The 56,363-nt window shown below is 66.2% G+C and carries 54 protein-coding genes, 1 tRNA gene and 3 pseudogenes (1 of these 58 running past the window's edge); 28 read left to right on the top strand and 30 right to left on the bottom strand.

Going from position 1 to position 56,363, the window contains the following annotated elements:
- Positions 1-171 precede the first annotated feature (171 nt).
- Both A5747_RS24015 and A5747_RS24020 read right to left on the bottom strand, forming a co-directional pair.
- Positions 172-600 carry a cellulose-binding domain-containing protein gene (locus tag A5747_RS24015; protein ID WP_076128955.1) on the bottom strand — a complete coding sequence of 143 codons (429 nt, stop codon included), beginning with the start codon at positions 598-600 and terminating at the stop codon, positions 172-174.
- A gap of 244 nt (positions 601-844) precedes the next feature.
- Positions 845-2,164, bottom strand: a complete 1,320-nt coding sequence (locus A5747_RS24020; RefSeq protein ID WP_076128957.1) for an adenylate/guanylate cyclase domain-containing protein — start codon at positions 2,162-2,164, stop codon at positions 845-847.
- An 86-nt stretch (positions 2,165-2,250) separates the two neighbouring features.
- Between A5747_RS24020 and A5747_RS24025 the strand changes: the two are divergent.
- Positions 2,251-2,415: pseudogene (locus A5747_RS24025) on the top strand (NAD(P)(+) transhydrogenase (Re/Si-specific) subunit beta); the annotation flags it as partial.
- A gap of 126 nt (positions 2,416-2,541) precedes the next feature.
- Here A5747_RS24025 and dnaB read toward each other — a convergent pair.
- From dnaB to A5747_RS24075, 9 genes and pseudogenes are all read right to left on the bottom strand, one after another.
- The gene (gene dnaB / locus A5747_RS24030) at positions 2,542-3,918 is read right to left on the bottom strand and encodes a replicative DNA helicase (protein WP_076064576.1); all 1,377 of its coding nucleotides are present in this window, start codon (positions 3,916-3,918) and stop codon (positions 2,542-2,544) included.
- A 535-nt stretch (positions 3,919-4,453) separates the two neighbouring features.
- Entirely contained in the window at positions 4,454-4,912 is a 459-nt protein-coding gene (gene rplI / locus A5747_RS24040; protein ID WP_076128959.1) for a 50S ribosomal protein L9, read from the bottom strand.
- Positions 4,913-4,942: 30 nt separating this feature from the next.
- Positions 4,943-5,197 (bottom strand): 30S ribosomal protein S18, encoded by a 255-nt coding sequence (rpsR, locus tag A5747_RS24045; protein WP_076064574.1) that lies wholly within the window; start codon positions 5,195-5,197, stop codon positions 4,943-4,945.
- A 41-nt stretch (positions 5,198-5,238) separates the two neighbouring features.
- Positions 5,239-5,751 carry a single-stranded DNA-binding protein gene (locus A5747_RS24050; protein ID WP_076064573.1) on the bottom strand — a complete coding sequence of 171 codons (513 nt, stop codon included), beginning with the start codon at positions 5,749-5,751 and terminating at the stop codon, positions 5,239-5,241.
- Between the two features lie 110 nt (positions 5,752-5,861).
- On the bottom strand, positions 5,862-6,152 hold the full coding sequence (gene rpsF / locus A5747_RS24055; RefSeq protein WP_044509152.1) for a 30S ribosomal protein S6: 291 nt from the start codon (positions 6,150-6,152) through the stop codon (positions 5,862-5,864).
- Between the two features lie 114 nt (positions 6,153-6,266).
- On the bottom strand, positions 6,267-6,908 hold the full coding sequence (locus A5747_RS24060) for a DJ-1/PfpI family protein (protein WP_076128961.1): 642 nt from the start codon (positions 6,906-6,908) through the stop codon (positions 6,267-6,269).
- A pseudogene (locus tag A5747_RS24065) lies at positions 6,865-8,551 on the bottom strand (glycosyltransferase family 87 protein); the annotation flags it as partial. The pseudogene A5747_RS24065 and the gene A5747_RS24060, both read right to left, overlap by 44 nt.
- Positions 8,548-11,139 carry a transglycosylase domain-containing protein gene (locus A5747_RS24070; RefSeq protein ID WP_142245719.1) on the bottom strand — a complete coding sequence of 864 codons (2,592 nt, stop codon included), beginning with the start codon at positions 11,137-11,139 and terminating at the stop codon, positions 8,548-8,550. The pseudogene A5747_RS24065 and the gene A5747_RS24070, both read right to left, overlap by 4 nt.
- On the bottom strand, positions 11,132-11,557 hold the full coding sequence (locus tag A5747_RS24075) for a DUF5318 family protein (RefSeq protein ID WP_076128967.1): 426 nt from the start codon (positions 11,555-11,557) through the stop codon (positions 11,132-11,134). The genes A5747_RS24070 and A5747_RS24075 overlap by 8 nt, the downstream gene beginning before the upstream one ends.
- 125 nt (positions 11,558-11,682) lie before the next feature.
- Between A5747_RS24075 and A5747_RS24080 the strand changes: the two genes are divergently transcribed.
- The 8 genes from A5747_RS24080 (at position 11,683) to A5747_RS24115 (ending at position 18,343) form a co-directional block, all read left to right on the top strand.
- Positions 11,683-12,564: a DUF1707 domain-containing protein gene (locus A5747_RS24080; RefSeq protein ID WP_076129091.1), complete on the top strand. Its 882-nt coding sequence runs from the start codon at positions 11,683-11,685 to the stop codon at positions 12,562-12,564.
- Between the two features lie 149 nt (positions 12,565-12,713).
- Positions 12,714-13,256, top strand: a complete 543-nt coding sequence (locus A5747_RS24085) for a PadR family transcriptional regulator (RefSeq protein WP_076064568.1) — start codon at positions 12,714-12,716, stop codon at positions 13,254-13,256.
- A 59-nt stretch (positions 13,257-13,315) separates the two neighbouring features.
- Complete coding sequence (locus A5747_RS24090; RefSeq protein WP_076128969.1) at positions 13,316-14,413, top strand: inositol-3-phosphate synthase; 1,098 nt, start codon at positions 13,316-13,318, stop codon at positions 14,411-14,413.
- A gap of 43 nt (positions 14,414-14,456) precedes the next feature.
- Positions 14,457-15,359 (top strand): alpha/beta fold hydrolase, encoded by a 903-nt coding sequence (locus tag A5747_RS24095; RefSeq protein ID WP_076128971.1) that lies wholly within the window; start codon positions 14,457-14,459, stop codon positions 15,357-15,359.
- Positions 15,360-15,375: 16 nt separating this feature from the next.
- Positions 15,376-16,161 carry an LLM class F420-dependent oxidoreductase gene (locus A5747_RS24100; RefSeq protein ID WP_076128973.1) on the top strand — a complete coding sequence of 262 codons (786 nt, stop codon included), beginning with the start codon at positions 15,376-15,378 and terminating at the stop codon, positions 16,159-16,161.
- Positions 16,162-16,272: 111 nt separating this feature from the next.
- Positions 16,273-17,004, top strand: coding sequence for a GntR family transcriptional regulator (locus A5747_RS24105; RefSeq protein ID WP_076128975.1), 732 nt, complete (start codon positions 16,273-16,275; stop codon positions 17,002-17,004).
- A gap of 118 nt (positions 17,005-17,122) precedes the next feature.
- Positions 17,123-17,614: a MarR family winged helix-turn-helix transcriptional regulator gene (locus tag A5747_RS24110; protein ID WP_076128976.1), complete on the top strand. Its 492-nt coding sequence runs from the start codon at positions 17,123-17,125 to the stop codon at positions 17,612-17,614.
- A 57-nt stretch (positions 17,615-17,671) separates the two neighbouring features.
- Positions 17,672-18,343 carry an SDR family oxidoreductase gene (locus tag A5747_RS24115; RefSeq protein WP_076128978.1) on the top strand — a complete coding sequence of 224 codons (672 nt, stop codon included), beginning with the start codon at positions 17,672-17,674 and terminating at the stop codon, positions 18,341-18,343.
- Here the strand turns inward: A5747_RS24115 and leuS are convergent.
- Positions 18,340-21,252, bottom strand: coding sequence for a leucine--tRNA ligase (leuS, locus tag A5747_RS24120; protein WP_076128980.1), 2,913 nt, complete (start codon positions 21,250-21,252; stop codon positions 18,340-18,342). The genes A5747_RS24115 and leuS overlap by 4 nt on opposite strands.
- 177 nt (positions 21,253-21,429) lie before the next feature.
- On the opposite strand from leuS, the gene A5747_RS24125 reads away from it, so the two are divergent.
- Both A5747_RS24125 and A5747_RS24130 read left to right on the top strand, forming a co-directional pair.
- A complete protein-coding gene (locus A5747_RS24125) occupies positions 21,430-22,512 on the top strand; it encodes an LpqN/LpqT family lipoprotein (protein ID WP_076128982.1) in 1,083 nt (360 codons plus the stop codon).
- A 68-nt stretch (positions 22,513-22,580) separates the two neighbouring features.
- On the top strand, positions 22,581-22,922 hold the full coding sequence (locus tag A5747_RS24130; RefSeq protein ID WP_076128983.1) for a hypothetical protein: 342 nt from the start codon (positions 22,581-22,583) through the stop codon (positions 22,920-22,922).
- 20 nt (positions 22,923-22,942) lie between these two features.
- On the opposite strand, the gene A5747_RS24135 is transcribed toward A5747_RS24130, so the two are convergent.
- A complete protein-coding gene (locus A5747_RS24135; RefSeq protein WP_076128985.1) occupies positions 22,943-23,545 on the bottom strand; it encodes a YqgE/AlgH family protein in 603 nt (200 codons plus the stop codon).
- 140 nt (positions 23,546-23,685) lie between these two features.
- Here A5747_RS24135 and A5747_RS24140 point away from each other — a divergent pair, with 140 nt between their 5' ends.
- Together A5747_RS24140 and A5747_RS24145 are read left to right on the top strand one after the other, a co-directional pair.
- A complete protein-coding gene (locus tag A5747_RS24140; RefSeq protein ID WP_076128987.1) occupies positions 23,686-24,972 on the top strand; it encodes an MFS transporter in 1,287 nt (428 codons plus the stop codon).
- Positions 24,973-24,984: 12 nt separating this feature from the next.
- A complete protein-coding gene (locus tag A5747_RS24145) occupies positions 24,985-25,758 on the top strand; it encodes a TIGR03084 family metal-binding protein (RefSeq protein ID WP_076129092.1) in 774 nt (257 codons plus the stop codon).
- 12 nt (positions 25,759-25,770) lie between these two features.
- On the opposite strand, the gene A5747_RS24150 is transcribed toward A5747_RS24145, so the two are convergent.
- From A5747_RS24150 to A5747_RS25850, 7 genes and pseudogenes are all read right to left on the bottom strand, one after another.
- Complete coding sequence (locus tag A5747_RS24150) at positions 25,771-26,988, bottom strand: PPE domain-containing protein (RefSeq protein WP_076128989.1); 1,218 nt, start codon at positions 26,986-26,988, stop codon at positions 25,771-25,773.
- 7 nt (positions 26,989-26,995) lie between these two features.
- On the bottom strand, positions 26,996-27,307 hold the full coding sequence (locus A5747_RS24155; RefSeq protein WP_369805191.1) for a PE family protein: 312 nt from the start codon (positions 27,305-27,307) through the stop codon (positions 26,996-26,998).
- 193 nt (positions 27,308-27,500) lie between these two features.
- Positions 27,501-31,583: a type VII secretion protein EccCa gene (gene eccCa / locus A5747_RS24160; protein WP_076128991.1), complete on the bottom strand. Its 4,083-nt coding sequence runs from the start codon at positions 31,581-31,583 to the stop codon at positions 27,501-27,503.
- Positions 31,584-31,586: 3 nt separating this feature from the next.
- Entirely contained in the window at positions 31,587-33,083 is a 1,497-nt protein-coding gene (eccB, locus tag A5747_RS24165; protein ID WP_076129094.1) for a type VII secretion protein EccB, read from the bottom strand.
- Between the two features lie 51 nt (positions 33,084-33,134).
- Complete coding sequence (locus A5747_RS24170) at positions 33,135-33,452, bottom strand: DUF2710 family protein (RefSeq protein WP_076059972.1); 318 nt, start codon at positions 33,450-33,452, stop codon at positions 33,135-33,137.
- Between the two features lie 73 nt (positions 33,453-33,525).
- Entirely contained in the window at positions 33,526-34,992 is a 1,467-nt protein-coding gene (locus tag A5747_RS24175; protein ID WP_369805195.1) for a DUF5631 domain-containing protein, read from the bottom strand.
- A gap of 11 nt (positions 34,993-35,003) precedes the next feature.
- A pseudogene (locus A5747_RS25850) lies at positions 35,004-35,337 on the bottom strand (hypothetical protein); the annotation flags it as partial.
- Between the two features lie 82 nt (positions 35,338-35,419).
- Between A5747_RS25850 and A5747_RS25315 the strand changes: the two are divergent.
- Positions 35,420-35,563, top strand: a complete 144-nt coding sequence (locus A5747_RS25315; RefSeq protein ID WP_175611321.1) for a hypothetical protein — start codon at positions 35,420-35,422, stop codon at positions 35,561-35,563.
- Positions 35,564-35,571: 8 nt separating this feature from the next.
- On the opposite strand, the gene A5747_RS24180 is transcribed toward A5747_RS25315, so the two are convergent.
- The 6 genes from A5747_RS24180 to A5747_RS24205 all read right to left on the bottom strand — a co-directional run bounded on the left by A5747_RS24180 (position 35,572) and on the right by A5747_RS24205 (position 39,840).
- Complete coding sequence (locus A5747_RS24180) at positions 35,572-35,883, bottom strand: DUF2694 family protein (RefSeq protein WP_076059975.1); 312 nt, start codon at positions 35,881-35,883, stop codon at positions 35,572-35,574.
- Positions 35,880-36,197, bottom strand: a complete 318-nt coding sequence (locus A5747_RS24185; protein ID WP_076128995.1) for an ESX-1 secretion-associated protein — start codon at positions 36,195-36,197, stop codon at positions 35,880-35,882. Before A5747_RS24185 ends, A5747_RS24180 begins: the two co-directional genes overlap by 4 nt.
- Before the next feature lie 51 nt (positions 36,198-36,248).
- On the bottom strand, positions 36,249-37,673 hold the full coding sequence (locus tag A5747_RS24190; RefSeq protein WP_076128996.1) for a DUF4226 domain-containing protein: 1,425 nt from the start codon (positions 37,671-37,673) through the stop codon (positions 36,249-36,251).
- A gap of 135 nt (positions 37,674-37,808) precedes the next feature.
- Positions 37,809-38,171: a DUF4226 domain-containing protein gene (locus tag A5747_RS24195; protein WP_076128998.1), complete on the bottom strand. Its 363-nt coding sequence runs from the start codon at positions 38,169-38,171 to the stop codon at positions 37,809-37,811.
- A gap of 47 nt (positions 38,172-38,218) precedes the next feature.
- Positions 38,219-39,055, bottom strand: coding sequence for a C40 family peptidase (locus A5747_RS24200; RefSeq protein ID WP_139333402.1), 837 nt, complete (start codon positions 39,053-39,055; stop codon positions 38,219-38,221).
- Positions 39,052-39,840: a helix-turn-helix domain-containing protein gene (locus A5747_RS24205; protein WP_076129002.1), complete on the bottom strand. Its 789-nt coding sequence runs from the start codon at positions 39,838-39,840 to the stop codon at positions 39,052-39,054. The genes A5747_RS24200 and A5747_RS24205 overlap by 4 nt, the downstream gene beginning before the upstream one ends.
- 140 nt (positions 39,841-39,980) lie before the next feature.
- On the opposite strand from A5747_RS24205, the gene A5747_RS24210 reads away from it, so the two are divergent.
- The 5 genes from A5747_RS24210 to A5747_RS24230 all read left to right on the top strand — a co-directional run bounded on the left by A5747_RS24210 (position 39,981) and on the right by A5747_RS24230 (position 43,460).
- Positions 39,981-40,397, top strand: coding sequence for a WhiB family transcriptional regulator (locus tag A5747_RS24210; RefSeq protein ID WP_076129004.1), 417 nt, complete (start codon positions 39,981-39,983; stop codon positions 40,395-40,397).
- 61 nt (positions 40,398-40,458) lie between these two features.
- Entirely contained in the window at positions 40,459-41,841 is a 1,383-nt protein-coding gene (locus A5747_RS24215) for an acyl-CoA dehydrogenase family protein (protein ID WP_076129006.1), read from the top strand.
- A 62-nt stretch (positions 41,842-41,903) separates the two neighbouring features.
- On the top strand, positions 41,904-42,872 hold the full coding sequence (locus tag A5747_RS24220) for a pirin family protein (protein WP_076129008.1): 969 nt from the start codon (positions 41,904-41,906) through the stop codon (positions 42,870-42,872).
- Positions 42,872-43,219 (top strand): GNAT family N-acetyltransferase, encoded by a 348-nt coding sequence (locus tag A5747_RS24225; RefSeq protein ID WP_076129010.1) that lies wholly within the window; start codon positions 42,872-42,874, stop codon positions 43,217-43,219. The genes A5747_RS24220 and A5747_RS24225 overlap by 1 nt, the downstream gene beginning before the upstream one ends.
- A 1-nt stretch (position 43,220) precedes the next feature.
- Complete coding sequence (locus A5747_RS24230) at positions 43,221-43,460, top strand: hypothetical protein (RefSeq protein WP_076129012.1); 240 nt, start codon at positions 43,221-43,223, stop codon at positions 43,458-43,460.
- Positions 43,461-43,495: 35 nt separating this feature from the next.
- Here A5747_RS24230 and A5747_RS24235 read toward each other — a convergent pair.
- Positions 43,496-43,578 (bottom strand) — tRNA-Leu (locus A5747_RS24235).
- A 242-nt stretch (positions 43,579-43,820) separates the two neighbouring features.
- Here A5747_RS24235 and A5747_RS24240 point away from each other — a divergent pair.
- From A5747_RS24240 to pknB, 7 genes are all read left to right on the top strand, one after another.
- A complete protein-coding gene (locus tag A5747_RS24240; RefSeq protein WP_076129014.1) occupies positions 43,821-45,506 on the top strand; it encodes a DUF3662 and FHA domain-containing protein in 1,686 nt (561 codons plus the stop codon).
- Positions 45,507-45,631: 125 nt separating this feature from the next.
- The gene (locus A5747_RS24245; RefSeq protein WP_076059994.1) at positions 45,632-46,099 is read left to right on the top strand and encodes an FHA domain-containing protein; all 468 of its coding nucleotides are present in this window, start codon (positions 45,632-45,634) and stop codon (positions 46,097-46,099) included.
- Positions 46,096-47,604: a PP2C family serine/threonine-protein phosphatase gene (locus tag A5747_RS24250; RefSeq protein WP_076129016.1), complete on the top strand. Its 1,509-nt coding sequence runs from the start codon at positions 46,096-46,098 to the stop codon at positions 47,602-47,604. Before A5747_RS24245 ends, A5747_RS24250 begins: the two co-directional genes overlap by 4 nt.
- Positions 47,601-49,010, top strand: coding sequence for an FtsW/RodA/SpoVE family cell cycle protein (locus A5747_RS24255; RefSeq protein WP_076129018.1), 1,410 nt, complete (start codon positions 47,601-47,603; stop codon positions 49,008-49,010). Before A5747_RS24250 ends, A5747_RS24255 begins: the two co-directional genes overlap by 4 nt.
- A complete protein-coding gene (pbpA, locus tag A5747_RS24260) occupies positions 49,007-50,491 on the top strand; it encodes a D,D-transpeptidase PbpA (protein ID WP_076129020.1) in 1,485 nt (494 codons plus the stop codon). The genes A5747_RS24255 and pbpA overlap by 4 nt, the downstream gene beginning before the upstream one ends.
- Entirely contained in the window at positions 50,488-51,801 is a 1,314-nt protein-coding gene (locus tag A5747_RS24265; protein WP_076129022.1) for a serine/threonine-protein kinase, read from the top strand. Before pbpA ends, A5747_RS24265 begins: the two co-directional genes overlap by 4 nt.
- Entirely contained in the window at positions 51,798-53,675 is a 1,878-nt protein-coding gene (gene pknB, locus A5747_RS24270; protein ID WP_076129024.1) for a Stk1 family PASTA domain-containing Ser/Thr kinase, read from the top strand. The genes A5747_RS24265 and pknB overlap by 4 nt, the downstream gene beginning before the upstream one ends.
- Here the strand turns inward: pknB and A5747_RS24275 are convergent.
- Positions 53,653-54,339: an aminodeoxychorismate/anthranilate synthase component II gene (locus tag A5747_RS24275; protein ID WP_076129026.1), complete on the bottom strand. Its 687-nt coding sequence runs from the start codon at positions 54,337-54,339 to the stop codon at positions 53,653-53,655. The genes pknB and A5747_RS24275 overlap by 23 nt on opposite strands.
- A gap of 20 nt (positions 54,340-54,359) precedes the next feature.
- Positions 54,360-55,103: a DUF881 domain-containing protein gene (locus A5747_RS24280; protein ID WP_076129028.1), complete on the bottom strand. Its 744-nt coding sequence runs from the start codon at positions 55,101-55,103 to the stop codon at positions 54,360-54,362.
- A gap of 138 nt (positions 55,104-55,241) precedes the next feature.
- Between A5747_RS24280 and crgA the strand changes: the two genes are divergently transcribed.
- Both crgA and A5747_RS24290 read left to right on the top strand, forming a co-directional pair.
- On the top strand, positions 55,242-55,523 hold the full coding sequence (crgA, locus tag A5747_RS24285) for a cell division protein CrgA (RefSeq protein ID WP_076060007.1): 282 nt from the start codon (positions 55,242-55,244) through the stop codon (positions 55,521-55,523).
- Between the two features lie 155 nt (positions 55,524-55,678).
- Positions 55,679-56,104 (top strand): PH domain-containing protein, encoded by a 426-nt coding sequence (locus A5747_RS24290; protein WP_076129096.1) that lies wholly within the window; start codon positions 55,679-55,681, stop codon positions 56,102-56,104.
- Positions 56,105-56,113: 9 nt separating this feature from the next.
- Here the strand turns inward: A5747_RS24290 and A5747_RS24295 are convergent, their stop codons facing one another.
- Positions 56,114-56,363: the final stretch of a peptidylprolyl isomerase gene (locus tag A5747_RS24295; RefSeq protein ID WP_076129030.1), read on the bottom strand. Its footprint extends 299 nt past the window's final position; the window shows 250 of its 549 coding nt (coding positions 300-549); its start codon lies beyond the right edge, outside the window; the stop codon is at positions 56,114-56,116.

Consider the following 56,363-nt stretch of genomic DNA (forward strand, 5'->3'; position numbering starts at 1 on the left):
GGTCGGGGCCGTATACGCGGTGGCGACGGTTCTCGAGGTGTTCCACGGCGCCGACCTGTTCGGGGTGGTACCGGTCGACGTGCGCGACCGGATCGTGCACCCGTTGCTGGCGATCGTTGCGGCCCTGAGCTTGGTGGTTGCAGGCCGTCGAGCCTCAGTGCGCAGTCGGGACTAGCTACAGGGATATTGCCCGTTGAGCACACAATTCGACGGTGGCGTGTAGGTGCCGGTCAGCACGCCTCGTAGGCCACCCGTGGCTGAACCGCCGGGTGCAATGACCCGATTCCAATTCGCGGGAGAGAGAACATAGTGCGTGCCAGATTGGGTAACGGTGCTATTCCAGGTGTGCACGACCGATTGTCCTGCCGGCATGTCGAATTCGAGCTTCCAATCGCTCAACGGCGCCATGCTCCCGTTGGTGACGGCGAAGCGGGCGATGAAACCCGTCTGCCACGTATGTTCCACGGTGAACGTCGCCGCGGCTGCGGCCGCATGAGCTACCGGGGCGACTGCGAGTCCGAGGACGCCAACCAGCACTGCCGACAGCACTACGTGAAGCGCTGCGCCGCAGCGCTTCACGTAATTCCTCAGTCGGGCCATAGCAGCCAACACTAAAACCAAACAGGCGGTATCGGCCCTCGCATCGCGAGTAAGCTGCAGTACCTTTGCCCAACCGAAACCGACATGAAATCTTGGCCGGATGTACGTTCTCATTTGTCGTTGCGCGACAGCCGCTTCGGAGCTGGCCGCCCGGTTGGCCCATAGCTGATCGATGCCGATCGATGCTGTCCTAGGGCAGTGTTAGCCGAGTGTGCGGTCTGGGGTCCGACGGCTACGGGTGCCGTCACTGCCCCTCACCCTGAACAGCTGGTTGTCGCGATGGCTGACCAACCGCGTCGGACGCACGCCGGCCGACCAGGAACCAGGTGCGCAGCACACCCTTGCCCTTCACCACGACGTCGCCGCGTTCCTCAAATACGAACTCCCCCTTGAGCCGTTCGTACACGTCGAGCGGGACCTGAATCCGCCCTTCGACGCCGGTGGACTCCATGCGGGAAGCGACATTGACTGCATCGCCCCACACGTCGTAGAAGAATCGGCTGGTGCCAACGACGCCGGCCACCATGGGACCGACGCTCAGTCCGATGCGGATGGGCACCTTCTGCCAGATGTGGTCGGTAAGCCTGTTCGACGCGTCGGCCAAATCGAGCGCAAGACATGCGAGCGCCTCCAGGTGATTGGGCCGCGGCTGCGGTACGCCGCTGACCGCCATGTAGCTGTCGCCGGTGGTCTTGACCTTTTCCAGCCCGTGGCGCTCGACGAGACGGTCGAATTCGCCGTTGACGCGGTTGAGTAGCGTCACCAGCTCCTCCGGCGTGGTGCGGCTGGCGCGCTCGGTGAAGCCGGCAATGTCGGCGAACAACACCGAGGCTTCGTCGTACTTGTCGGCGATGATCGTGGTCGTCGGGTCCTTGAGCCGCGCTGCGATAGTGGTCGGCAAGATGTTGGTGAGCAACGCCTCGGAGCGTTCGTGTTCCAGCTCGATCGCTCGCTTCGCCCCGTCCATCTCGCGCTGTGTGTACCAGACCGTCGCCATCACCATTCCGCAGGCGGCGACTGCCGAGATCGCAAAGCCGAGATCCATTGCCCACACCGGCTGCGCGCGGGTGCGAACGGGCCGGACATAGTTGATCGTGATGATCAGAGCGGCACTGCTGGTCACCACAAGGGAGGCCGTCACGATGTGCTCGGTGCCCAGCACCATCACCGCCACGAGCCCCGACATCACGAAGAAGAACGCGACCCCCGTGTGGGTCCCGACCGTCCAGCCGACCACGATCATGAACACGTCGGCGATGCCAACCAGGGTCAGCGGCGCCATCAGCTCACCAAAGCGGTACAGCAGAGGAACCAGCGCGAATATCAGGGCTGCCACGACGTTGAACCCCGCGATGGGCCACAGTCGGGTCGTCATCACTTCAATCACCGCGAAGCTGGCGCAGACCGCGGCGGCCATCCATGTGGTGATGCTGAGGACTCGATGACGCCGGGCCTGGCTGTCTGCGAATTGCCGGTCGCGATCCACTATTGCCGACTTCAGGCGCAGCAGCGGGCCGTAGGGCTCCGCGGCTGCGGCATCTGCGGCATCGACATCGGCTGCCACCCAGAAAGCCTATCGAACCCGAAGCGGGCGTCAGCTGGTATTCGCGCAGGCCGATCAGTCCCTGGACCCGTCGCTGGTGCGCGACGACGGATGCCCTCGTCGGCTCCTCCGGTGCGTACCTGTCCTGCATCATGAGCAAGGCCATGAACCGGTCGTTCATCTCCGTCATCGCCGGAGGCTTCGGCATCGAGGCCGGCCCGACCGAGGACAAGGGCTACGGCGAGCACCGCGAAATCAACGCTGAAGGCGCTGACCGCGTGCCCGCCGCCCGAGCTTCCTCAACTCATGATGAGTCCGAAGTCCCCACTTTCGTGTCCAACATGACATTCAGAGAGGGGAACATGACATGCGAAATGGGAACCGACAACGGACGAACCTCACCGCGCCATGTTGGCGAATCGCGACAGGTGCAGTTGATGGGCGACGGTCACCGTCTTGGTCGGGCCGTTGCGGTGTTTGGCGAGAATGAAATCCGCCTCTCCCCCGCGCGGGTCGTCGCGCTCGAACGCGTCCGGCCGGTGCAGCAGCAGCACGACGTCGGCGTCCTGCTCCAGTGATCCCGACTCGCGAAGGTCGGCCAGCATCGGCTTTTTGTCGGTGCGCTGCTCGGGACCGCGGTTGAGCTGGCTGATCGCGACCACCGGAACCTCGAGTTCCTTCGCCAAAAGCTTGAGATGCCTTGAGAATTCGGACACCTCGACCTGGCGCGACTCGTGCTTCTTGCCCGACGTCATCAGCTGCATGTAGTCGACCACGATCAGCTTCAGGTCGGCTTTCTGCCGCAACCGGCGCGCCTTGGCGCGAATTTCCATCATGGTGAGGTTGGGCGAGTCGTCGATATACAGTGGGGCCTCGCTGATTTCGCTCATCCGCCGCGCCAGCCGCGTCCAGTCGTCGTCGTTCATCCGGCCCGAACGCATATCGGCCAGCTTGATTTTCGCCTCCGCCGACAGCAGCCGCATTACGATCTCGGACTTGCTCATCTCCAACGAGAAGATGACGCTGGCCATCCGGTGCTTGATCGAACACGACCGCAAAAAATCCAATCCAAGTGTCGATTTGCCCACTCCAGGACGAGCCGCCACGATGATCATCTGCCCGGGGTGCAGGCCGTTGGTGACCTCGTCGAGTTCGGTGAAGCCCGTCGGCACGCCGCGCGCCAGACCACCGCTCGAGGCGATCGCGTCGATCTCGTCCATCGTCGGCTGCAGCAGGTCCTCGAGTGGAACGAAGTCTTCGGAAAGCCGACGATCGGCGACGTCGTAGATTTCGGCCTGCGCACGATCGACCACCTCGGCGACATCGGCGCCCTCGGCGCCGGCGTAGCCGTACTGGACCACCCGCGTGCCGGCTTCCACGAGCCGGCGCAACAGCGCCTTCTCGGCCACGATGCCGGCGTAGTAGCCCGCATTGGCGGCCGTCGGCACCGTCGAGATCAGCGTGTGCAAGTACGGCGCGCCGCCGATCCGGCGGAGCAACCCGCGGCGGTCCAGCTCCGCGGCGACCGTCACCGCGTCAGCGGGCTCCCCACGGCCGTAGAGGTCCAGGATCGCGTCGTAGACATTCTGGTGCGCCGGCCGGTAGAAGTCGCCGGGCCGCAGCCGCTCCAGCACATCTGCGATGGCGTCCTTGCTGAGCAGCATGCCGCCCAGCACCGACTGTTCGGCGGCCAGATCCTGCGGCGGCTGCCGGCCGTAATCCTCACTGGGAGGCGAGGCGTCCATGCCCGGCGCTAAGTCATCGACCACCGCCATGGCTCTCACCTCCCTCCGTCACAGAGTATCCGAACATACATTCGACACCCGGTATTGAGAGCGTAAGCCCGGGCACTGACGCCCCCCGACTCAAGCACCCGAATAGCCTTGCGCCGGGACGACGGTAAACGTTGCTGGCAAGTACTTAAAGGGGCCACTGTTCATAACGCTGTGCATCGTGTGTGCATATCCGTCGACACCTGTGTTGAACGGGGTGTGGAGAACCTGTGGATTAATCTCGGGCGTCCTGACATCGCTGCAGATACGCGCAGTACAACACCGCACAATTGGTGTGGACAAGAATCTCTTCGGCGTGTCGCCGCAGGTTACCGTGTCGGGCGTGTTGGCTTTCGGCCACATTTTCGGCACGTTAAGGGCGGGTTAAGGGGCCCCTCCTGGAGGGCACCGGAAATAGTTCGCCAGACCCACCGCTGAACCATCGTCAAAGCGGGCACACAGTGCCCTCGAAGCGCCTAAGATTTGGCGCCGGCCGAGCCGGGCGATCGCCCGTCGGCATCGAGCAAACGCCGCGGGGTTAGCCCTCCGCGACGACCTCGAGCGCGACCTCGACATCGATCTCGGGGTGCAGGTGCACCGACACCGGGTGCGTGCCCACGGCTTTGATGTGCGTCTTGGGCAGCCGGACGATGCGCTTGTCGAGATTGGGTCCGCCGGCCTTCTTGATGGCCGCGACCACGTCACCGGTGGTCACCGAGCCGAACAACTTGCCCGAGTCGGCCGCGGTCTTCACCGGCAGCGAAACCGGGCCGAGCGCCTCGATGGCCGTCTTGATTTCGGTGGCGTGCTCGAGGTCGCGCACGGTCTTGGTATCCCGGGCGCGGCGGATGTCGTCGGCCTGCTTCTGCGCGCCGCGCGAGGCGACAATCGCCAGGCCACGCGGGAGCAGGAAGTTTCGGCCGTACCCGTCCTTGACCTCGACGGTGTCGCCGACGGCGCCGAGGTGGTCGACATCGGCCGTCAAAATCAGCTTCATCGTTTCGTACTTTCGGTTGAGCCTCGGCGGCTATCGCGCCGAGGAGGTGAAGGGCAGCAGGGCCACCTCGCGGGCATTCTTCACCGCGAGCGCGATGTCCCGCTGGTGCTGCACACAGTTGCCGGTCACGCGACGCGCCCGGATCTTGCCGCGCTCGCTGATGTACGTGCGCAGCAGCGCGGTGTCCTTGTAGTCGATCGCTTGTTCCTTCTTGCCACAGAAGACGCATTTGCGCGCCTTCACCGGCTTTTCCGGAGCCGGGCGCCGCTTGTTGGACTTGGCCATGTCTGTCTTTCTTTCGTTTCCTACTGCTGAAGTGTGTTTGATCAGAACGGCGGTTCGTCGTCGCCGCCGCCGAAGGAGCCCGACGCCGGGGCGCTGCCCCACGGGTCGTCCCCGCCGCCGCTGGGTTGCGCTGCCGGCGCCTGGCGCGAACCGCCACCGCCACCGAAGCCACCGCCGCCGGCGCCACTGCGGCTGGCCTTGTTGACCTTGGCGGTGGCGTAGCGAAGCGAGGGCCCGATCTCGTCGACCTCGACCTCCACGACGGTGCGCTTCTCGCCTTCGCGAGTCTCGAAGGAGCGCTGCTTGAGCCGCCCGCTGACGATCACCCGCGCCCCGCGGGTGAGGCTCTCCGCGACGTTCTCAGCGGCCTCGCGCCAGATGTTGCACCGCAGGAACAGCGCCTCCCCGTCTTTCCATTCCCCGCTTTGGCGGTCATAGATCCGCGGCGTCGATGCCACGGTGAAGTTCGCCACCGCGGCGCCCGACGGGGTGAACCGCAGTTCGGGGTCAGCGGTCAGGTTTCCGACAACGGTGATGGTGGTGTCACCAGCCACAATTTCCTCCTGGATCCGCCTGGAGACGATCGATGGTCATGAGCATGTTCCTCGCTGAGCCTACGCAAGCCTGACGACAGCGGGCAGCCAGCGCCGCCCTTGAGGTCCGCTTAGTGCTTATCGGTGCGCATCACCTTGGTGCGCAGCACCGACTCGTTGAGGCTCAGCTGTCGGTCGAGCTCGGACACCGTCGCCGGCTCGGCCTTCAGATCGACGACGACGTAGATGCCTTCGGCGTGCTTGGCGATCTCGTACGCCAGCCGCCGCTTACCCCAGATGTCGACCTTGTCGACGGTGCCGCCGTCCTTGCGGACGACGTTGAGGAACGTCTCCAACGACGGAGCGACGGTTCGTTCGTCGAGCGTGGGGTCAAGAATGACCATGATTTCGTATGGACGCATGGAAACCTCACCACCTCCTCTGGTCTGCGCGGCCACGGTCGATCCGTGGCAGGAGGGTCGCCTGCGTCGGCAACCGCCCCAGGGTACCGGAAGGTGCTCTGCGCAGCGAAATCGTTACTGCCGGGCGCGCAGGTATTCGTTGGCCCGGGCCACGGTCGCCTCGTCTGCCTTAGCGAGCGCGCCCGAATCGAACGGCGGCTGGGGGTCGTATTCGATGAGAAGCTGCGCGGCCTGCGCCGCCTGACGATCGACGAGCAGTTCAACCAGGCGCAGCGCCATGTCGATGCCGCTGGACACCCCCGCGGCGGTGATGATCCGCTCTGGCAGATGTTCGACGACGCGTTCGGGCACATAGTGCGCGCCCAACTCGTTGAGCAGGTCCGCGGCCCGCCAGTGCGTCGTCGCGGTGAGCCCATCGAGCAGACCCGCGCCGGCGAGTAACAGCGCACCGGTGCACACCGAGGTGGTGAATGCGGTGCTCGGGTGTACCGAGTGCAGCCAGGCGCGAATTGCGTCGTCGTGAATCAGCCCGCGGGTTCCGATGCCGCCAGGGAACACCACGACGTCGGGGGCGCCGACTTCGTCGAATGTGGCGTCGCACGTGATGCCCAGCATCCCGTTTTCGGTGCGCACCTCGCCGCGGCGGTGCCCGACGAATACCACATCGATCGATGGAATGCGTTGCAGCACTTCGTAAGGCCCGACGGCGTCGAGCGCGGTGAAGCGCGGAAAAAGCGGAATCGCGACCTGCGTCATGGCTGGCTCGCGGCGGCCGCAGTTTCCGCGCCGCTTTCGGCGGGTTCGGGCCGGTGTCGCTGTGCGGGCGGGCGTAGCCAGTCCGGCAGCCAACCGGGCGGGGCGTCGGGGGCGCGGTCGAAAGGCCCGCCCGCCGGATCGTCCACCCGTCCACCCCAGCGCACCAGGTCCTCGTCCGGCCGGTAGATCTGCCGGATGACCAACGCGCACAGCGCCATGACCGCGATGTCGCGCAGCAACACCGTCGTCGTAAAGAACTGCTCCGGCAGCGCGCGGTTCGGGTTGCCGTACAGGAAATACATGCGCGGCACCCACACCACCGCGTCGATCGTCATCCACGCCAGAAGTATTCGGCGGTGCGGCAAGGCCAGCACGGCCAGCGGTACCAGCCAGAGGGAGAACTGCGGGCTCCACACCTTGTTGGTCAGCAGAAACGCCGCCACGACCAGAAACGCCAACTGCGCCACCCGCGGCCGTTGCGGAGCGGTCAGAGCGATGAAAGCGATTGCCGCGCAGCACAGTACGAACAGCACCGCAACAACCGTGTTGAGCACCGTGGGCGGTTCCCAGAAACCAAGCTTGGGATCGAAACCGCGCCAGCCGGTGAATGATTTGACGACGTTGTAGAGCGAGTCCATGTCGTCGCCGCGGCGGGTGTTGAGCCGGAAGAACTCCGACCATCCTCGCGGAAAGAGCAGCAACACAGGTAAATTCACCAACGCCCAGGTCGCCGCGGCGGCCGCGGCGGTGCGGGTCCAGGCACGAAGGCGCCCGGTCCGTATTCCCAGCACCAGCATCGGGCCGAGGAACAACAGCGGGTACAGCTTGGCCGCGGCGCCCAACCCAATGAGCGCGCCAGCCAGGACGGGTTTGCGGCGCGCCCATGCCAGCAGTCCCGCGAGCGCGAATCCCGTTGCCAGCGCATCGAAGTTGGTGAATATCTGAAAGATCAACAGTGGTGAGGCCGCCACCAGCGCCGCATCCCAGATGCGACGGCCGGAAAGGCCCGCGGTCGCCCAGACGGTCGCGAGCCAGGCCAGCGCCAGGCCGAAGGCCGCGACGTCGAAGAACACCACCACCTCGGCGACCACCGGAAGGGGGGCTACCTTGCTCAGCGCGGTGTAGGTTTTGGCCACCGCCATCGACGCGTACTGATAAAGACCGGTCAACACCGGATACTCCATGTATCGCACCGCCGGCTGGCCGTCATAGCGGTTCTGCGGCGAACCGTTGTTGTCGCTTTCGATCCAGCTCGACTTGTACGGAAACTTGCCCTGGCTCAACAGTTCCGCGCCGTAGAGCGGCACCGTGTCGGAGTAGCACAACTCGTAGTAGGCGCGTTGGTTGTCCCAGTTGGCAACCCGCTGATCGCCGGTCCCGGTACCGGTGCTCTGCAGGCAGGCCGCCTTCGTCGACCAGCCGAGGGCCAGAAACACCAGCCCGATCAGAAACATGACCCGCAGCGGAGTCATCAGCCGGGCGCGCCCGATCAGCGCGTGCCGACCCACCGGTCCGCCGATGACATCCGCCAGGGCGGCACCCAGAGAATCGGTGTGGCTTGGGCAATCGCGGTTGCCGGCGCTACGCAAATCCGCGGCCAGCGGTCGCGGCGAAATGGCGCTCTGCTGCCGAGCGCCGGTCACGGTGGCGGCTGGAGGAATGGCGGGCCCCCGGGCGGTGGGCCACCCGGCTGGGGACCGCCCGATTGGACGCCACCCGGAGCCTGTGGTGGCGACGGCGCGACCGTGATCGTCGTGGGTGGACCAACGGGGATGGTGATCCCCGGCGCTACCTCGACGGTGGGCTGGATGACCTGCTCGGACGGCGGCGGGGGCGGAGGAGGCGGCGCGGCGGGCACGCCGGCGTAACCGCCGATCTCGCTCGGTTTGGGGAAGGTCTCATTCGAGGTGCCCTTCAGCGCGCCGTCCATCGTCGCCTTCCAGATGTCCGACGGCAGGCCCGAACCGTAAACCTCTGCGCCCGAAGCGGTTACCAGTGGCACGTTGTCTTGGACGGTGCCCACCCATACAGCCGTCGAGAGCGACGGCGTGTATCCGACCATCCACGCATCCTTGTTGGCTTTGGTGTCACCCAGCTGCACCGTGCCGGTCTTGGCGGCCGACGCGCGCCCGCCGGCCAGGGAGTGGCCACGCGAATAGGCGGCGATCGGCTGCATCGCCGCGGTGACGTTATCCGCCACGCCCTTGTCGAGACGTTGCTCGCCGTTGTTGTCCGAGCCACCGGCGTCGAAAAGGACTTGCCCATCGGCATTGACGACCTTTTGCACCAGATGCGGCCGGTGATACACACCGGACGCCGCCAGCGTGGCGTAGGCCGACGCCATGTCGATCGGTCGAGTTTGGTACTGCCCCAACACGATCCCGTTGTTCGGTGGCCCGCCCTTGCCATCCTCGGACAGCGTGTGCTCGACGCCCGGGAAGCTTTTCGCGATACCGGCTTGGTGCGCGGCGTCCGCGACCGCCTGCGGCCCGTTCTTGAGCTTGAGCATCAGCCGGTAGTAGGCGGTGTTGAGCGAAAGCTTCAGCGCCTCAGCGATGTTGCAGGTTCCGCAGCTCTCGCCGTCGACGTTGGTGATCTTGATGCCGTCCACCGTCAGCGGGGAACTGTCGACCTGGTAGCCCAGGCCGATCCCCTGCTGGAGTGCCGCAACAAGTGCGAACACCTTGAACGACGATCCGGTCTGCAGGCCGGCCTGAGCGAAGTCGAAACCGTTGGCATCGGTACCGCCGTAGTAGGCGCGTATCGCGCCGTTGTGCGGGTCGATAGACACCGCGGCGGACCGCATGTCCGGGTCTTGCCCGTCGAGGTATTTCGAGACCGCCTTCTCCGCCGCCTGCTGGGCTTTCGGGTCGATGGTGGTGGTGACCTGCAGACCCTGCGTGTTGAGGGTCTGCTCGTCGATGTTGAACAGCTCCATCAGTTCCCTGGTCACCTGACGCTCGATCAGCCCGTTGGGGCCGGTCGTCTGATTCTGCGCGCGGGCCTGATCGGGCGGCACCGTGGGCGGAAAGACTTGTGCCGCGCGATCACTCGGCGACAGCGTCTTGGTTTCCACCATGCCATCCAGCACCCAGTTCCAGCGGGCCGCGGCACCCTTTGGATCGACGGCCGGGTCCAGTGAGGACGGGCGCCGAATCAGTGCCGCCAAGAGTGCGCCCTCGGCCACGGTGAGCTGCTCGACGGGCTTGTTGAAGTAGGCCTTGGCGGCGGCCGAAATCCCGTAGGCCCCCCGCCCGAAGTAGATGATGTTCAGATAGGCCTGCAGCACATCGTCTTTGGACCACTCCCCCGACATCTTGGTGGCAATGACCAACTCCTTGGCCTTGCGCAGCAGTCCACTGAACCCGTGTTGGGCGGAACCGACCAGGGCGTTCTTCACGTACTGCTGAGTGATCGTCGAACCGCCCTGCAGATCGCCGCCGCCAAAAAGGTTGTTGTTCACCGCCCGCGCGAATCCGCTAAAAGAAAAGCCCGGGTTGGAATAGAAGTTGCGGTCCTCGGCGGCGATTACCGCCTGGCGCACGTGCACCGGCACCTGGTTGATGTTTACATCGACCCGATTGCCTTCCGGGGGAATGATTTTCGCGATCTCCGAACCATCGCTGGCCAGGATCGTCGAGACCTGGTTGGTCCGGATGTTGCCCGGTTTGGGAATGTCGACGATGAAGTACGCCATCGTGAAGGTGACGATCGGCAGCAACACCAGCACCGCCGCGGTGAGGTAGGCCGCGCGGCGCACCCACCGCCAATTGATCTGGTCGACCCAGCTCCAGTCCGGCCGCGGCCCTGCAGCCCGCGGGTCCGGTCCGATCGGATCACCGGGCCCACCGGGCCGGCGCGGTGGAGGCGGTGGTCCGGCCGGTGGCCGCTGACCGGACATGGGACGGTGGCGCCGCCCAGGCGTTGGCGAGCGGCCGTCGAGCGCGGCCTTGACCTCATCGATCGCGTCGGTCGGCAGCGGTTTCGACGGCGGAGCGTCCAGCGCGGCCTTGACCTCATCGAGCGGATCGCGCCGCCTGGGGCTCCGGTCGTCGACGACGGGCGGAAGGATCGTCGTCATCCGGTCGTCGGGAGGAAGCGGCCGACGGGGGCGGGGCTCCTGGGGCGCGCCATCGTCCGGGCGGTCGGTGCTCGCATGCTTGCCCACGCGCTCAGTCGCTGGCCCGCTCGCCTCACCGGACGACTGGTCGTGGCGCCCTTCGTTACTCAATGGCCGTGCGGGCGCCGTTGCGCGCAGTCCGGGTGCCGCGCGTGCCCTTTGGCGGGCGTGCCGCGCCGAGCACATACGACTTGACCAGATGATTCCAGCTGCAGGTTCGGCACACCTCCACCACGTGGACCGCGAACTCGTCGTACCGGGTGGCCAGCAAGACCAACTCTTCGGCCGTCCGCGCAGAGCCCGACACCGCGCCCAGGTGCTCGCCGAACACCCACGACACCAATGTGAGCTGCTCCTTGCGGCAGATCGGGCACATCACCTGGCTGGTTTTTCCGTGAAACTTCGCGGCGCGCAGCAAATAGGGGTTCGCGTCACACACCTCGGACACACCGGTGCGGCCGGAGTACACCTCGGCCAGCACGGCGCGCCGCCGAAGCGCGTAGTCCACCACCTGTCGCTGCAGTCGCACGCTGACCAGAGTACGTCGCGATGCCGGCCGCCGATATGCAACCAACGCCGTCGCTCTGGCTGAGGCGCCGTAATCGCTCGTCACATCCGGTGCCGAACTCGGCTCGGCCTTCTACGATCATGGCCGTGGCGAAATGGTTGGGAGCACCGGTCGGTGGCGGGACGACGTCGACCACCCGCGCCAAGGACACCGATCGGCAAGACGCCTGCGCGATTCTCGACAACGCCCTGGGCGACGGTGAACTGTCCGGGGAAGAACACCGGCAACGAGTCAGCGGCGCCACCAATGCGGTCACGCTGGGTGATCTGCGGGCGCTGTTGGCCGACCTGCAGGTGAACAACGCCCCGGCCAAGCTGCGGGGCGCCAAGCCGCCGACGAAAGTCAGCGGATGGGTCATGCTGGTCGCCGCGTTCGTCGTCTCGGTGCTACTGGGAGTCGGAATCGGATGGGGCCTCTACGGCAACGCCGGCTCGCCGCTGGACTTCGGCAACGGCCGCGAGGACCCCGGGGCCAAACCGGACGGAGTGGCCCCCGTCGTGCTGACCCCGCCCACGCAGCTGCATTCGGTCGGCGGGCTTACCGGCCTGATGGAGCAAACCCGCAAGAGGTTCGGGGATACCGTCGGCTATCGGCTGGTGATCTACCCGACGTATGCCAGCCTCGACCGCCCCGACCCATCCGACGACCGACGTGTGCTCGACTACACCTACCGCGGCGGGTGGGGCGATCCGACCAGTTCCGCCAAGAGCTCCGTCGATGGGCCTGTGACGGCGGATCTCAGCAAGTTCGACATCGCGGCGACCGTGGGCATCATGCGCGGCGCCCCCGAAACCCTGCACATGAAGCAGGCCGACATCCGAACCATGTACCTGATCATTGAGCCCGGGAAGGATCCCACGGCGCCGGGGGCACTGTCGCTGTCCCTGTACGTTTCCAGCGATTACGGCAGTGGTTCGATCACATTCGCGGGCGACGGCACCGTCAAGCGGTTGGATTTGCCCACCTAGACGGCCTATCCGGTGACCCCCGGCCGGGCACATTTCGCGGTGATCAACAGCACACCAACACCAGGTGCTGTTGTGGCTAATATATCGAAACGATACGATGACGCGAGGCGTCGGACCGTCGTAACCAGCCAAGCAAAGGGGGTGAGTCGATGCTGGAGCTCGCCATCCTGGGGCTTCTGATCGAATCGCCCATGCACGGTTACGAGCTAAGGAAACGGCTGACCGGCCTACTCGGCGCCTTCCGTGCATTTTCGTACGGCTCGCTCTACCCGGCCCTGCGGCGCATGCAGGCCGACGGGTTGATTGCCGAGGATGCCGCCCCGGCCGGGACTCCGGTCCGGCGGGCAAGGCGCGTCTACCAACTGACCGAGGCGGGCCGTCGACGCTTCGGTGAGTTGGTGGCCGACACCGGTCCGCACAACTACACCGACGACGGCTTCGGGGTACACCTGGCCTTCTTCAACCGCACCCCGGCGGAGGCGCGGATGCGCATTCTGGAAGGCCGCCGCCGCCAGGTCGAGGAACGCCGAGAAGGTCTGCGTGAAGCCGTGGCGCGGGCCAGCAGCTCGTTCGATCGCTACACCCGCCAGCTTCACCAACTCGGGCTCGAGTCCAGCGAGCGCGAAGTCAAGTGGCTCAACGAGCTCATTGCTGCGGAACGGGCCATGCCTGGCCTCACCGAGCAGACGTAACCCCCTTGCACAAACCCGAATACAGCGACACCACGTTATTGAGTTAGGAGAACGCCCTAATGAGTGAGCAACACGCGCCAAAGGCGTCGACGGATGTACGAGTCGCCATTGTCGGCGTCGGAAACTGCGCGTCCTCGCTTGTTCAGGGCGTCCAGTACTACTACGACGCCGACGCGAACAGCACTGTGCCGGGCTTGATGCACGTGAAGTTCGGCCAATACCACGTTCGCGACGTGAAGTTCGTGGCCGCGTTCGACGTCGACGCCAAGAAGGTCGGCTTCGATCTGTCCGAGGCGATCTTCGCGTCGGAGAACAACACGATCAAGATCGCCGACGTGCCGCCCACCAACGTGACGGTGCAGCGCGGCCCGACGCTTGACGGCATCGGCAAGTACTACGCCGACACCATCGAGGTGTCCGACGCCGAGCCGGTCGACGTGGTCAAGGTGCTCAAGGAGAACAACGTCGACGTGCTGGTCTCCTACCTGCCGGTGGGCTCCGAGGAGGCGGACAAGTTCTACGCCCAATGCGCGATCGACGCGGGGGTGGCGTTCGTCAACGCGTTGCCGGTGTTCATCGCCTCGGACCCGGTGTGGGCCAAGAAGTTCGCCGACGCGGGCGTCCCGATCGTCGGGGATGACATCAAGAGCCAGGTCGGTGCCACCATCACCCACCGCGTGATGGCCAAGTTGTTCGAGGACCGCGGCGTGCAGCTCGACCGCACCATGCAGCTCAACGTCGGCGGCAACATGGACTTCCTGAACATGCTCGAACGCGAGCGGCTGGAGTCGAAGAAGATCTCCAAGACCCAGGCCGTGACGTCCAACCTGCAGCGCGAGTTCAAGACCAAAGACGTGCACATCGGCCCGTCCGATCACGTCGGCTGGCTCGACGACCGCAAGTGGGCCTACGTCCGCCTGGAGGGCCGTGCATTCGGTGACGTACCGCTGAACCTGGAGTACAAGCTCGAGGTGTGGGATTCGCCGAACTCGGCGGGCGTCATCATCGACGCGGTGCGCGCCGCGAAGATCGCCAAGGACCGCGGCATCGGCGGACCGGTTGTGCCCGCTTCGGCGTACCTCATGAAGAGCCCGCCGCAGCAGTTGCCCGACGACGTCGCGCGCGCCCAGCTCGAAGAGTTCATCATCGGGGCGTAGTGGGTCGAGCGTCACGCCAGCGTGACGCATAGAGTCGGAGATCGTGACCGAGATCTCCGAGGACGAACTGGTTGGACTGCACGAGTTCGCGCTGCTGTCCGAGAACGCCGAGCAGGCCGGGGTTTCAGGACCTCTGCCGCAGGTGCGGCGGATCGATTCCGGTCCAATTAGCGCACTGCAATGGGGTGACTCGCCGTCGCGGATCGTTTTCCTGCACGGCGGCGGGCAGAACGCGCACACATGGGACACGGTCATCGTCGGCGTCGGGGAGCCGGCGCTTGCGGTCGACCTTCCCGGTCATGGACATTCCGCCTGGCGTGAGGACGGCGACTACTCACCGCAGCACAACGCCGAGACCCTGGTGCCGGCGCTGCGCGAGCTCGCACCGACCGTCGACCTTGTGGTGGGCATGTCGCTGGGCGGGTTGACCGGGATACGGCTGGCCGCTGTCGCGCCCGAGCTGGTGCCGGAATTGGTCCTCATCGACGTGACCCCGTCAGCGCTGCAACGGCACGCCGAGCTGACCAAAGAGCAGCAAGGCACCGTCGCGCTGATGCACGGCGAGCGGGAGTTCCCGAGCTTCCAGGCGATGCTGGACCTCACGATCGCCGCCGCGCCGCACCGCGAGGTGACGGCGCTGCGCCGGGGCGTGTTCCATAACTCCCGCCGGCTCGACAACGGAAATTGGACGTGGCGCTATGACGCCATCCGAACGTTCCCCGACTTCGCCGGCCTGTGGGACGACGTCGACGCCCTGTCCGCGCCGATCACATTGGTGCGCGGCGGCTCATCGGGCTTCGTCACCGACGACGACGCGGCCGAACTCCGAAGGCGCGCAAAGCATTTCCGAACTGCACACGTCGTAGAGAATTCCGGGCACTCGGTGCAAAGCGATCAGCCGCGCGCACTGATCGATCTGGTGCGCGGGGTGCTCGAGGCACACTGAGACTACGGTTGCACACATGACTGCTGAGCGCCCCATCCGCATCGGCGTGCAGCTGCAACCGCAGCACGCCCCGCATTACGGCCATCTTCGCGACGCCGTGCGCCGCTGTGAGGACATCGGCGTCGACATCGCCTTCAATTGGGACCACTTCTTCCCGCTCTACGGGGATCCCGACGGCCCGCACTTCGAGTGCTGGACCATGCTGGGCGCCTGGGCCGAGCAGACGTCGCGCATCGAAATCGGCGCGCTGGTGACGTGCAACTCCTACCGGAATCCGGAGCTGCTGGCCGACATGGCCCGCACCGTCGACCACATTTCGGATGGCCGGCTCGTCCTGGGCATCGGATCGGGCTGGAAGCAAAAGGACTACGACGAGTACGGCTACGAGTTCGGCACCGCGGGCAGCCGACTCGACGACCTGGCGGAGGCCCTGCCCCGGATCAAGGCGCGGCTGGCCAAGCTCAACCCGGCGCCCACCCGTGACATCCCGGTCCTGATCGGCGGCGGGGGTGAACGCAAGACCCTGCGGCTCGTCGCCGAGCACGCGAGTATCTGGCACAGCTTTTCCTCGGCCGACGAGTTCCCGGCCAAGTCGGCAGTTCTCGGACGCCACTGCGCCGACGTTGGGCGTGACCCGGCCGAAATCGAACGCTCGGCCGCGGTTGGAAACTCAGGCTCGCTGATCGGCGACGCCGAAACCCTCGTCGGCCTCGGCGCCACGCTGCTGACGGTCGGCGTCAACGGCCCGGACTACGACCTAAGTGCCGCCGAGTCACTGTGCAAGTGGCGCGATAAGCGCTAATCCCTCGATTCGAGGTTTGCTCCAATTCATCGGCGAAAAACCTGCACGCGCGTGCCAAGTCGTGAGAAACTTTCCTCCGCTGATTGCAGGTGCACATTCTGAAAGAGACTGATGCCGAAGAAATACGGGGTCAAAGAAAAAGACCAGGTTGTTAACCACATTCTCAACCTGATATTGACCGGGAAGCTGCGCAGCGGCGACCGCGTCGACCGCAACGAGATCGCGCTTGGGCTGGGCGTAAGTCGTGTCCCCATTCAAGAGGCGCTCGTGCAACTCGAACACGACGGCATAGTCTCCACGCGCTATCACCGGGGAGCTTTCGTCGAGCGGTTCGACGAGGCCACGGTCCTCGAGCATCACGAACTCGACGGTCTGCTCAACGGCATAGCGTCAGCCCGCGCCGCGGAAAACCCGACGCCGCGGATCCTGGGACAAATCGACGCGCTCATGCGATCGCTGCGCGGCGCGAAGGAAGGGCGGGCCTTTTCCGAAATCGCTCGGGAATACCGCCGCACCGTCAACGACGAGTACGCGGGCCCGCGGCTGCACGCCACCATTCGCGCCTCGCAAAACCTCATCCCGCGCGTGTTCTGGATGACATACCAGAGCAGCCGCGACGACATGTTGCCGTTCTACGAAGACGAAACCTCCGCCATCTACCGGCGCGACCCGGAAGCCGCCCGGGCCGCATGCATCGGTCGCTCCCACTTGATGGCCCAGACCATGCTGGCCGAACTGTACCGGCGCAGAGTATTCACCCCCGCCGAAACCGTTGGCGCCGCGCCTCTTCGGATACTCGCCGGCGTCGACGCCGCCTGCGCCGAGCCGTCGATCGCGCTCTGAAAAGAGCGGCCCAGTCATCACTTTGCGAAACGGGATGCAAAGTCGTGAAATCCGGTTCTAAAACTGGTCGGCAATAGCTACCTTGTACGCACCCGATATCCGGTTAGACTGCCAAACTATGGCGGACAGCACTTCCACCGTGCCCGAAGTGACGGAGCTTGCGGAGGGATTGCACCGTGCGCTGTCCAAACTGTTTTCGATTCTGCGCCGCGGCGACCCCAGCGGTGCCGTGGCCGGCGACCTAACGCTGGCGCAGCTCTCGATCCTGATCACGTTGCTCGATCAAGGGCCCATCCGGATGACGGATCTGGCCGCACACGAGCGCGTACGGACGCCCACCACGACAGTGGCGATTCGACGGTTGGAGAAGATCGGGCTGGTGAAGCGCTCGCGCGACCCGTCGGACCTGCGCGCCGTGCTCGTCGACATCACCCCGCGTGGGCGCGCGGTCCATGCCGAGTCGCTGGCCAACCGGCACGCCGCCCTCGCGGCGATGCTCAGTCAGCTGCCCGAGTCCGACTTGAACACCCTGATGAAGGCGCTGGCGCCGCTGGAGCGCCTCGCCTCCGGCGAAGCTGCGCCCACCCCTTCGGGGGAATCGACCGCGTAAGCGGCCGCGAAACTGACTGTTTCGCAACGTCATTGGTGGCGTCCGTAGACTGGCGGCATGCCCACTGCTCTCATCACCGGGGCCGGCGGCGGTATCGGTTCCGCCATCGCCACCGCGCTGGCGCCGACGCACACACTGCTCTTGGCCGGTCGGCCCTCCGATCGCCTGGATGCCATCGCGGAGCGCCTCGACGCCACAACGTTTCCATTGGACCTGACCGATGCCGACGGGATCGAATCCAGTTGCGAAATCGTGGATGCCCTCGACGTGCTAGTGCACAACGCCGGTGTCTCGATCCCGGGCCATGTCGCCGAGTCGGGTGTCGAAGAGTGGCGCGCCACCTTCGACGTGAATGTCTTTGGCGCGGTGGCTCTTACGCTGGCGCTCTTGCCGGCATTGCGGAGCGCCCGCGGTCAGGTGGTGTTCGTCAACTCCGGCGCGGGGCGCAAGGTCTCGCCGGGCATGGCATCCTATTCGGCCAGCAAGTTCGCGTTACGCGCGTTCGCGGACTCGCTGCGCGACGACGAGCCGGAATTGCGGGTCACCACGATATATCCGGGCCGCACCGACACGACCATGCAGCGTGAACTGGTCGCGTTCGAAGGCGGCGAGTACGACCCCGCCAACTTCCTGCGGCCCGAAACCGTCGCTGCCGCGGTCGCCAGCGTGGTGGCCACGCCGCCGGACGGCCACATCCACGAGGTGGTGCTCCGACCTAGACGGGTCTAGACGACCAGATTGACCAGCCGGCCCGGAACGACGATTACCTTGCGCGGGGTGGCGCCAGCGAGGAACGCCTGGACCTTTTCATCGGCAAGCGCGGCGGCTTTCAGGATGTCCTCTCCGGCGTCGGGGGCCACCACCACCCGACCGCGTACCTTGCCGTTGACCTGCACCGGGTATTCCACGGTGTCCTCGACGAGATAGGCCGGGTCGGCGGCCGGAAACGGGCCGTGCGCCAACGACGTTGCGTGGCCAAGGCGTAGCCACAACTCCTCGGCCATGTGGGGGGCCAGCGGCGCCAACATCAGCACCAGCGGCTCCACCGCCGAGCGGGGCACCGAATCCCGATGCGCTTTGGTCAGGTGGTTGGTGTACTCGATCAGCTTGGCGGCCGCGGTGTTATTGCGCAGTGCCGCATAGTCTTCCGTTACGCCGGCGATGGTGCGGTGCAGCGAGCGCAGTGTGCCGGTGTCCAGGTCTTGCTGGCCGGCGTCGTCGGCCACCCTTGTTTCGCCCGTGCCCTCATCGACCACCAGCCGCCATACCCGCTGCAGGAAGCGGTAAGCACCGACGACGTCCTTGGTGGCCCAGGGCCGGGACGCCTCCAGCGGGCCCATCGACATCTCGTACACCCGCAATGTGTCCGCACCGTATTCGTCGCAGATCTCGTCGGGCGAGATCGAATTCTTCAGGCTCTTACCGATTTTGCCGAATTCCTGAAAGACTTCGATTTCGCCGTCGGGCCCCGGATAGACGAAGCCGCCGCCGCGTTCGATCACCTCGTCCGCCGGGACATACGATCCGCGAGCATCGGTGTAGGCGAAGGCCTGGATGTAGCCCTGGTTGATCAGCCGCCGATAGGGTTCCCGGGAGCTCACATGGCCGAGGTCGTACAAGACCTTGTGCCAGAACCGGCAATACAGCAGGTGCAGCACCGCGTGTTCGGCGCCGCCGACGTACAGGTCGACGCCGCCCGGATCGTCCGGGCCGTGTTCGGCCGGCCTGGGCCCCATCCAGTACGCCTCGTTTTCCTTGGCGCAGAACCGTTCCGAGTTATGCGGGTCGGTGTAGCGCAGCTCGTACCAGGAGCTGGCCGCCCACTGCGGCATCACGTTGGTGTCGCGGGTGTAGAGCTTCGGGCCATCGCCCAGGTCAAGCTCGACGTGCACCCACTCGGTCGCCTTGGCCAGCGGCGGCGACGGCTCGCTGGCGGCGTCGTCGGGGTCGAACAACACCGGCGAATAGTCCGGCACATCGGGCAGCTCGACCGGCAACGCCGCCTCGTCCAGCGGATGTGGGCGACCGTCGCTGTCGTAGACGATCGGGAACGGTTCACCCCAATAGCGCTGCCGTGCGAAAAGCCAGTCGTGCAGTTTGTATTCGATGCGCGCCCGGCCGCGGCCTTCGGCTTCCAAGCGGGCGATGATCGCTTCCTTGGCCGCCGCCACGTCCATTCCGTCGAGGTGGCCGGAGTTCACCAGCACGCCGTCACCGGTGTATGCCGCCTCCGAAATATCGCCGCCCGCAATGACTTCCACGATCGGCAGGTGCAGCTCTCGGGCGAATTCCCAGTCGCGCTGGTCGTGGCCGGGGACCGCCATGATGGCCCCGGTACCGTACCCGGCCAGCACGTAGTCGGCGATGAAGATCGGCACGGGCTTTCCGTTGGCGGGGTTGGTCGCGTAGCTGCCCAGGAAGACGCCGGTTTTGTCCCTGCTCTCCTGGCGCTCGAGGTCTGACTTCGCGCGGATCGCACGCCGGTATGCCGCGACGGCCTCAGCGGGGGTGGCGGACCCGTACGTCCATGCGGGATCCACCCCGTCGGGCCAGGCGGAGGCGACCAGGTCGTCGACCAGATCGTGTTCGGGGGCCAGCACCAGATATGTGGAACCGAACAGGGTGTCGGGCCGGGTCGTGAACACCTCGATATCGGTGACGTCGCCGTTGGTTTTGGTCGCGGAAAACAGCGCCTGCGCACCCCGGGATCGGCCGATCCAGTTGCGCTGCATGGTTTTGATCTTTTCCGGCCAGTCCAGCAGCTCGAGGTCGTCCAGCAGCCGGTCGGAATAGGCCGTGATACGCATCATCCACTGCCGCAACCGTTTCCGGAATACCGGGAAGTTACCCCGGTCGCTGCGCCCGTCGGCGGTGACCTCCTCGTTGGCCAGCACCGTGCCCAGGCCCGGACACCAATTCACCATCGCGTCCGCTCGGTAGACCAACCGGTAGCCGTCGATCACGTCGGCCCGCTCCCCCGCCGACAGCTTCGTCCAGTCCCGGCCGTCGTCGAGGGGGCGGGCACCGGAATCGAATTCGGAGATCAGCTCGGCGATCGGGCGCGCCTTGCCCGCCGCGGTGTCGAACCAGGCGTTATAGATCTGCAGGAAAATCCACTGAGTCCACTTGTAGAAGTCGACGTCTGTGGTGGAAAAGCTTCGCCGGCTGTCGTGACCAAGACCCAGCCGGCCCAGCTGGCGCCGGAAATTCACCACATTCGCCTCGGTCCGGGCGCGCGGATGAGTACCGGTTTGCACCGCGTATTGCTCGGCGGGCAGCCCGAAAGAGTCAAAACCTAACGCGTGCAGCACATTACGCCCGGTCATGCGGAAGTAACGGGCATAGACGTCGGTGGCGATGTAACCCAGCGGGTGCCCGACGTGCAGCCCTTCGCCGGAGGGATACGGGAACATGTCCTGCACGAACAGCTTGTCGTCGGGCACCGGCGAACCGTCGCTTGGAGCCAGCGAGCCGACCGGATTGGGCACGTTGAACGTCCCGAGCCGCGCCCAGTTGTCCTGCCAGGCGCCCTCGATGCGGCCCGCCAGCTCCGCGGTGTAGCGGTATGGCGGCGCGTCGGAGTCCGTCGGAGCGCGGGCCGGGTTGCTCCCGGGCGCGCCGGTCGGGGATTCGGTCACCTGAACAGGGTATAAGGGCGGCCTCGGCAGTCCCGCCGGCCACAGGTTGGTCTCGGTTGCGTTGCGCGCCGATCAGAGGTTCATCCCAGGTCTATTTCGGCCCTATTCACGGTGCTTGACCACTGGTTACAGTCGGCCTCTGTAGTAACGCCTGAGCCGTTGGGAAGGACCGACGCCATGATTCAGATCACCCCGAATTACCGGGTTTTAGGGGGTCTGGTGGCCGGCCTGATCGGCGTCGCGCTTTTCTCGGGCGCCCAGGCCTCGGCGGAGCCCTTGGTTCCAGCACCCCCACCGATGCCCGTCGGCCCCGGTGCCGCCGCGCCGGCGCCACAGAATGTCATCAGTCCCGGCGCGGTCAACGGGAACAGATTCACCGCCACCCCGCCGTCGGCGAACCCATTCAATCCGCCCAATACCGCGGCCGCACCCGCCGCCCCGGGACCCGCTGCCGCGGCTCCGGTGCCGCCCTCGGCGACGCCGGCCGTCTCCGGGACCATCCGTGAGTATCTGCAAACGAAGGGCGTCAAGCTCGAGGCGCAGAAACCGCAGGGATTCAACGCTCTCGACATCACCCTGCCGGTGCCGCCGCGGTGGACACAGGTACCCGACCCCAACGTGCCCGATGCGTTCGCGGTGATCGCGGACCGGCAGGGCAATAGCGTGTACACGTCGAATGCGCAGGTCGTGGTCTACAAGCTGGTCGGCAACTTTGATCCCAAGGAAGCCATGACGCACGGCTACGTCGACAGCCAGAAGCTGCTCGCGTGGCAGACCACGAACGCCTCGATGGCCGATTTCGGCGGCTTCCCCTCGTCGGTCATCGAGGGCACATACCGCGACGGCGACATGTTGCTCAATACCTCGCGGCGCAACGTCATCGCCACCTCGGGTCACGACAAGTACCTGGTCACGCTGTCCGTAACCACCGATCGCACGCAGGCGGTCGCCGACGCACCCGCCACCGACGCGATCGTCAACGGGTTCCGGGTGGCCGTGCCCGGGGCCCCGCCCGCCGCGCCCGGGGCGTCGGCCCCCGCGCCTGCCCGGGCGCCGGGTAACGCGCCGGTTGCGGTTCCGGGGCAGACCGCCGGTGCGGCGCCCGTCGGGCTGCCGGGGCAGACCGTGAATGCGGCACCCGTCGGACTGCCCGCACAAGCGGCGGCGCCAATGCCGTCAGCGCAGCCCAGACCCAACTTATTGACGATGGTGCCCGGCCTGCCGCCGCTGCCGAACTTCAGTTTCCTCCAGCAGCGCTGACGCGGCGCCGACCCGAGCCCTGTGGAGCCGGGCGCGCGGATCGACGGCAGGACTCGTATTGTGAGCCCATGCTGATCGCGGGTCTGGTGTGCGTGTGTGCGGCGGTGGCTTCCGCCGGATTCGGAACCTGGTCGCTCTCCCACAGCCAGACGGTTGGCACCAAGCAGCTGGCGCTGCGCGCCTTGGCGCCGACACAGCTGGCCGTCGCGATCATGCTGGCCGCCGGCGGTGTCGTCGCGCTGGCCGCCTCCCCACAGACCGCCTTGGTGGTGGTGATCGTCTGTGTCGTAGGCGCTTTCGGCACGCTCGCCGCCGGATCATGGCAGAGCGCGCGCTTCGCGCTACGCCGGGAAGCGGCCTCGGCCGGCTGCGCCGGCAACTGCACAATGTGCACGCAGGCCTGCAACTGAAAATGCGTAGCGGTTGAGCCTTAGTTTCGGCTGATGTCGATCGGGTGGGTCGCCAGCAATGAAAGCGGCAGCGGCTGGCGGCGCAGCACCTGCCCCCACAAGTCCGCCCTCGGGCCGACAAGAACGTCGGACGGCAACGCGGACAACACAATCCAGTCGTCCCGCTCGATCTCGCCTTCGAGCTGACCGATCGTCCAGCCCGAGTAGCCGGCGAAGATTCGCACTCCCTCCACCAGGGGCGCGATCAGGTCGGGCTCGGCGTCCAGGTCGACCATCACCATCCGTCCGGCCACATGCCGCAGGCCCGGCACGCCGTCGGGGTCGGCGCCCACCCGCAACGCGGCCAGACAAAGGGCCGCGTCACGCTTGACGGGCCCTCCGATGAACATCGTCTTCGGTTTGGCGGCGAGTTTGGCCCACTGCGGCAACACGTTGTAGACCGCGGTCTCGCTGGACCGGTTGAGCACCACGCCCAAGGTGCCCCCGTCATTGTGCTCGACGATGTAGATCACGCTGCGCCGAAATGTCGGCTCCAGCAGGTCGGTGTTGGCCAGCAGCAACGTACCCGCACGCACGCGCTGCGCGGCGGGTGCGACATAGTCCTCTGGATCTTCAGGCGGCACGTCACCATCATCGCACCCCGGGAGCGCCGTCCGGTGGAAACGGGTCCGCCCCAGCCATATTTGTACTGTTATTGCAGCGGCGTCGAGATCGGCGGCCCGCGTCCATAATCGTGGAAGTCGGTTCTGTGGTTCAAACCCGGATGCGCACGCACCTACGCGTCGAACTATGGCGGTCGGTGCGCGGCTTGCCGGATTTCTGGCGATTGCTGCAGCTGCGCATGGCGAGTCAGTTCGGCGACGGCCTGTTCCAGGCGGGGATGGCCGGAGCGCTGCTGTTCAACCCCGACCGGGCCGCGGACCCGATGGACATCGCGCGCGCGTTCGCCGTGCTGTTTCTGCCTTACTCACTGCTGGGACCATTCGCCGGGGCACTGATGGACCGCTGGGATCGGCGGCTTGTCCTTGTCGGCGCCAACATCGGCCGCCTGATATTGATCGCCGGAATCGGCACGATTCTCGCTGTCCGGGCCGGCGAAATGCCGCTGCTCATCGCAGCATTGGTCGCCAACGGCTTGGGCCGGTTCGTGGCATCGGGGCTATCGGCGTCGCTGCCACACGTCGTTCCGCGCGAACAGGTGGTGACCATGAACTCGATGGCCACCGCCGCCGGTGCCGTCGCCGCCTTCCTCGGCGCCAACTTCATGCTGGTGCCGCGCTTTGTCGTCGGCGCCGGCGATAGGGGAGCGGCGGTCGTCATTTTTCTCACCGCGATCCCTGTGGCGACGGCGTTGGTGCTGTCGTGGCGGTTCGCGCCCCAGGCGCTCGGCCCGGACGACACCAAACGCGCGATCCACGGGTCGGCCGTCTATGCGGTGATCACGGGCTGGCTGCACGGCGCGCGCACGGTTGTGAGCTACCCGACCGTGGCAGCAACACTGTCCGGCCTCGCCGCGCACCGCATGGTGGTCGGCATCAACTCGCTGCTGATCTTGTTGCTGGCCCATCACATGAAACATCCGGCGGCCGGCGGGCTGGGTATCGCGCTGGTGTTCTTCGGCGCCTCGGGGTTGGGAGCATTCCTGGCGACAGTGTTGACCCCACCCACGGTCCGGCGCTGGGGGCGCTACGCGGCCGCCAACGGCGCGCTGACCGCGGCCGCGCTGATCGAAGGCAGCGGGGCGGGGCTGTGGCTTCCCGTGATGGTGGCATGCAGCTTCTTTCTCGGCGTGACGGGCCAGATGATCAAGCTGTGCGCCGATTCGGCGATCCAGATCGACGTCGACGATGCATTGCGCGGCCACGTGTTCGCGGTACAGGACGCCTTGTTCTGGGTTTCCTTCATCGTCTCGATCACGTTGGCCGCGACCGTGATTCCCAAAGACGGGCACGCGCCCGGGTTCGTGCTGTTCGGATCGGCGCTGTATCTACTTGGGCTGGTCGTTCACAGCATCGTCGGCCGGCGCGGGCAGCCGGTGAACGGTGGCTAAGGTGAGGCGATGATGGCGGGACCCGGACCGATTGTGGCCGACTTGCGTGCGGAGAGCGACGACCTCGACGCGTTGGTGACGCCGCTTCCGGCCAATCGCTGGGCCGACCCCACGCCGGCGCCCGGCTGGACCATCGCACACCAGATCGGACACCTCCTCTGGACCGACCGGGTTGCCCTGACCGCGATCACCGACGAGGCCGCATTCGCCGATCTGCTGGCGGCCGCGACCGCGGATCCCGTTGGCTTTGTCGACGCCGGTGCCGAGGAGCTGGCAGCCGTGGCGCCCGCCGAGTTGCTTGCCGACTGGCGGGGGACCCGCGCCCGGTTGCACGAGGCGCTGCTCTCGGTCGCCGACGGGCGCAAACTGCCGTGGTTCGGGCCGCCGATGAGCGCGGCGTCGATGGCCACCGCGCGGTTGATGGAGACCTGGGCCCACGGACTGGACGTCGCCGATGCCCTGGGTGTCACGCGGCCCGCCACGGATCGGCTCCGATCGATTGCGCACCTGGGGGTCCGGACCCGCGATTACGCGTTCATGGTCAACGGTCTGACACCGCCGGTCGAGCCGTTCCTGGTCGAGCTGCGTGGGCCCGGCGGGGACACGTGGTCGTGGGGACCGCCGGATGCGGTCCAACGTGTGACGGGCTCGGCGGAAGACTTCTGCTTCCTGGTCACCCAGCGGCGCCCGCTGAGGACTCTGGATCTCGCGGCGGTCGGTGCGGACGCGCAGCGGTGGTTGGAGATCGGGCAGGCCTTCGCCGGCCCACCGGGTCCCGGTCGCTGAGCGGCTTACGACCTACGCGTCCTGCGGATCGGTCGGGTCGCCGCCGACCACGACCCGCGCTCGCGTCACGGCGGCTTCCTTGTCCGATTCGCCTCCGGCGCCACGGGCCAGCATGCCCGCCGGCGACATCGGCATCGCGCTACCGCCCATCCCGGTTGAGGCGGTGGGACCGCGCACCTCGGCGGCGTTGAGCACGCCCGCGCGCAGGCTGGTCGGCCTGCCGCCGGTCTCCGGCTCGAAACTGCTGGTGGGGCGCGTGTAGCTGGTGAGTGCGGTACCAGGGAATCCGCCGACTCCACCGCCGACGCCGCCCACACCCGCGGCACCAGCTCCGCCCGCGCCCCCGGCACCGGCCAGCACGGGTTCCGCAAGCGCACCGGCCGAAGCGGCGTTCGGCGCCCCGGCTGCCGAGAACATCCCCGTCATTGATGACATGAGCCCCTGCGGCATGCTGCCGAAGCTTTGAACCGCCTCCATCGGCGCCTTGAACGCATCCTGCAGCGGTTGCATCAACCCGGACACCATCGACATGGGCTGCTGCATCAGCGAACTCATCGAGCTACCCGCCTCCGCAGGTGCCGACCCAGCCTCTCCCGCGGTTTGGCCAGCCTGGCTGGACGCCTGCACGGCGTTTTGCATCCCGCTCGTCGCCGCGGATTGGGCCACCGACGCGGCCGCCGCCGCTGGGGCAGCCGGCGACGCACCCATCGGAGCCAGGGGCGGGGGAACGGCCAGCGCGGCGGACAACACGCTTAGCGCAGCGGAATACGCCCAGCCCACGCTCGAATTGTGCGGCCAGTGATGCCCGTAATATTCGCCGTTTCGTTCAAGGATTCCCGGAGTGTTTTGACCGAAAAAGTTCGTGGCGGTCAACACCTCTGTTTCCCTGCGGTTGGTTGTGGGCACCACCGAAGGGATCACCGATGACCGCGCGATCGTAAAGGCCTCCACGGCGGACTGCGTGACGCTGATCTTGTGCGCCGTCCAGCCCACCAGGGTGTGCAATCCGACGTTGAGCCCGGTGTTGGCGACCAGGGAGGCGAGCGCGCTAACACCGTGCCAGCTCGCGGACGTTGCCATCGCGTTGACGGTAGACAGGCCGGCGGCGAGTTCCTTGTTCGCGGTCTCGGTGACCCACACCGCGTTGTTGGCAATCACCGACGCGGGATTGCCCGCCTCGAAGATCAGCGCGACCAGCTCGGGCGGACCGGTCCACCTGGGATCGGCCATAGTCGGATTAGAACGGCAGCGCGCTGGCGGCTGCGCGCGCCGCCTCGGTGGCGTCCGTGGTGGCGGAAGCCAGGCTCTGCGCGCCCGAGAAGCCGGCCCGCTGCGCAACGTGCTCTGCCGCGGTGGTCAGGTAGGCGGCCCCGGCGGCGTTGAGCGCGGCCGCGAACTCCGCGGAGTCAGCGTCGGGAGCCATCGGGGTGACCCCGGTGAGTGCGGCAGCGCCGGCCCCAGTCGTGGCCGCCATCTCCTCGCTGATCCCAGCTTCTGCGGCTGCCGACAGGTCGACGGCGCCTGGAACCATTTCAAACATCCCGGTCATTTTTCTGCCTCCGTGCTTTCATTGCCCGGTTCACCCTAGGGGTGATACCCCCTACGTTCGAGCTTCCCACCAGGTAAGTTGTGTCCGCTGAGAATCGGCGGAATTGCCTGATTCTAAGGTCGTCGCAGATGGGTGTCGACTCACCCTTGCGGCGGCATTTACTGGCGTGACCGGCCATCCCGTTCGGACGACACTATTCCGGGTCTCCTACCAGCACTCCTTCCATCGCCCCGTCGGTTGTCACCAGCAGGCCACGCCCGGGCGGAAGTTGCTGGGCGCTGACCCGGCCGAACACTTTGACCGCTGCCGGGTCGTTGTCCATGAACAAGGTGGGTGCTCGAGAACTGGTCAGCTTCTGCAGGAACGGATTGGTCACCGAGATCCCGGCCCAGTTGCCGGGCAGACGCGAAGCGATCACGTGCAGGCCGATCTCCCGGCTGCGCTCGATCAACCCCCACAGGGGGGCGGTCGCCGCATTCTTGCCGATGATCCCGTGCGGCCGCAGCTCCTGCTCGTCGTCGATCAGGACGAAGTGGTGCGGACCTTCCCATGTGCTGCGGCTCAGCAACTCTTCCTGGCTCAGACCTGACGGGGGTAGGCGATCGCGCATGATCGCCGCCAATCCCTCGATCACCTCGTCGACGTCGTCAGCCGTGTAGGCGTAGGCGCGCACGTGCGGACCGCGGATCTTGCCGATGAGCGACGTCTTGGGATCGATGATGGTGATCTGCGCCTGTCCGGGATCAAACCGGCTCATGATCGCCTGCCCGAATGCCGCCAAGGTCGTGGTCTTCCCGCACAGCTGCCGGCCCAAGACGAGCATGTTCGGCACCGTTCGCGCCGGCAAAACCACTGGCTGCAAAGCGCTTTCGCCAATCGCAAAGGGGACGTTGAGCGGGTCGGCCGCCTCGGCGGTAGCCGCGAACGCGCCGAGAATCTGGCCGAGCTCAACCCGCTCGGGAAGTCGCGCCAACCTCTCCAGCCTGCCCGCACCGGTCACTTCGGCAATGACCGCGCCCATCGCACGCGTCGCAATTCGTTCGCCGGTGGCCGACGTGAGCTCCGGCATCCCGACGAGCAGTTCGTGGCCCTGCCGGGTGACGCCGAAGCCCGGCCGGTCCAGCGTGTTGCGAGCGGCCTTTCTGCGCTCGAAGCCCTCACCCATCTGCGTCTCGTCGGGATTGCTCAACCGGAGCTGGATGCGCGCGTTCGACACGTTGACCAGCCCCTGCTTTTGGCCCACCAACCACGCCGTGGCGCTGGTCATGACGTGGACGCCGTAGGACAAGCCCTGGCGCGCGATCCCAATGAGGCGGTCCCCGATGGAGGGATCCTTCTCGTAGAGGTCGCTGAAGTTGTCGACGACAAGGAACACATCGCCGAACTTGTCGTCGGGATCGGTGCCGGCTCCCGCCGCATCGGTGCCGAATCGCCGTTCCCGAAATTCGGAGATGTCGATTTGGTATTGCTTGAACGACGCCTCGCGGCCCAGGATCAATCCCTCGATCGAGGCGATGGTCCGCGACACGCCCTCGGTGTCCGTTTGGCTGACGACCGACGCCACGTGCGGCAGGTCTTCGACCGGGTAAAGCGACGCCCCGATGCCGAAGAACGTGACCCGTTCGGGCCGATACATCAGCGCCGCCGAGGCCATCAAAGTCATCAGCGTGGTGGACTTGCCGCGCTGAGCTGTCGCGACCACCATGACGTTGTCCATCTCGGCGTCGATGATGTGGACCCTCTGATCGTGCTCTTCGGGAATGTCCACAATGCCGACCGGGAACACAAGTCCGGTGTTCTCGCCGTAGTCGACGTGCCATGGCTTACCGCGCCAGCGCGCCACGAGCGCATCGATCGGCTCGCTGATTTCCAAAGGCGGAAGCCAGATTTGGTGCGGGGGACGGGCGGGATGGGAGGTCAGCGACTCCCGGATGACGTCGACGAGCTTCTTTTTGCGGAATCCGTCGGGGTGAAAGAGGAACTCGTCGGGCTCCTCGGGCTCGTCGGCGACGGCTAAGGCTGCGCTGTCCGCTTCGCTGAGAGGCTGGTATGCCCAGGTAAGGGCGCGGGGTTGGGAAAAGCTAACGTCCACAGTCTTATTCACGTTGACCACGCGCTTGGGCACCACGAACGGTGCCGACACGTAGAAGCACCGGAACTGCTCCAGGTCGCGGGGCCCCACCTTGAGTAGGGCGTACCCGTTCTCTTTCGACGGAAGATGCAGCGCCGCATCGCTACCGATCACGTCACGGGAATCTTCCGCGGTCTCGGCGCGCAGCGCTACGCGGAAGGCGATGTTGCTCTTGGCTTTACTGAGCGACGACAGATCCAATCGCTGGCCGCCGAGAGTGAAGAAGACGTTACAGCCGCGACCCTCCTGGCCGATGTGGATGACCAGATCAATCCACTCGGGATGATGAATGAACAACTCGAGGTATTCGTCGATGATCACCAACAGGATCGGGACCGGCTCCAGGTCGCGGCCGGCGAGGCGCATCTCCTCGTACTCGTTGGCGTCACGCGCGCCAGCTTCCTTGAAAAGGCGGTAACGCCTGGCGATTTCGCCGTTGATCGCCTTGCGCATGCGCTCAGCCAGATGACGGTCATCCTTGCCGAGGTTGGACAACGAACCCGCCACGTGTGGAAAGCCCTGTAGGTCCTGGGCCGCCGACTCGAACTTCATGTCGACGAAGATCACGATGAACGTTTCCGGCGAATGTGTCAGCGCGATCCCGCTGCACAGGGACAGGAAGTACTCCGACTTGCCCGAGCCCGACGTTCCGATTACGACGGAGTGAAACCCGAAGCCACCAAAGTCTTTGGCACGCAGGATGATGTATTGCAGCTCGCCGCCCTGCTTGACGCCGACGGGCACCATCGCCCACTTGTGGTCGCCGCGGCCGCGGCTTTCGGCCCAAAGCCTGTCGACGTCCAACTCGCGCGGATCGCTGATGCCCAGCGCCCGCAGCAATTCGCCGCCCTGGCTGTCGGTCTCCGACAATTCCCCGGCGGTCATCGGAGACCAGCGGGCGAGCGCTCGCGCGTATCGATTGGCGGTGCTCTCGGCGAGCATATCCGCGACCGCATAGAAGGTGCCGCGGTGCGTGAGCCTGCCCTCGTGCAGGCCGAAACGCTCGCTGTCGTCGGTGAACCCGACGCCGACGCCCGGCCGCGTCGCCAGCCGCAACACGGTGATGCCGGCCATGCCCTTCTGTCCGGTCACGCCCTCCCATTGCTCGGGCGTGCCGACGTTGTCGTCGACGATCACCCAGTGCGGGCCTAGCGCCAGCCCAGGGGCCGACTCCATCGGGGACGGCATTGACGTGGGGCTGGTTCCCACCGGTGGCGCCCACGGTCCGCGGCCCTTGCGGTGCAGTTCGGAGTCGAGTGCCTCTTCCAGTTCGGTCGGTGACGCGAACACCAACCGGCGCAGTCCGCACGCGTCGAACATCTCGTCGTGCTGGTTGTGCGGGAGCCACACGATCCACGACCACAGCTCGGGATGACGGGTGACCACCATCAGCTTCAGATCGTTGGGGCCGTGGTAGACGGCCAGGGAGCACAGGATCGCGCGCGCGAGACTATGCAATTCGCCCGGGTCGTCGCCGATGAAGCTGAATCCGGGTTTCGCCCGCAGGCTCAGCACCTTGCCGATTCCGCGAATTTTGCTCTGTTCGAGGATGAAATCCCTTAGCGCGCCGCCGGTTACCGGTTCGAGCTCTTCCCCGACGGGCACGTCAGGCCACTGCAGTGACACCGCCGATTCGCTGGCTTGCTGCACGCCGATGCCCAGGCGGACGTCGAGGAAATCCGCGTCGGCCACGCGCCGTTCCCACATCCGCGGACCGCCGATGACGGTGTCCAGTTTCTGTGGATCACCGTGCACGAAAAGCTGGCTGCGCCGCTGTTCCTGAGCGGCGCGCTGGACTTCCTCGCGGTCTTCGTCCAGTTGGCGTAGATAGCTGCGGCGTGCCTTTTCCTGCTCCCCCCAACTGATTCGGCGACCTCGGCCGAAGCGCCCGCTGAACATCAGGGTCCCGAAGCCGACGAGACCGATCATCGGGAAGAACCCCGACTGCAACGATCGAATCCCCGAGGCGTACATCACCACCAACGTGCCGACGATCCCAACCAGCAGCGCGGGTAGCGCGATCATCAGCAGGATGTTGCGCGGCTCCCGCTCGGGCAGCGCCAGCGGCGCGGCGACGGCCACCCGGACGGGCGGAACGCTCGGTGGCGGCTTGCGCCTGCCCCTAACGAAACCTCGTTTGGACATTGCTTAACCCCCGCTCGCCTGATCGTTGGAATCGGGAATGGGCGCCACGGCTCCGCCTCCGGACACCGCGTCGCGGGACACCAGCGCGGCATCGCGACTGATCGCCGGCCCGGGCGCGAATGTACGCACTATCGGCCAGGGCGCTTGGACGGCCAGGCGTGGATCCATCCCCAGTGCCTTCAGTGTGCGCTGATCCGATTGGATCCCATACCGAACACCTTGCGGTGAAAGCCAGTACAGGCTTTCCCGGCTGTCGGAGGTGCTGACGCCGCTTGTCGTCGCGACGAAGTTTGCCGCACCCGGCAGCATCAATGTCTGTTGCGCCTCAGGTGAATTGGGGTCGCGGTCGTCGCGGACCAGATGGACGATGCGATCGTCCATGGCGATCGAGACCGGCAATCCCCGCCCGCTGAAGACGGTGATCCTGGCCTGCGGGTCGCCCGGCTGCTTCTCCCATCCGACGCACGTCACCGGGTTGGCGGAGGTGTCAACAAATTCCATCTTTCCCGACGGGTAGTAGTCGACGTCGAGCACGTCGACCACCGGGATCTGGATCAGCTTGTCCGGCCCGATCAGGATCGGTGTCGTCGAACCCTCCGAATTGGCGGTGCGCAACAAGTCCGCGACGAAACTGGTGATCTTTTGGACGCCGGCCGGCAACAGCACATAGAAACCGTTGACGGTGCCGCTGGCGTCGCGGGTTTCCAGCACGCTGCCCACTGGGGAGCCCGGCAGCCACCGAGACGGTGTGCCTTGTCCCGGAATCGCGGGCAACACAAGGGGTTCCGTCGAGGGCATCGCATCGAAAAGTGCATTCGAGATTTCGATCGGATACGTCACGCCGGGGTCAAGGCCGAGGTTGAACGTCACCGATCGGTCGGTCGGGTCGATGCGGGATCGCTGGCCTTTCCAGATCACATAGGTCGCGCCCTTGTGGGTCGCGAGGATGGCCTGCGTCGGGCCCATGGCCGCCGACCGGCCGAACGGCGAGAGCTGGCCGGCGATGGAGGTCACCACCGGAGCGGTTCCGCTGCCTCGCGTAGCGGCGGTGTCGCACACCGACCATGCCGATACGGCACTCGCCGTGATGGGCAGGCTGTCCGGCGCACCGGGAATCCCGATGATGGGACCCGTCGGGTACTTCGCGATCTCGCTCGCCTTGACCCAGGTGGGCGCGCTCGCGTTGCCGATCGCGAGCCGCGCGGAGGTCAGGTTGAGCGCGGGGTAGAGGCGTCCGTTGATCTTCGCGTAGACCGCGCCGGTGTCACGGTCACCGATGATGGCGGACTGGCCGACCAAACCCGCGGGCTTCATGACGTGGAGGAGCGCCATCCAGCCGAGGCCGATGAGGACGAGCACGATCGACAGCGCCACCGCCGCTTGCTGTTTGCGATCGTCGTGCTTCATCCGCACTGAGAACCTGGTGATCGCGGCACGCAATCGCCGGTTGTAAAAAAGGTGCCCCGAATTCTGGTCCCGGTTGGACAGATTGAGTGGCACGGTCATTCTCCTTTCGGCGGTCGATGCGGATCTGCTGCATCGACACCGACATCACTGCAACTGGCCCCCATACCTTTCCCGGTTCTCGGTTTCCGCCTCTTCGCGGAGGGCCGCGATCGCGAGGTTCAACCTGTCGGCCAATTCTCCGTGGGCGTAGCCGGTCATCACGCCCGGATGCAGAGTCAACTCGAGCAATCTGCCGTCGGAGTTTGCAACGGCGCGGATATCGCCCAAGTCCACGCTGTACGTGACTGTCTCGGCCTGCGCGACAAGCGCTTCCCACTTGTCGGCAGCCTCGCTCAGGTCACGCAAAACCGATTCGACGAGATCCTTGTCGCTCAGATTCGCGCGACTGCCCGATCCCGACACGTTGACAGTATCGTCGACCCCTCCAACCAGCGTCAATTCATGATTTGGGGGCGGCCACGACGCGGCCGGACCTTCACGGCTTGGTTGTCCACTGACTCGCCGGCGGCGCGTCGAGCTTCTGAAACCAGGCGAAGTGATAGTTCGCCGACACCGCGTCCCGGGCGACGAGGCTTTCGGTGGCGGCCAACAACAAACAGTTGAGCAAGAGCGCGGGTGCGATATCGGGGTACTGGCCCAAGAGCTGGTAGCGGGCGGTGTCGAGGTGCACCCGCAGCAAGTCGACTTCCTCTTCTACGACGCCGGTGCCCGCCGCCGCGGCCTTGGCCAACGTGTGCACCAGCCGGGGCAATCCGTCGCGCCAATGCGTCGCCCGACCAAGTTCCCATCCCAGATCATCGACCGGCGGCAGCTCACGCGGCTGCACCGAGGGTTCCGTTGCGGCCACGTCGTCCGAGCGGCCTATGAAATCGCCGGGGGTGTAGGTCGCCATTCGCGTCGCCTCGTCGAGCAGTGCGGAGACTTTGCCGCGGCGACGCCGGGGCTCCAACAACCGAACGCCTGCCGGAAGCGTGATGCCCGACGGGATCCACCCGTGCGCAAGGTCGGTGACCAATAGCGTCGTCCCGTCCGCGAGATCGCCGACCGCCCAGTTCAACTGTGGTTCTTGGTGGACAACGAACGCGAGGAGCCGCTGCAATCGTTCGTCGTCGGATTCGGCCACAGCGGGGGCCTCAACGGCCGCCGGGGCCTGCGGGGGTTCCGGCGCCTCCGGGGTCTCGACCGTTGCAGGGGCCTCCACCGCCGCCGGCGGCTCCGGCTCCGCGGGCTCTGCCTCGGCGGGCTCGGGCTCCACGATCGGCAGCTCCGCGGTCTGTGCCTCCACGGGCTCGGGCTCCGCGATCGGCAGCTTTGCGGTCTCAGCCTGCACAGGCTCCGCTTCGCGTGGCGCTTCTAACTCTTCCGCCAAAGACGCGACGTCCGGCTCCACCGACCCTGGCTCCACGATCTGCAGCTCTGCGGTCTCCGCCTCGCGGGCCTCCGGCGCGGTGGCCTCCGGCTCCGGGGCCTCGGGCGCGATGGCCTCCATGACCTGGGTGGCGTCCTCGCGCTCCACCGCCACCTCGGCCTCGGCCGCCTCGGCGGCTTCTTCCGTCTTCTCGGCCTCGGCGCTCTCCGCGGCTTCGGTCTCCGTGGCCTGTTCGGCCTCGGTCACGTCCGGAGCCTCTTCGGTCGTCGACTCCGGCGCAACAACGGTCGTGACGGCGTCGTCATCGTCGGGCGCCCGATGCCGAGCCGCCGAAACCTGGGGTTCGTCGCGATCGTCGGCTGGCGGAGCAGTCGCTACCGGGGGAGCTGTGGGCGCCTCGTGGCGGTCGCCCTCGGCTGGCTCCGCCGGCGCCGGTGCGGCATCCGAGGGTGCGGCAACGGCGGGCTCCACATCCCTAACGGCGGGTATGACTTGCGTCTCGTGGATGTCCCTCCTGGTCACACGTTGTCTGACCTGCGGGCGCCGGTGGCCCGCGAGCATCTCGGCGCGCATCGCGCGCACATGACGAAGCGTCGATTCGACTCGGCGCTGGGCGTGGGCACGAGCTTCGTCGATGACTCGGGCCTCTTCCGCCTCCCGTGCGGAATCGGTCATGTCGGCCCGCTTGATGACCTTGAGCTCGTCGTTCGCAGTACGGGTAATCCGCTGCAGGTCAGCCCTGAGATAGTCTGCGAGCGCGGCTGTTTCGCCGGTAATCGTCGACAGTTCGGCAGGCCAAAGCCCGCCTGTCACCCAAGGGGTGCAGTCGATCTGAGAGCTGAAGGCCGGTATCTCCAATGATTCCCGGGTAGCTCTCCGGAGGCGCTGACGCGCCGCTATCCGACCGAAGATGGCCACGGGCTAAGCCTACCGGCATTCGGCAGATCGTTTATTCGGAAGGTGAATTGTGCAGATCCGAGGGCCTGAGTACCGTGAGGGCATGGCTGATTCTGCGCTGCAGCAGCAACTCGACGAAGTCCGCGCTCTGCTGAGCCGCGCGCGAGAGTTGTTCGGCGCCAACCCCATCGAGCCGCCGACCGACATCGCTCCCGATCCCGACATCGCCAAGACCTGGGTCATCTAAGTGTCGGCCTAACCCGCGTCATCTCGCCGGCGCAGCTTGTGCGCCAACAGTTTCTCAATCGCCGCATCGAGATCGTGCGGGGTAGGCACGGCCGTCGACGGCGTGTGCCCGGCGGCCACGATTTCGTCGCGAACTTCCAGCAACGCTTTCAAACACGACACATCGGCGGTCAAAAGAATGCCCTTTGCCAGGGTTTGGGCGTCGGTATCCATTGCCTCTTCGCTCAACGCGACGCTGTGCATATATCCGCCGCGGCAAGAGCGGACAAGGATGTGTCCGCTGGGGTGAACCGTGTCGAAAGCGGGATTGGCGTCGGTCATCGACCGCCGTCGACTATGCCGCCGAGCTTTCCGGCCGCATCTTCCTCGTGCTGGTCCCAGACCGCCGCCGAGGTATTCAGTTTGCGCGCCATGTCGGCGTGATCGTTGGCCTGTTGCTCGTAGCACTGGCGCCTTAGCTCGAGCAGCTCGCGTCCGGCGTCGCGCATTTCGCTGAAGATGGGCCCCAGCGAGTCCAGGCTCTCCTGGATTGCGGGGTGCGATGACGGAACGGTGCGCAGGTACTCGGAGGTGTCCTGATGATGCGCGGCGGCATCGCGCAAATGTGCGGGCACCACATGGATTCGATCTGCCATCCGCTGTCTCCTCTTCATGCGCCGCCGGTGAGAGCGGCGAGATCACTATTGTCAGGTAGTCGCCGTCCCCGCCGGGCGGGTGGGTGCCGGTGTGTCGGTCGTATCCGGCGCGGTCGCGGCCGCCACCGGCGGATGCTCCCAGCCTAGAAAGCTCGGCCCGCTTACGGAGGCGATGTGCTGAATCTGCCCGTCGAGAAGGGCTTTATCGTGGCCCAGGGCAAGCGCGTGGCGATCGGTGAACATCCCGATATCACCCGGTGCGAGCTGCAGCGGCTCGATCGGGTTGGTTACCGCCGTTCCCGGTGGGGGAATGGTAATTCCTTGCTGGTGGAATGCATCCGCAATCGGTGCTCCGCCAACCGCGGCCTTGATCGCCGCGGCCAGCTGCGGGCTGGCCGCCGTCACCGTCTCGCCATTGGGCAAAGTGACCGTTGTCGGACCCGCGGTCTGCGGATCGCGTTCATCCGTTGACGCGTCGTCCTTATGGGTATCGGCCTCCTCGCCGGAGTCGCGATCGGTCGGGTCGGACTCTTCCGACGCCAGCAACCCGCTGTCGTCCAGACCGCGCGGCCCCGGATCGCTCGGCTCCTGCGACCCGACAAGCGGTAACCCACCCGGGCCACTCCAACCGGCCAGCGAGCCAGGCGTGCCGGGCAGCGAACCCGCGCCAAAGTTGGGAATGCTCGGCGGAACCGGCGCCGACGGCGCCGCGGGCACGGTGGAGCCCGGTGTCGAATACGGGTCCGATGAATCCCCGCCCAGCGAACCGGGATCGTCAGCCAACAACGAATCCAATAGTGGATCCCAGCCCGCAACATCGGCGGACTGTTGGGTAGCGCCGCGCACGGGTGCACTCGTGGGGGCGCCCGGCACCGGCGGGCTCTCGCCGGGGTTGCTCGGCCCACCCTTGGAAGCGTCGTACAACGATGTCCACGCGGCCATCAAGGCTGACTTCGACGTGTCATCGAGACTTGCATTCGCGACCACGGACCGAATGTCTCTGAGCTTGCCGATGAGAAACCGCTGAAAATCACGCGCTCCCGCCGGGGTGTCAAGATCCGATCGCGTCTGCACCGCCGCTTCGGTCTCGTGCTGCAATTTGGTCAGCGCGTCCCTGCCCTCGACGGTCATCAGGTGCGCATTCATGATGGCCGAAACCACCTGCAAGTCTAGCTGCGAGCTTGCCGAATTCTGGTGTGCTAGAGCGGCTTCAGCGTCCGCGATGGCTTCGGCGGCGGCACCCTGCTGTCGGTCCGACGGCGCCGGCGGCGAACCCGGCAGCGTCCTCGCATCGAACAGGTCGGGGTGTTGCTGTCGGATCTTGAACAGGATCGCGTCGAGTTGTTCCGATCGTGTGGTTGGCGTGACCACGGCAGTCAACTCGGTTCGCGTCAATCCGGTCTGCCAGGCGTTGGGATCGCCGGTGCGGTCGCGCACACGTTTGACCGTGGCGAGTAGTTCGTCATATGTCGACATCGTCTAGGCGAACAGCGCTGCGCCCCAGTGCGGGCGGTGTCGCGTCCCCTCCATGCCGGGTGACAGTACTCAGGCGCGAACTCGCCGACAATTCACCACGGCGGGCCTGTGCATGAACTGATCGCACGAATCGGGCTAGCCCGCAGAGCTGGCGTACTGCGCCCGTAATCCTTCCAAGACAGCAGTTTTCGCGCGATCCAGCTCGTGCGCGTCTGCCACGATCGCCACGATCTCGCGTTGCTTGGCGACCAGGAACCGCTGAAACTCGCGGGCGCCCATCGGGGTATCGACGGCGAGGTGGTCCTGGTCCGGGGCGGCGCGTTCGATTTCGTCGGCGATCGCGTCAAGCCGCCGCAGGCTCTCCTGGATCGCTGCATGGGCGCTGGCAAGGACTTCCGTGAGCGCGCGGTCGGCCTCAGCGACCGTGCCGTGTTGGTCGGCCAGTGCAGCCTGACGTGCCTGAATGGCGGCTACCGAAGGCCCGGATGGTTCCGACATGGGTTCAACCTATTCATCTGCCCAGGCGACCTGGGTGGTCCTGCTTCTCATATCGGTCGGCGGATCTGAACGTTACTGCCCAATGGGCTGATCCGTACCGAGGCACCCGAGTAGGGCGCCTCGACAACCAGGTTGTTGCCGATGGCCAGTTGTACGTGTCCGGCATGGGGGAAGACGAGGTCACCCGGCCGGACCTGCGATCGGGGCACGGGGATACCGTCGTTGATCTGCTCGTACGTAGTGCGGTCCAGGTGAATCCCCGCCTGCGCGTACGCCCATTGGACCAAGCCCGAGCAGTCGAACTGGTTGGGGCCCGTCGCGCCCCAGACATAGGGCCGACCCAGTCGCGACAAGGCGGCGCGCACCGCGATTCCGGCACGACCGCTTGGCGACGGCAGCCGCAGACCGGCCAACCCGGGACCGCGGTGGTGGAGCATTCGGTATCGCAGCGCCCGCAGTGCAAGCGAATGCCGTCGCGCGCGCAAGCGAGCCGACAGGATGTGCGCCCGTTGCGCACGCAGGCGCGCGGCACGACGCCGCATCGCCTCACGCTGGGCCATCGGGGTCATAGGGGTGGTCGCGGCGTCGGCGCGGGCTTCGTCGAGAACACTCTTGGTCAGCTCGCGGGCCTGTGCCCGGTCCTGGTGGGCATTCGCGATGACGCCTGACGCCGCGGCATCCGTGCGCCCCGCCGACAGCAATGCTTCCCTGCTGCGATCGGCTAAAACCTGGTAATCAGCTTGGGCCACACCACTATTCAGCTCGGCACTGCGCAACAGCAATCTACGGTAATCGCCGATGCCGGCGTCCAGCGTCGCGCGCCGAGTGCCGCCGGCAAACATTTGGTGTGCACGAGTCAATGCCTCGATGTCACTTCCGATCACGATTCCCCCTCACCCGTGTCCTGGTCGGTCGCGCCCTGGTCGGTCGGCTCGACCGCGTCGGCGAAAGCTCGAACGCGGGGGAGTGCGCCTGCCGGGATGACCCCGCGGTTGCGGATGTCCCACATCTCGTCGCTGCCGACACCGAGCAATGCCGCGATGATCGGCTCCGGCAACGGCGACTGCGCGCATGCCCGATCAAACCGCGCACTCAAGCTGGCCGGCATGCGTTCCAGCAGAGCGCTGCGCGTCTCCTCGAGCGACCGCAAGTGCCTCATGAGCCGATCCGTCGAATCGGCTCCGGCGTTCACGGCGACCCGCCATGAGCTGGCGGCCAGCATCTCTGCCTTCACGCATTGCGCGATCACAGAGAGAATATACGTCTCATATTCGTTTGATGTCGTCGCCGGCAGCCGATCGATGACAGATTTGAGGGCATCGAGCTGCGCTTCGGCATAGCCTTCCAGCACTTCGGTGTCGCTGTGACGGTCGACGACGACCGCGCCGGCCGGCCGCGCGGACATGGTTTCGGGCGGCTGCGCCGCGATCAGCCGGGCCAGCTCGGCATCCGGATCGGCGGCCACCAACAGCCGCGAGTAAGTCCCAGGCGGCAAGCCGAGCCCATTTTCAACCTTCTGAACTGTGCTTTTGTGCGGCTTGCGAGCGCCGCGCTCAAGATAGCTCAGTCCCATAACGCTGACGCCGGTCGCGGCGGCGAGCTCTGCCAGCGACCAATCGCGCGACTCGCGCAACGCGCGGATGGCGGCACCGGCCGATTCACGGCTCACCGCAGGCTCCGGCCATAGGCCGGATATTACACAGACCAGCTCCATCGGCGCTGTATATATGTTTTTGTCACGTTTCTCTTGCGCGCGGGCCGTATACGTGTATACGCTTTCGTCTACGTTTCACCGACAAGGAGACCGACATGGGACATCCCTGCGCAGCCAACCCGGAACTATGGTTCGGCTACCCCGACGATGACGGTGGTGACGGCGCGGCGAAGGCGCGCGCTTACGAGCAGTCGGCCACCGAGGCGCGGCTCCAATGCCTGCGTCGCTGCCCGCTGGCGCAGCAGCGGCGATGCGCCCAGCACGCCATCGCACACCGGGAGGAATACGGAGTGTGGGCCGGCGTGAAACTGCCGGGTGGTCAGTACCGCAAGCGCGACCAGCTCGCCCGCGCCCACGACGTTCTCCGGCGGATCGCCGCCGGAGAGATCAATTCCCGACAGCTGCCCGAAAATGCGGCGCTGCTCGCGCGCCGCGAACATGACGTCGTTGCGGTGCCCGCGGTGGTGGTGCACCTACCGCTCGCCCAAGTCGGCCCCCGTTCGGCCGCCTGACGCCTGCAATGTCTGGCCGGTCAGCCGTTTGCTGACCCGGCCCACCGGGTAGAGCGCATCCATGACGTTCGACCTGACTCCGACGGCCGCGCAACACGATCTAGCCCGGCGCACCCACGAGTTCGCCGAAGAAGTGATCCGTCCGGTCGCACTCGACTACGACCAGCGGCAGGAGTTTCCCTGGCCGGTGCTGGAGGAGGCGGCCCGGCGAGGCTTCTACAGCCCTTTGTTTTACCGCGACTTGATCGGTGATTCGACCGGCGTCTCCTTGCCGATGTTCATGGAGGAGCTGTTCTGGGGATGCGCGGGGATTGGTTTGGCGATCGTCATGCCGGCGCTGGCGTTGTCGGCGATCGGCCAAGCCGCTTCCCCCGAGCAAATGTTGCAGTGGGCACCCGAATGTTTCGGTACACCAGGCGATCTCAAACTCGCGGCGCTGGCGATCTCCGAACCCGAAGGCGGCAGCGACGTCCGCAACCTGCGCACGCATGCTCGCCGCGACGGAGACGACTGGGTTATCAACGGCCACAAGATGTGGATCGGCAATGGCGGCATCGCCAACGTGCATGTGGTCAATGCGGTGGTCGACGAGGAACTCGGCCACCGCGGCCAGGCGCTGTTCGTGATCCCGGGCGGGACCCCCGGACTGAAGATGGTGCGAAAGCTCGACAAGCTCGGCTGTCGGGCCTCCCACACCGCCGAGTTGATGTTGGAGGATGTCCGGATTCCCGGTGCCAACCTCCTTGGCGGGCAAGACAAGCTCGAACACAAGCTCGCCAAGGCGCGCGAAGCGGTGGCGGGCGGACAACGTTCGGGCTCGGCGACTTTGGGGACCTTCGAACAGACGCGTCCGATGGTCGCCGCCCAAGCGATCGGGATCGCGCGCGCCGCATTGGAGTACGCGACGTCCTACGCCACCGAACGAGAGGCCTTCGGCGGACCCATCATCGACAACCAGGGCATCGCATTCCCCCTGGCCGACCTTGCGACCCAGATCGACGCCGCTCGGCTGCTGACTTGGCGCGCCTCGTGGATGGCGGCCAACAACGTCCCCTTCGAGCGGGGCGAGGGGTCGATGTCGAAACTCGCGGCCAGTGAGGTGGCCGTCAAGGCCACCGAACGCGCCATCCAGACCTTGGGCGGCTGGGGCTACATCACCGACCATCCGGTGGAGAAGTGGTATCGAGATGCCAAGCTATACACCATCTTTGAAGGCACCAGCGAGATTCAACGGATGGTAATCTCGAACGCGTTGGGTGCCGCCGTGGGGACACCGCCGCTGCACGTGGTGATCGAGCCGTCCGGGGGACCGCTGAACCGGGTCTTCGGTCGCGGCGCGCCATTGCGATCTCGCGCCGCTGAGGCCGCGTTGTCGATGCAGGATCGGATCCCCGAACCGGTCATGCGGCTCGCGATGAAGGTGCTGCGCCCGCCGGGACGGTAGCGGGACTTGGGTATCGTCGCGGTATCGACGCCGTCTCAACACCCCCGGACGGAGGGTGAACGTTGAGCAACCTTGAAGCCGCGCCAACCGAAGTAGCCTGCAGCGCTTCACGGGTCGCGGGCATCGAGGTGCTGCATCCACGAGAAGTTCCGCTGGGCGGGCCGCGAGCGATCCGGGTACAGCGAACCCTGCCGCAACGGCAACGCTCGCTGATCGGCGCGTGGTGTTTTATCGACCACTACGGCCCGGTGCGGGCGAGCATGGACGTGCCCCCGCACCCGCACACGGGACTGCAGACCGTGAGTTGGTTGTTCAGCGGGGAAGTGGAGCACCGCGACAGTGCCGGCGTACACGCCATGGTCCGACCCGGCGAACTCAACCTGATGACGGCGGGCGCGGGCATCTGCCATTCCGAAGTATCGGTGGACACGGGCGCCGTCTTGCATGGCGCACAGCTCTGGGTGGCACTTCCCGATTCTGATCGTGAGACCGCGCGCGATTTCGCCCACCATGCGCCGCCGCCGATTTCGCTGCCCGGCGCGGTCGCGCGGGTATTTCTCGGGGAACTGTCCGGCAGCCGTTCGCCCGTGCACACCTTCACGCCGCTACTCGGCGCCCAGCTCGACCTCGATTCGAACGCCCGGCTGGACCTGGACGTCGACCCGGCATTCGAGCACGGTGTGCTGTGCGATTTCGGTGCAGTGCAGCTCGGCCGCACCGCTCTGGGGGTTGCCGACCTCGGTTATCAAGGTGCGGGCAGCACGACGCTGCGGCTGCAGAACACGGGTGACCGGCCCGCACGGGTGCTGCTGCTGGGCGGAGCGCCCTTCACCGAGGAGCTCGTGATGTGGTGGAACTTCGTCGGGCGCAGTCACGACGAGATCGTCAGCTATCGCCAACAGTGGCAGGACGCCGACGAACGCTTCGGCGCAGTCCGCGGCTACCAGGGCTCGGTCACCCGCCTGCCGGCGCCGCCACTGCCGAACGCACGGCTGCGGCCGCGACCCATCCCCGAGAGAAAGGATCCCTAATGACTACAGACAAAACCGGTGCACCGACCACCGTCACCGCGGGACACCAGACGTACACGATTGCCGTCGAAGGACGGACCGTCGGGCATGCCGACTATGCCGACCGCGGCAACCAGCGCGTCTTCCACCACACCGTCGTCGATCCCGAATTCGGCGGGCGAGGGCTGGCGACCATCCTGGTCGAAGAGGCGCTCAACGCCGCCCGCGACGAAGGCAAACGCATTGTTCCGGTGTGCTCGATGGTTGAAACTGTGCTCAAGAAGCATCCCGAATTCGACGACATCACCGACCCGGTCACCGCCGACGTCAAGGGCTGGGCAATGACGCAGCCGAAGGATCCGCGTTGACATGGTGCTGCTGGTCCTCAAGGTCGCGCTGATCGTTTTTATCGTCGGAGCCACCGTCGCTCTGATCACGCGAGGCGTTAAGCGCTCCCGAGCGAATAGGTCGGATCCACGCTGGAAAGCGCACCGCACCCAACCCGGCTACGAGGCATCCGCGCTCGGGGCCATGCCGAACACGCCACTTCCCGAATGGGCCAATTGGGATGACGAGGGCGACGACCCCGTCACGCGCTCCCAAAACTGAGGTAGTGCAACACAAGTGCGGTGCGAACCGCTCGGTGGGCGAAGGGGGACTTGAACCCCCACGTCCCGAAGGACACTGGCACCTGAAGCCAGCGCGTCTGCCATTCCGCCACTCGCCCGGGGAAACAACCGAAGGACCATACCACTGTAGTGGCCGCGTGCCCCACTCGCTCGCGCGGGCCCGGGAGCCCTCGCGCCGGGCCGCGGCCCGTACTGAGCTGGCGTGATGCGATTCTCAGAGTTCTCACGGTGCCGCAGCGTCGAGGTGTCCCGATACCATGCTTGAGTGATGCGACATGCGGGCGAGGCGTTTGCCTTGCGCCGCCGATATGCCGAGACAAGTGCGGGCGAGCGCTGAAACATGAGTAGCCACAAAGGGCTCGTTGCACGGATCGAGCGCAAACTCGAGGCGACCGTCGGCGATGCGTTTGCCCGAGTGTTCGGGGGATCGGTAGTTCCGCAGGAGGTCGAGGCCCTATTGCGCCGCGAAGCCGAAGACGGCGTGCGGCCACTTCAGGGCAATCGTTTTTTGGCCCCCAACGAATACATCATTACCCTCGGTATGCACGACTTCGAGAAGGTGCGCGCGGATCCCGATCTCACGTCGAGCGTTTTCGCTAGGTACTTGGCTGACTATATCTATGAACAGGGGTGGCAAACGTATGGTGAGGTTGTGGTTCGGTTCGAGCAGTCGCCGAACCTGCACACCGGCCAGTTCCGCGCCCGCGGTGCTGTCAACCCCGATGTCGAGCCCCGCCCGACGGACAACGAGCCCGCCCGGCCACAATTCAATCAGGCGTTCAGCGCAGAACCAGGAGTACCACCAATGACTGACAATTCGAGCTACCGCGGCGGTCAGGGGCAGGGGCGGCCCGGCGACGACTACTACGACGAGCGCTACCCGCGTCCCCAAGACGATCAGCGCGGCGGCCAGGACCCGCAGGGCGGGGCCGACCCACGAGGTGGATATCCGCCGGAGCAGGGCGGCTACCCACCCCCAGGTGGCTACCCCCCGCCTCGCCACCCCGAGCAGGGCGGTTACCAAGACCAGCGCGGCGGATACCCCGACCAGGGTGGCTACCAAGACCAGCGCGGCGGATACCCCGACCAGGGTGGCTACCAAGACCAGCGGGGCGGATACCCCGATCAAGGCGGTTACCCCGACCAGCGCGGCTACCAAGACCAGGGCCGCGGATACCCCGACCAGGGCCAGGGCGGCCCCCCGCCGTCGTATGAGCAGCGCCCCCCGGCGCCCGCCGGCGGCTACGGTGGCCAGGGCTACGACCAGGGCTACCGCCAAGGTGGTGGCTACGGACCTCCTGGCGGCGGTCAGCCCGCAGGCGGCCAGCCTGGCTACGGCAGCGGTTACGGCGAATACGGTCGCGGGCCGGCTCGCCAGGACGACGCCGGCTACGCACCGCCGCAAGGCGTACCCGAACAGCCTCGACCGCCTTACCCCGACCAGGGCGCCGGCTACGACCAGGGTTACCAGCAGGGTGGCGGCGGCGGCCAGGGATACGGGCAGCAGGAGTACGCCCAGCCGGAGTACGGCCAGCAAGAGTACGGCCAGCAGGACTATGGGCAAGGCGACTACACCCAGTACGCCGAGCACATTCCGGGCGGGGGCGGCGGGTACGCCCCTCCCGCGGGCGGATACGCCGAACCGCCGTCGCGCGACTACGAGTACGGACAGGCCGATTACGGTCAACCCGCAGGCGGCGGCTACGGCGGTTACGCGGGGGGCGGCTACGGCGCCGCCGGGACTTCGGTCACCCTGCAGCTCGACGACGGCAGCGGTCGGACCTATCAGCTGCGCGAAGGCGCCAACATCGTGGGTCGCGGACAGGACGCCCAGTTCCGGTTGCCCGATACCGGTGTGTCGCGCCGTCATCTTGAAATCCGCTGGGATGGACACGTGGCGCTGCTGACCGACCTCAATTCCACCAACGGCACGACCGTCAACAACGCGCCGGTACAGGAGTGGCAGTTGGCCGACGGCGACGTCATCCGTTTGGGCCACTCGGAGATCATCGTTCGGATCCACTGATCGCAGCGGGCTCAAAGCTGCCGTGCTTCGCCCCGCGCCGACCACCGTCCAAGTATCGTGACGTTGCTGATGTGCTCGGCGTCACCGATGCGAGGGGTGCGACGCCAGGACGGAAAGGACGCCAGATGCAGGGACTAGTACTGCAACTGACGCGTGCCGGATTTTTAATGTTGTTATGGGTATTCATCTGGTCGGTGCTGCGAATCCTGCGGACCGACATCTACGCACCCACAGGTGCCGTCATGGTGCGTCGCGGCTTGGCGTTACGGGGGACGCTTCTACCCTCGCGGCAGCGCCGCCACGCTGCCCGCTATTTGGTGGTGACCGAGGGTTCACTGGCGGGCGCGCGAATCACGCTCAGCGGGCAGCCCGTGCTCATCGGGCGCGCTGACGATTCGACGCTGGTGCTGACCGATGACTATGCCTCGACACGGCACGCCAGGCTGTCTCAGCGCGGCTCGGAATGGTACGTCGAGGATCTAGGATCGACCAACGGCACTTACCTTGACAGGGCGAAGGTGACGACTGCGGTACGAGTCCCAATAGCAACGCCGGTTCGGATCGGCAAAACGGCAATCGAGTTGCGCCCGTGACCCTGGTCCTGCGATATGCGGCCCGCAGCGATCGCGGCCTGGTACGCGCCAACAACGAAGACTCGGTCTATGCCGGCGCACGGCTGTTGGCGCTGGCTGATGGCATGGGTGGCCACGCCGCTGGCGAAGTGGCGTCTCAATTGGTGATCGCCGCGCTGGCCCATCTGGACGACGACGAACCGGGTGGTGACCTGCTCGCCAAGCTCGACGCGGCGGTGCGCGCCGGCAACTCGGCCATCGCCGCACAGGTCGAGATGGAACCCGAGCTCGAGGGGATGGGGACCACCCTTACCGCAATCTTGTTCGCGGGCAACCGTATTGGATTGGTGCACATCGGCGACTCGCGCGGCTATCTGCTGCGCGACGGCGAGCTGACGCAGATCACCAAGGACGACACCTTTGTCCAAACCCTGGTGGACGAAGGACGGATCACGCGGGAAGAGGCGCACAGCCACCCGCAACGATCGCTGATCATGCGTGCGCTGACTGGCCACGAGGTCGAGCCGACGTTGACCATGCGGGAAGCGCGGGCCGGCGATCGCTACCTGCTCTGCTCGGACGGGCTGTCCGACCCAGTCAGCGATGAAACCATCCTCGAGGCCCTGCAGATCCCCGACGTCGCCGAAAGCGCTTACCGCCTCATCGAATTGGCGTTGCGTGGCGGCGGACCCGACAACGTGACGGTCGTGGTGGCCGACGTCGTCGACTACGACTACGGCCAGACCCAGCCGATTCTCGCGGGGGCGGTGTCGGGTGAAGAAGACCAACTGACCACCCTGCCCAACACATCGGCCGGCCGGGCGTCCGCGATCAGCCCGCGCAAAGAGGCCGCGAAACGGGTTGCGCCACAAGAAGAAACGCCAAGCCGACCGCGGTGGCCGCGGCGCAGGATGTTTATCTTCGTGACGCTGATCGTCCTGCTGGTGCTTGCCGGCCTGGCCATCGTGCGAACCGTAATCCGAAGCAACTACTACGTCGCCGAATACAACGGCATCGTCTCGATCGTGCGGGGAATTCAAGGGTCGATGCTGGGCGTGTCACTGCACGACCCTTATTTGGTGGGTTGTCTCAACGCGCGCAATGAACTGTCGCTTATCAGTTATAGCCAGTCCGGAGGGCACCTCGACTGTCACCTGATGCGATTGCAGGACCTGCGTCCCGCGGAGCGCGCCCAGGTTCAGGCGGGGCTGCCGGGCGGCACTCTCGACGACGCCATCGGGCAGTTGCGCGAGTTGTCCGCCAACTCCCTGCTGCCGGCCTGCCCCCCGCCTCGCGCCACCTCTCCGCCCGGCGGCCCAGCCACCAGCGGGGCGCCAGAACCAAGCGCCACAGCACCCACCACCTCCAGCGGCACCTCACCTAGCAGTCCGACTCCCACCAGCGCCCCCGCGACCACTTCGCCGGCAGCGCCCGCGACCACCTCGCCCCCGAGCATTTCCCAGACGGTCACAACACTCCCGCCACCCCCACCTCAGCCGGGCATCGACTGCCGGGCGGCCGCATGACCACTCAGGTCCAGCCACCGGTTGCGGTCACGCCTCCGCTACCCACTCGACGCAACGCCGAACTGCTGTTGTTGTGCTTCGCCGCCGTGATCACCGTCGCCGCGCTGCTGATCGTCGAGGCGAACCAACAGCGGGGCCTGCGCTGGGACCTGACCACCTATGGGCTGGTTTTTCTGGTCGTGTTCGGAAGCGCGCATCTTGCCGTTAGGCGTTTCGCGCCCTACACCGACCCGCTATTGCTGCCAATTGTGGCGTTGCTCAACGGACTTGGCTTGGTGATGATCCACCGGCTGGACATCGTCAACAACGAGCTGAGCGGTCGCCATCACCCCAGCGCAACCCAACAGATGCTGTGGACGCTGGTCGGGGTGGCCGCGTTCGCGCTTGTGGTCACCTTTTTGAAGGACCATCGACAACTCGCGCGCTACGGCTACGTCTGCGGGTTCGCGGGCCTGGTCTTCTTGGTTATCCCCGCGCTGCTGCCGGCATCGCTGTCCGAGGAGAACGGCGCCAAGATCTGGATTCGCTTCCCGGGCTTCGCAATTCAGCCCGCCGAGTTCTCCAAGATTCTGCTGCTGATCTTCTTCTCCGCGGTGCTGGTTGCCAAGCGCGGCCTGTTCACCAGCGTCGGCCGGCATTTCATGGGCATGAACGTGCCCCGTGCGCGCGACCTCGCACCGCTGCTGGCGGCATGGGTGATCTCGATAGGTGTGATGGTCTTCGAGAAAGATCTTGGTACTTCGCTGCTGCTCTATGCGTCGTTCCTGGTGGTGGTGTACCTCGCCACCCAGCGATTCGGTTGGGTCGTCATCGGCTTGGTGCTGTTCGCGGCGGGAAGCGTTGTGGCGTACTTCATTTTCGAGCATGTCCGGGTTCGCGTGCAGACGTGGTGGGACCCCTTCGCCGACCCCGACGGCCACGGCTATCAGATCGTGCAATCGTTATTCAGCTTTGCTACGGGTGGCATCTTCGGCACCGGGCTGGGCAACGGTCAACCCGACACCGTGCCGGCGGCGTCCACCGATTTCATCATCGCCGCGTTCGGCGAGGAACTCGGACTGGTCGGGCTCGCCAGCATCCTGATGCTCTACACGATCGTCCTCGTCCGCGGCCTGCGCACCGCGATCGCGACACGGGAAAGCTTCGGCAAGCTGTTGGCCGCCGGCCTGGCGTCGACGCTGGCCATTCAGCTGTTCATCGTGGTCGGTGGGGTAACCCAGCTCATTCCACTGACCGGGCTGACCACCCCGTGGATGTCATACGGCGGCTCATCGCTGCTGGCGAACTATGTGCTGCTGGGGATTCTGGCGCGCATCTCGCACAGCGCCCGGCGTCCATTGCGCACCCGTGCCCACAACAAGTCGCCCATCGCGGCGGCCGGCACCGAAGTGATCGAGCGGGTATGAACGCCTCGCTGCGTCGGATCTCAGTGACCGTGATGGCGTTGATCGTGCTGCTGCTGCTCAACGCCACCATGACGCAGGTCTTCGCCGCCGACGGGTTGCGCGCCGACCCGCGCAATCAGCGCGTCCTGCTCGACGAGTACTCGCGTCAGCGCGGCCAGATCATCGCGGGCGGCCAGCTGCTGGCTTATTCGGTGGCCACCGACAGCCATTTCCGATTCCTGCGGGTGTACCCCAATCCCGCTGTGTACGCACCGATCACCGGCTTCTACTCACTGCGCTATTCCAGCTCGGGCCTGGAGCGAGCCGAGGACCCGCTGCTCAATGGGTCCGACGAGCGGCTGTTCGGGCGGCGGCTGGCCGACTTCTTCACCGGTCGCGATCCGCGCGGCGGCAACGTCGACACCACTATCAACCCGCACGTCCAGCAGGCCGGCTGGGATGCGATGCAGCAGGGCTGCGGTGGACCGCCGTGCAAGGGAGCCGTCGTCGCGCTCGAACCGTCGACCGGCAAGATTTTGGCCATGGTGTCGTCACCGTCCTATGACCCCAACCTGCTGGCGTCGCATGACCCGGAGGTGCAGGCGCAGGCGTGGCAGCGGCTCCGCGACGACCTAGACAGTCCGCTGACCAACCGGGCCATCTCCGAGACCTACCCGCCCGGTTCGACGTTCAAGGTGATCACCACCGCCGCGGCCCTGCAGGCCGGGGCTACCGACTCCGAGCAGTTGACCGCGGCGCCGACGATTCCGTTGCCGGACAGCACCGCCACGCTGGAGAACTACGGAGGGAAGCCATGCGGCAACGGCAGCGCGCCGACCGTGCCGCTCAGCGAGGCCTTCGCCCTGTCATGCAACACCGCATTCGTCCAGTTGGGAATGCTCACCGGCGCCGACGCCCTGCGCAGCATGGCCCGTTCCTTCGGCCTGGACAGCACTCCGAGTGTCATCCCGCTCCAGGTCGCGGAGTCGACGGTCGGCATAATCCCGGACGCCGCCGCGCTGGGGATGTCGAGCATCGGTCAGAAGGACGTCGCGCTGACGCCGCTGGAGAACGCGGAGGTCGCCGCGACCATCGCGAACAACGGCGTGACGATGCAGCCCTACTTGATCGATAGCCTCAAGGGTCCGGACCTGGCCAACATCAGTACCACCGCGCCCTATCAACAGCGCCGCGCCGTGTCGCCGCAGGTCGCCGCTAAGCTAACAGAGCTGATGGTCGGCGCCGAGAAGGTCGCACAACAGAAAGGGGCCATTCCCGGCGTGCAGATCGCATCCAAAACTGGTACCGCAGAGCATGGCACCGACCCGCGGAACACTCCGCCGCACGCGTGGTATATCGCGTTCGCGCCCGCGCAATCACCCAAGGTGGCCGTGGCGGTACTAGTGGAGAACGGCGCCGACCGCCTGTCCGCGACCGGCGGTGCACTCGCAGCACCGATCGGGCGCGCAGTCATCGAGGCCGCGCTGCAGGGAGGACCATGAGCCCGCGAGTTGGTGTGACGCTGTCTGGCAGGTACCGCCTGCAGCGCCTGATCGCCACCGGTGGCATGGGCCAGGTGTGGGAGGCGGTCGACAGCCGGCTGGGCCGGCGCGTTGCGGTCAAGGTGCTCAAGGGCGAGTTCTCCCAGGATCCCGAGTTCATCGAGCGGTTCCGCGCGGAGGCGCGCACCACCGCGATGCTCAACCATCCCGGAATCGCGAGCGTCCACGACTACGGCGAGAGCCAGATGGACGGGGAGGGCCGCACCGCTTATCTGGTGATGGAGCTGGTCAACGGCGAACCGTTGAATTCGGTGCTCAAACGCACCGGGCGGTTATCGCTGCGGCACGCGCTGGACATGCTCGAGCAGACGGGTCGCGCTCTGCAGGTCGCGCACGCCGCCGGCCTGGTGCACCGCGACGTCAAGCCGGGCAACATCTTGATCACCCCTACCGGGCAGGTGAAGATCACCGACTTCGGTATTGCCAAGGCCGTCGACGCCGCGCCGGTGACCCAGACCGGCATGGTGATGGGCACCGCGCAATACATCGCGCCCGAACAGGCGCTGGGCCACGACGCCACGCCCGCCAGCGACGTGTACTCGCTGGGAGTCGTTGGGTACGAAGTGGTTTCGGGCAAGCGACCGTTCACCGGTGACGGCGCCCTGACCGTGGCGATGAAGCACATCAAGGAACCCCCGCCGCCGCTTCCGTCCGAGCTTCCGCCCAACGTGCGAGAACTCATCGAGATCACGTTGGTCAAGAACCCCGGTATGCGCTACCGCAGTGGGGGACCGTTCGCCGACGCCGTCGCTGCCGTACGGGCGGGACGACGCCCGCCCCGGCCGAGCCAGTCACCGCCGCCCGGTCGGGCCTCGCCGGTCGCGATCTCCTCCGGTGCGGCGACCAGGGCGGCCACCGTCACGGGCCGGACCCCGCCGCCGCGCCGATCCCGGCCGTCGACGGGCGGCCACCGGACGCCCGCGCCCCGGCGAACGTTCTCATCGGGTCAGCGCGCGCTGCTGTGGGCGGCCGGGGTGCTCGGAGCGCTGGCGATCATCATCGCGGTGCTCATCGTCATCAATTCCCGCACGGAAAACGAGCAGCAGCAGACACCCGCCCCGACCGTCACCGACACCGGGACCCCGCCGGCGACGAAGACCCCGACCGGTGCGGGCCCCAGCCTGCGGCCTAATTGGACGGATCGACCGACGATAGGTAATTCTGGAATGCGGAGCGGGCCGCCCGAACCCGGCTGGGGAATCCCCTTTACACCCAGCGCGTCGCCGGCCCAGTACGAGATACCGCAATGACAACCCCGCAGCACCTGTCCGACCGCTACGAACTCGGTGACATCCTCGGTTTCGGGGGTATGTCCGAGGTTCACCTGGCCCGCGACGTTCGCCTGCACCGCGACGTCGCGGTCAAGGTGCTGCGCGCCGACCTGGCCCGTGACCCCAGCTTCTATCTGCGCTTCCGGCGGGAGGCACAGAACGCCGCGGCGCTGAATCACCCGTCGATCGTCGCGGTGTACGACACCGGCGAGGCGGAGACCGCCGCGGGCCCGCTGCCCTACATCGTCATGGAGTACGTCGACGGGGTCACCCTGCGCGACATCGTGCACACCGACGGACCGCTCCCGCCGCGCCGCGCGATCGAGATCATCGCCGACGCCTGCCAGGCGCTGAACTTCAGCCATCAAAACGGCATCATTCACCGCGACGTCAAGCCGGCGAACATCATGATCAGCACGACCAACGCGGTCAAGGTGATGGACTTCGGCATCGCGCGCGCGATCGCCGACAGCAACAGCGTCACCCAGACCGCCGCCGTGATCGGGACGGCCCAATACCTCTCACCCGAGCAAGCGCGCGGCGATACCGTCGACGCCCGATCCGACGTGTACTCGCTGGGTTGTGTGCTGTACGAAATCCTCACCGGCGAGCCACCTTTCACGGGAGACTCGCCCGTCTCGGTCGCCTACCAGCACGTGCGCGAGGACCCGATTCCGCCGTCGGCGCGACACGAGGGCATCTCCGCCGACCTCGACGCCGTCGTCCTCAAGGCATTGGCCAAGAACCCCGACAACCGCTATCAGACCGCCGCGGAGATGCGCGCCGACCTGGTTCGCGTGCACAACGGCGAGCCGCCCGAGGCGCCCAAGGTCCTCACCGACGCCGACCGGAGTTCGTTGCTGACGTCGACGGGCCCCAACCTCGGCGGCCCGCGGACCGACCCACTACCTCGCCAGGCGCTGGACCGTGCCGACGACGATCGGGTGGGGGGTTCGATCGGTCGCTGGGTCGTCGCGGTCGCGGTGCTGGCGGTGCTGACGATCGTTGTCGTCATCGCCTTCAACACCTTTGGCGGCAGCACCCGCGACGTTCAGGTGCCCGACATGCGGGGTCAAGTGTCCGCCGATGCGATCGCGGCGCTGCAGAATCGCGGGTTCAAAACACGCACCCTGCAGAAGCCCGACTCGACGATCCCGCCCGACCACGTCATCAGCACCGACCCCGGCGCCAATGCCTCGGTGAGCGCGGGTGACGAGATCACCATCAACGTCTCCACCGGTCCCGAGCAACGCGAACTACCGGATGTCTCCTCGCTGAGCTACTCCGACGCGGTGAAGAAGCTGACCGCCGCCGGTTTCAGCAAGTTCAAGCAGGCCAACTCGCCGTCGACGCCGGACCTCATCGGCAAGGTCATCGGGACCAACCCCCCGGCCAACCAGACCTCGGCGATCACCAACGTGGTCACGATCATCGTCGGCTCGGGGCCGGAGACCAAGCAGTTGCCCGACGTCGCCGGCCAGACGGTGGACGCGGCGCAAAAGAACCTCAACGTGTACGGCTTCACCAAGTTCAGCCAGGCCTCCGTCGACAGCCCCCGCCCGGCGGGCGAAGTGGTCGGCACCAATCCGCCTAAGGGCCAGACGGTTCCGGTCGATTCCGTCATCGAACTGCAGGTGTCCAAGGGCAACCAGTTCGTCATGCCCGACCTGTCCGGCATGTTCTGGACCGACGCGGAACCACGGCTACGCGCGCTGGGCTGGACGGGGTTCCTGGACAAAGGGCCCGACGTCGACGCCGGCGGTTCCCAGGCCCACCGGGTGGTCTACCAGAATCCGCCCGCCGGGGCCGGCTGCAACCGCGACGGGGTCGTCACGCTGAAGTTCGGCCAGTAGCGGCGGGATCCGCCGGCAACTGCGGCCGCACCGCGGCGCGCACCTCGTTCTCCAACCGGCGGACCAGCGTGTCGTTGCGCGCCCACCCGCAATAGGCGAGCCAGTTGGCCAGCATGCGGTGGCCGCCCTCGGTCAGGATCGACTCGGGATGGAACTGGACACCGTGGATCGGCAACTCGGTGTGCCGGACGGCCATGATGACGCCGCTGCGGGTCCGCGCCGTGACCTCCAGCACCGGCGGCAACGAGTCAGGCAGAATCGTCAGCGAGTGGTACCGAGTCGCGGTGAACGGATCCGGAAGCCCTTGCAGGACACCGGCATTGGTGTGGTAAACGCTGCTGGTCTTGCCGTGCAGCAATTCCGGCGCGCGGTCGACGGTGGCACCGAATGCGACGCCGATTGCCTGGTGTCCCAGGCAGACTCCGAGCAATGGCGTGCGCGCCGCCGCGCACGCGCGGACGAGGCCCACCGACGCACCCGCCCGTTCCGGGGTGCCCGGGCCCGGGCTCAGCAGAACGCCGTCGAACTCGGTGGTGACCGCGGACTCCTTGGACAACCGCGCATCGTCGTTCCGCCACACCTGCGCCTCGACGCCGAGCTGTCCGAGGTACTGCACCAGGTTGAACACGAAGCTGTCGTAGTTGTCGACAACCAGGATCCGCATCGTGTCAGGGTACCGTTCGCTCAATACCCGACCGGGCCGGCCGGCTGCGCGAAATGCATCCGGACCGGTTCGGTGTGGCCGGCGATCTGCACGTCCGGCTTGACCTCTTCGCGATAGCCCAGCCCGAATCGGACTACGTACTGCTTGTACAGGGTCACCAGGGGAGCCGCGGCCAGCGCGGCCTGCATCGCCGTGGCGTTGCCGATCGCGGTGATCGTGTAGGGCGGGCTGTAGGTACGGCCGTTGAGCAGGAGCGTATTTCCGACGCAGCGGGGCACCGAAGTACCGATGATGCGCTGATCTTGCATCTGGATCGCCTCGGCGCCGGCGCTCCACAACGCGTTCAGCACGGCCTGGATGTCTTGCTGGTGCACCACCAGGTCGTCGGGGGAGGCGTCGCGGGGGAACCGGCCATTGGCGTCACGTTGGGCGTCCTGCAGCGTCACGACCAGACCCGGGCCGTGCACGGGATCCATCCCCGCCTCACCGGCCAGCTCGGCGGATCGCCGCAGCATCGCGGCCAATGCGGCATTCGAAGACTTGCCGTGCATCGAGTCGATCTTGCCCGCCAGCTCGTCGCGTTCGGCCTTGAGATGATTCACCGACGACTGCGCCTCGCGGACCAAGTCGACCAGGCGCGGGGCGTCGCTGCGGCGGATCTCAGAGCCGCCGGACACGCCATGGGTGGCGGCCAGCAGCAACCCCGCCAGCAGGCAGACCAATGGCACCCCGAAGCGCCACGGGGAGCGGCGCGTATCGCTCATCGGCTCTCCATTTCCTGGCGAACGCGCCAGGTGGGTTAGTCTCGTAGCCAAGTTATGCGTGCTGCATCAGTCGTTATCGTTGCACCCGTCCCGCTCCCCGTGTCGTTGAGGTAGTTCCGAGATATCCCCGAGGTAGTCATGCCCAAGTCCAAGGTCCGCAAGAAGAACGATTTCACCGTCAGCGCGGTGAGCCGCACCCCGGTGAAGGTGAAGGTCGGACCGTCGAGTGTGTGGTTCGTCGCGCTGTTCGTCGGCCTCATGCTGATCGGCTTGGTGTGGCTGATGGTGTTTCAATTAGCCGCGGTCGGCAGCCAAGCCCCGGCGGCGCTGCACTGGATGGCGCAATTGGGGCCGTGGAACTACGCGATCGCGTTCGCTTTCATGATCACCGGCTTGTTGCTCACAATGCGTTGGCACTGACCAAGATCAAATCCGGAATGAATTCATCTTGGGGTCGCTGCGTTACTGAGCCAGCAACGTTGTGACCACCCAATCACACGCGTGTGATTTATCCCCACTGTTGATAGCGCTTGTGGATAACCGCATAGGCAGTGGTGGGAGGGGGTGGGGGCCTCGTGCAGCAAACTAAATGGGAGCCTCCTGCGGGAGGAATCGCTGGTTGCGGCGTTGCCGGCGTGCTGATGGCTATCGCGAGTGTGACCGTGGTCACAGACGCCCCCGGCCGGGTTATGACAGGGATTGCCGCCGCGGGTCTGATCTTGTTTGCGGGCGCAACGTGGCGCGCGCGGCCGAAGCTGGCAATCACGCCCGACGGCCTGGTGATCCGGGGCTGGTTCCGAACGCAGCAATTGCAGCGCTCGGACATCAAGATCATCCGGATCACCGAGTTTCGCCGCATGGCACGCAAAATGCGGTTGCTCGAGGTCGAAACGGTCGACGGGGGCTTGGTCGTCTTCTCCCGTTGGGACCTCGGGACCGAACCCCTGGACGTGCTCGACGCACTTACCGAAGCCGGCTATGCCGGCCCCCGGGACAACTAGCCGTCGGCCTCAGGAGATGGTGATCGACTCGATCACGACCGGTTCGGTGGGACGGTCGTTGCCGTCGGTGGCCGTCGTCGCGATCGTGTCGACGACCTTCTGCGATTCGGGATCGGTCACTTCGCCGAAGATCGTGTGCCGCCGGTTCAGGTGCGGCGTCTTGTCGACGGTGATGAAGAACTGCGAGCCATTGGTGCCCGGCCCCGCATTGGCCATCGCCAACAGGTAGGGCTTGTCGAATTGCAACTCGGGGTGGAAC

Source organism: Mycobacterium sp. IS-836, from assembly GCF_001954275.1.
In the GTDB taxonomy this organism is placed as follows: domain Bacteria; phylum Actinomycetota; class Actinomycetes; order Mycobacteriales; family Mycobacteriaceae; genus Mycobacterium.

What these genes read in the sequence shown, in the direction of transcription:
- rplI (WP_076128959.1), bottom strand. Translation starts at nt 4,912, where the DNA reads ATGAAGCTGATTTTGACGGCCGATGTCGACCACCTCGGCGCCGTCGGC.
- A5747_RS24185 (WP_076128995.1), bottom strand. Translation starts at nt 36,197, where the DNA reads ATGGCAGATCGAATCCATGTGGTGCCCGCACATTTGCGCGATGCCGCC.
- A5747_RS24180 (WP_076059975.1), bottom strand. Translation starts at nt 35,883, where the DNA reads ATGACCGACGCCAATCCCGCTTTCGACACGGTTCACCCCAGCGGACAC.
- A5747_RS24150 (WP_076128989.1), bottom strand. Translation starts at nt 26,988, where the DNA reads ATGGCCGATCCCAGGTGGACCGGTCCGCCCGAGCTGGTCGCGCTGATC.
- A5747_RS24230 (WP_076129012.1), top strand. Translation starts at nt 43,221, where the DNA reads ATGGTGCTGCTGGTCCTCAAGGTCGCGCTGATCGTTTTTATCGTCGGA.
- A5747_RS24100 (WP_076128973.1), top strand. Translation starts at nt 15,376, where the DNA reads ATGACTGCTGAGCGCCCCATCCGCATCGGCGTGCAGCTGCAACCGCAG.
- pknB (WP_076129024.1), top strand. Translation starts at nt 51,798, where the DNA reads ATGACAACCCCGCAGCACCTGTCCGACCGCTACGAACTCGGTGACATC.
- crgA (WP_076060007.1), top strand. Translation starts at nt 55,242, where the DNA reads ATGCCCAAGTCCAAGGTCCGCAAGAAGAACGATTTCACCGTCAGCGCG.
- A5747_RS24155 (WP_369805191.1), bottom strand. Translation starts at nt 27,307, where the DNA reads ATGACCGGGATGTTTGAAATGGTTCCAGGCGCCGTCGACCTGTCGGCA.
- A5747_RS24085 (WP_076064568.1), top strand. Translation starts at nt 12,714, where the DNA reads ATGCTGGAGCTCGCCATCCTGGGGCTTCTGATCGAATCGCCCATGCAC.
- A5747_RS24190 (WP_076128996.1), bottom strand. Translation starts at nt 37,673, where the DNA reads ATGTCGACATATGACGAACTACTCGCCACGGTCAAACGTGTGCGCGAC.
- A5747_RS24145 (WP_076129092.1), top strand. Translation starts at nt 24,985, where the DNA reads ATGGCGGGACCCGGACCGATTGTGGCCGACTTGCGTGCGGAGAGCGAC.
- A5747_RS24210 (WP_076129004.1), top strand. Translation starts at nt 39,981, where the DNA reads ATGGGACATCCCTGCGCAGCCAACCCGGAACTATGGTTCGGCTACCCC.
- dnaB (WP_076064576.1), bottom strand. Translation starts at nt 3,918, where the DNA reads ATGGCGGTGGTCGATGACTTAGCGCCGGGCATGGACGCCTCGCCTCCC.
- A5747_RS24280 (WP_076129028.1), bottom strand. Translation starts at nt 55,103, where the DNA reads ATGAGCGATACGCGCCGCTCCCCGTGGCGCTTCGGGGTGCCATTGGTC.
- A5747_RS24105 (WP_076128975.1), top strand. Translation starts at nt 16,273, where the DNA reads ATGCCGAAGAAATACGGGGTCAAAGAAAAAGACCAGGTTGTTAACCAC.
- A5747_RS24240 (WP_076129014.1), top strand. Translation starts at nt 43,821, where the DNA reads ATGAGTAGCCACAAAGGGCTCGTTGCACGGATCGAGCGCAAACTCGAG.
- A5747_RS24140 (WP_076128987.1), top strand. Translation starts at nt 23,686, where the DNA reads ATGCGCACGCACCTACGCGTCGAACTATGGCGGTCGGTGCGCGGCTTG.
- A5747_RS24245 (WP_076059994.1), top strand. Translation starts at nt 45,632, where the DNA reads ATGCAGGGACTAGTACTGCAACTGACGCGTGCCGGATTTTTAATGTTG.
- A5747_RS24130 (WP_076128983.1), top strand. Translation starts at nt 22,581, where the DNA reads ATGCTGATCGCGGGTCTGGTGTGCGTGTGTGCGGCGGTGGCTTCCGCC.
- A5747_RS24225 (WP_076129010.1), top strand. Translation starts at nt 42,872, where the DNA reads ATGACTACAGACAAAACCGGTGCACCGACCACCGTCACCGCGGGACAC.
- A5747_RS24215 (WP_076129006.1), top strand. Translation starts at nt 40,459, where the DNA reads ATGACGTTCGACCTGACTCCGACGGCCGCGCAACACGATCTAGCCCGG.
- A5747_RS24125 (WP_076128982.1), top strand. Translation starts at nt 21,430, where the DNA reads ATGATTCAGATCACCCCGAATTACCGGGTTTTAGGGGGTCTGGTGGCC.
- A5747_RS24265 (WP_076129022.1), top strand. Translation starts at nt 50,488, where the DNA reads ATGAGCCCGCGAGTTGGTGTGACGCTGTCTGGCAGGTACCGCCTGCAG.
- A5747_RS24090 (WP_076128969.1), top strand. Translation starts at nt 13,316, where the DNA reads ATGAGTGAGCAACACGCGCCAAAGGCGTCGACGGATGTACGAGTCGCC.
- A5747_RS24015 (WP_076128955.1), bottom strand. Translation starts at nt 600, where the DNA reads ATGGCCCGACTGAGGAATTACGTGAAGCGCTGCGGCGCAGCGCTTCAC.
- rpsF (WP_044509152.1), bottom strand. Translation starts at nt 6,152, where the DNA reads ATGCGTCCATACGAAATCATGGTCATTCTTGACCCCACGCTCGACGAA.
- A5747_RS24195 (WP_076128998.1), bottom strand. Translation starts at nt 38,171, where the DNA reads ATGTCGGAACCATCCGGGCCTTCGGTAGCCGCCATTCAGGCACGTCAG.
- A5747_RS25315 (WP_175611321.1), top strand. Translation starts at nt 35,420, where the DNA reads ATGGCTGATTCTGCGCTGCAGCAGCAACTCGACGAAGTCCGCGCTCTG.
- A5747_RS24255 (WP_076129018.1), top strand. Translation starts at nt 47,601, where the DNA reads ATGACCACTCAGGTCCAGCCACCGGTTGCGGTCACGCCTCCGCTACCC.
- eccCa (WP_076128991.1), bottom strand. Translation starts at nt 31,583, where the DNA reads ATGTCCAAACGAGGTTTCGTTAGGGGCAGGCGCAAGCCGCCACCGAGC.
- A5747_RS24060 (WP_076128961.1), bottom strand. Translation starts at nt 6,908, where the DNA reads ATGACGCAGGTCGCGATTCCGCTTTTTCCGCGCTTCACCGCGCTCGAC.
- A5747_RS24275 (WP_076129026.1), bottom strand. Translation starts at nt 54,339, where the DNA reads ATGCGGATCCTGGTTGTCGACAACTACGACAGCTTCGTGTTCAACCTG.
- A5747_RS24175 (WP_369805195.1), bottom strand. Translation starts at nt 34,992, where the DNA reads ATGCGCGCCGAGATGCTCGCGGGCCACCGGCGCCCGCAGGTCAGACAA.
- A5747_RS24110 (WP_076128976.1), top strand. Translation starts at nt 17,123, where the DNA reads ATGGCGGACAGCACTTCCACCGTGCCCGAAGTGACGGAGCTTGCGGAG.
- pbpA (WP_076129020.1), top strand. Translation starts at nt 49,007, where the DNA reads ATGAACGCCTCGCTGCGTCGGATCTCAGTGACCGTGATGGCGTTGATC.
- A5747_RS24115 (WP_076128978.1), top strand. Translation starts at nt 17,672, where the DNA reads ATGCCCACTGCTCTCATCACCGGGGCCGGCGGCGGTATCGGTTCCGCC.
- rpsR (WP_076064574.1), bottom strand. Translation starts at nt 5,197, where the DNA reads ATGGCCAAGTCCAACAAGCGGCGCCCGGCTCCGGAAAAGCCGGTGAAG.